This window comes from Alteromonas halophila (assembly GCF_014651815.1).
Lineage (GTDB): Bacteria > Pseudomonadota > Gammaproteobacteria > Enterobacterales > Alteromonadaceae > Alteromonas > Alteromonas halophila.
This window is the reverse complement of record NZ_BMXP01000009.1, coordinates 1-57,671: the sequence shown is the minus strand read 5'-3', so window position 1 is coordinate 57,671 and position 57,671 is coordinate 1. Positions and strand designations below refer to the sequence as shown.

51 protein-coding genes (1 of these 51 running past the window's edge) are annotated in these 57,671 nt (G+C 51.5%); 24 read left to right on the top strand and 27 right to left on the bottom strand.

The annotated features are described in order from the left end of the window. Window positions 1-1,672, top strand: the 3' portion of a protein-coding gene (locus IE054_RS14770) for a hypothetical protein (RefSeq protein WP_189407787.1). It extends 524 nt beyond the left edge of the window; 1,672 of the gene's 2,196 nt are visible here — the last part of the coding sequence; the start codon falls outside the window, past its left edge; the stop codon is at window positions 1,670-1,672. A 176-nt stretch (window positions 1,673-1,848) separates the two neighbouring features. Beyond that, window positions 1,849-2,373: an RDD family protein gene (locus tag IE054_RS14765; RefSeq protein ID WP_268245074.1), complete on the top strand. Its 525-nt coding sequence runs from the start codon at window positions 1,849-1,851 to the stop codon at window positions 2,371-2,373. A 12-nt stretch (window positions 2,374-2,385) separates the two neighbouring features. On the opposite strand, the gene lptG is transcribed toward IE054_RS14765, so the two are convergent. Together lptG and lptF are read right to left on the bottom strand one after the other, a co-directional pair. Further along, window positions 2,386-3,447, bottom strand: coding sequence for an LPS export ABC transporter permease LptG (gene lptG, locus IE054_RS14760; protein ID WP_189407785.1), 1,062 nt, complete (start codon window positions 3,445-3,447; stop codon window positions 2,386-2,388). Beyond that, entirely contained in the window at window positions 3,447-4,550 is a 1,104-nt protein-coding gene (gene lptF / locus IE054_RS14755) for an LPS export ABC transporter permease LptF (RefSeq protein ID WP_189407784.1), read from the bottom strand. The genes lptG and lptF overlap by 1 nt, the downstream gene beginning before the upstream one ends. A gap of 275 nt (window positions 4,551-4,825) precedes the next feature. On the opposite strand from lptF, the gene pepA reads away from it, so the two are divergent. Genes pepA through IE054_RS14740 form a run of 3 tightly spaced genes read left to right on the top strand, consistent with a single transcriptional unit; the run spans window position 4,826 to window position 9,549 of the window. Next, window positions 4,826-6,331 carry a leucyl aminopeptidase gene (gene pepA / locus IE054_RS14750; protein WP_189407783.1) on the top strand — a complete coding sequence of 502 codons (1,506 nt, stop codon included), beginning with the start codon at window positions 4,826-4,828 and terminating at the stop codon, window positions 6,329-6,331. Window positions 6,332-6,337: 6 nt separating this feature from the next. Next, window positions 6,338-6,760: a DNA polymerase III subunit chi gene (locus tag IE054_RS14745; protein WP_189407781.1), complete on the top strand. Its 423-nt coding sequence runs from the start codon at window positions 6,338-6,340 to the stop codon at window positions 6,758-6,760. Window positions 6,761-6,774: 14 nt separating this feature from the next. Next, window positions 6,775-9,549 carry a valine--tRNA ligase gene (locus IE054_RS14740; RefSeq protein WP_189407779.1) on the top strand — a complete coding sequence of 925 codons (2,775 nt, stop codon included), beginning with the start codon at window positions 6,775-6,777 and terminating at the stop codon, window positions 9,547-9,549. 36 nt (window positions 9,550-9,585) lie between these two features. Here IE054_RS14740 and IE054_RS14735 read toward each other — a convergent pair whose 3' ends face one another. From IE054_RS14735 to IE054_RS14715, 5 genes are all read right to left on the bottom strand, one after another. After that, window positions 9,586-12,270 carry an ATP-binding protein gene (locus IE054_RS14735; RefSeq protein WP_189407769.1) on the bottom strand — a complete coding sequence of 895 codons (2,685 nt, stop codon included), beginning with the start codon at window positions 12,268-12,270 and terminating at the stop codon, window positions 9,586-9,588. Between the two features lie 24 nt (window positions 12,271-12,294). Continuing rightward, window positions 12,295-13,578, bottom strand: coding sequence for an ABC transporter substrate-binding protein (locus IE054_RS14730; protein ID WP_189407766.1), 1,284 nt, complete (start codon window positions 13,576-13,578; stop codon window positions 12,295-12,297). A 91-nt stretch (window positions 13,579-13,669) separates the two neighbouring features. Beyond that, window positions 13,670-14,383 (bottom strand): choice-of-anchor H family protein, encoded by a 714-nt coding sequence (locus IE054_RS14725; protein ID WP_189407764.1) that lies wholly within the window; start codon window positions 14,381-14,383, stop codon window positions 13,670-13,672. Between the two features lie 142 nt (window positions 14,384-14,525). Next, window positions 14,526-14,918 (bottom strand): ribonuclease E inhibitor RraB, encoded by a 393-nt coding sequence (rraB, locus tag IE054_RS14720; protein WP_189407761.1) that lies wholly within the window; start codon window positions 14,916-14,918, stop codon window positions 14,526-14,528. A gap of 34 nt (window positions 14,919-14,952) precedes the next feature. Continuing rightward, entirely contained in the window at window positions 14,953-15,678 is a 726-nt protein-coding gene (locus tag IE054_RS14715; RefSeq protein ID WP_189407759.1) for a 1-acylglycerol-3-phosphate O-acyltransferase, read from the bottom strand. Window positions 15,679-15,850: 172 nt separating this feature from the next. On the opposite strand from IE054_RS14715, the gene IE054_RS14710 reads away from it, so the two are divergent. Further along, a complete protein-coding gene (locus IE054_RS14710) occupies window positions 15,851-16,975 on the top strand; it encodes an HD domain-containing phosphohydrolase (protein WP_189407757.1) in 1,125 nt (374 codons plus the stop codon). Window positions 16,976-16,998: 23 nt separating this feature from the next. Here IE054_RS14710 and glnG read toward each other — a convergent pair whose 3' ends face one another. The 4 genes from glnG to glnA form a co-directional block, all read right to left on the bottom strand. Further along, window positions 16,999-18,408, bottom strand: a complete 1,410-nt coding sequence (gene glnG, locus IE054_RS14705; protein WP_189407755.1) for a nitrogen regulation protein NR(I) — start codon at window positions 18,406-18,408, stop codon at window positions 16,999-17,001. Next, the gene (gene glnL, locus IE054_RS14700) at window positions 18,401-19,483 is read right to left on the bottom strand and encodes a nitrogen regulation protein NR(II) (RefSeq protein ID WP_189407752.1); all 1,083 of its coding nucleotides are present in this window, start codon (window positions 19,481-19,483) and stop codon (window positions 18,401-18,403) included. Before glnL ends, glnG begins: the two co-directional genes overlap by 8 nt. 126 nt (window positions 19,484-19,609) lie before the next feature. Further along, the gene (locus tag IE054_RS14695) at window positions 19,610-20,122 is read right to left on the bottom strand and encodes a DUF4124 domain-containing protein (RefSeq protein ID WP_189407750.1); all 513 of its coding nucleotides are present in this window, start codon (window positions 20,120-20,122) and stop codon (window positions 19,610-19,612) included. A gap of 155 nt (window positions 20,123-20,277) precedes the next feature. After that, the gene (gene glnA, locus IE054_RS14690) at window positions 20,278-21,687 is read right to left on the bottom strand and encodes a glutamate--ammonia ligase (protein ID WP_189407748.1); all 1,410 of its coding nucleotides are present in this window, start codon (window positions 21,685-21,687) and stop codon (window positions 20,278-20,280) included. Window positions 21,688-22,117: 430 nt separating this feature from the next. On the opposite strand from glnA, the gene typA reads away from it, so the two are divergent. Together typA and IE054_RS14680 are read left to right on the top strand one after the other, a co-directional pair. Beyond that, complete coding sequence (gene typA, locus IE054_RS14685; RefSeq protein WP_189407747.1) at window positions 22,118-23,950, top strand: translational GTPase TypA; 1,833 nt, start codon at window positions 22,118-22,120, stop codon at window positions 23,948-23,950. 301 nt (window positions 23,951-24,251) lie between these two features. Beyond that, complete coding sequence (locus tag IE054_RS14680; protein WP_189407744.1) at window positions 24,252-25,370, top strand: MalY/PatB family protein; 1,119 nt, start codon at window positions 24,252-24,254, stop codon at window positions 25,368-25,370. Window positions 25,371-25,524: 154 nt separating this feature from the next. Here IE054_RS14680 and IE054_RS14675 read toward each other — a convergent pair whose 3' ends face one another. Next, window positions 25,525-26,721: an Nramp family divalent metal transporter gene (locus IE054_RS14675; RefSeq protein ID WP_189407742.1), complete on the bottom strand. Its 1,197-nt coding sequence runs from the start codon at window positions 26,719-26,721 to the stop codon at window positions 25,525-25,527. Window positions 26,722-26,931: 210 nt separating this feature from the next. Between IE054_RS14675 and IE054_RS14670 the strand changes: the two genes are divergently transcribed. After that, window positions 26,932-27,603, top strand: coding sequence for a UPF0149 family protein (locus IE054_RS14670; RefSeq protein WP_189407739.1), 672 nt, complete (start codon window positions 26,932-26,934; stop codon window positions 27,601-27,603). Here the strand turns inward: IE054_RS14670 and IE054_RS14665 are convergent. Genes IE054_RS14665 through IE054_RS14655 form a run of 3 tightly spaced genes read right to left on the bottom strand, consistent with a single transcriptional unit; the run spans window position 27,578 to window position 29,933 of the window. After that, window positions 27,578-27,760: a hypothetical protein gene (locus IE054_RS14665; RefSeq protein ID WP_189407737.1), complete on the bottom strand. Its 183-nt coding sequence runs from the start codon at window positions 27,758-27,760 to the stop codon at window positions 27,578-27,580. The genes IE054_RS14670 and IE054_RS14665 overlap by 26 nt on opposite strands. A 48-nt stretch (window positions 27,761-27,808) precedes the next feature. Beyond that, the gene (gene hemJ, locus IE054_RS14660; RefSeq protein WP_189407735.1) at window positions 27,809-28,234 is read right to left on the bottom strand and encodes a protoporphyrinogen oxidase HemJ; all 426 of its coding nucleotides are present in this window, start codon (window positions 28,232-28,234) and stop codon (window positions 27,809-27,811) included. A gap of 22 nt (window positions 28,235-28,256) precedes the next feature. Then, a complete protein-coding gene (locus IE054_RS14655) occupies window positions 28,257-29,933 on the bottom strand; it encodes a chloride channel protein (protein ID WP_189407897.1) in 1,677 nt (558 codons plus the stop codon). An 83-nt stretch (window positions 29,934-30,016) separates the two neighbouring features. Here IE054_RS14655 and IE054_RS14650 point away from each other — a divergent pair, with 83 nt between their 5' ends. After that, on the top strand, window positions 30,017-30,772 hold the full coding sequence (locus tag IE054_RS14650; protein ID WP_189407733.1) for a DUF6776 family protein: 756 nt from the start codon (window positions 30,017-30,019) through the stop codon (window positions 30,770-30,772). Here IE054_RS14650 and IE054_RS14645 read toward each other — a convergent pair. Then, window positions 30,742-31,572, bottom strand: coding sequence for a polyphosphate kinase 2 family protein (locus IE054_RS14645; protein WP_189407730.1), 831 nt, complete (start codon window positions 31,570-31,572; stop codon window positions 30,742-30,744). The two genes, IE054_RS14650 and IE054_RS14645, sit on opposite strands and share 31 nt — an antisense overlap. Before the next feature lie 377 nt (window positions 31,573-31,949). Here IE054_RS14645 and IE054_RS14640 point away from each other — a divergent pair, with 377 nt between their 5' ends. Together IE054_RS14640 and IE054_RS14635 are read left to right on the top strand one after the other, a co-directional pair. Further along, window positions 31,950-32,213 carry a DUF2746 domain-containing protein gene (locus IE054_RS14640; protein ID WP_189407728.1) on the top strand — a complete coding sequence of 88 codons (264 nt, stop codon included), beginning with the start codon at window positions 31,950-31,952 and terminating at the stop codon, window positions 32,211-32,213. Between the two features lie 288 nt (window positions 32,214-32,501). Beyond that, window positions 32,502-33,614 carry a porin gene (locus IE054_RS14635; protein ID WP_189407726.1) on the top strand — a complete coding sequence of 371 codons (1,113 nt, stop codon included), beginning with the start codon at window positions 32,502-32,504 and terminating at the stop codon, window positions 33,612-33,614. 337 nt (window positions 33,615-33,951) lie between these two features. Here the strand turns inward: IE054_RS14635 and IE054_RS17910 are convergent, their stop codons facing one another. After that, on the bottom strand, window positions 33,952-34,083 hold the full coding sequence (locus IE054_RS17910; RefSeq protein WP_268245073.1) for a hypothetical protein: 132 nt from the start codon (window positions 34,081-34,083) through the stop codon (window positions 33,952-33,954). Window positions 34,084-34,327: 244 nt separating this feature from the next. On the opposite strand from IE054_RS17910, the gene erpA reads away from it, so the two are divergent. Both erpA and IE054_RS14625 read left to right on the top strand, forming a co-directional pair. Beyond that, window positions 34,328-34,672: an iron-sulfur cluster insertion protein ErpA gene (erpA, locus tag IE054_RS14630; protein ID WP_189407723.1), complete on the top strand. Its 345-nt coding sequence runs from the start codon at window positions 34,328-34,330 to the stop codon at window positions 34,670-34,672. 247 nt (window positions 34,673-34,919) lie between these two features. Continuing rightward, window positions 34,920-35,492 carry a glutathione S-transferase family protein gene (locus IE054_RS14625; RefSeq protein WP_189407721.1) on the top strand — a complete coding sequence of 191 codons (573 nt, stop codon included), beginning with the start codon at window positions 34,920-34,922 and terminating at the stop codon, window positions 35,490-35,492. Here IE054_RS14625 and IE054_RS14620 read toward each other — a convergent pair. Next, window positions 35,486-36,433: a D-2-hydroxyacid dehydrogenase gene (locus IE054_RS14620; RefSeq protein WP_189407718.1), complete on the bottom strand. Its 948-nt coding sequence runs from the start codon at window positions 36,431-36,433 to the stop codon at window positions 35,486-35,488. The two genes, IE054_RS14625 and IE054_RS14620, sit on opposite strands and share 7 nt — an antisense overlap. Window positions 36,434-36,554: 121 nt before the next feature. Between IE054_RS14620 and IE054_RS14615 the strand changes: the two genes are divergently transcribed. Together IE054_RS14615 and IE054_RS14610 are read left to right on the top strand one after the other, a co-directional pair. Continuing rightward, a complete protein-coding gene (locus IE054_RS14615; protein ID WP_189407717.1) occupies window positions 36,555-38,333 on the top strand; it encodes a trans-sulfuration enzyme family protein in 1,779 nt (592 codons plus the stop codon). A gap of 57 nt (window positions 38,334-38,390) precedes the next feature. Then, window positions 38,391-38,861 carry an SRPBCC family protein gene (locus IE054_RS14610; RefSeq protein WP_189407714.1) on the top strand — a complete coding sequence of 157 codons (471 nt, stop codon included), beginning with the start codon at window positions 38,391-38,393 and terminating at the stop codon, window positions 38,859-38,861. Between the two features lie 35 nt (window positions 38,862-38,896). Here IE054_RS14610 and IE054_RS14605 read toward each other — a convergent pair whose 3' ends face one another. From IE054_RS14605 to IE054_RS14585, 5 genes are all read right to left on the bottom strand, one after another. Beyond that, on the bottom strand, window positions 38,897-40,018 hold the full coding sequence (locus tag IE054_RS14605; protein ID WP_189407712.1) for an alkene reductase: 1,122 nt from the start codon (window positions 40,016-40,018) through the stop codon (window positions 38,897-38,899). 118 nt (window positions 40,019-40,136) lie between these two features. Further along, the gene (locus IE054_RS14600) at window positions 40,137-41,297 is read right to left on the bottom strand and encodes an iron-containing alcohol dehydrogenase (RefSeq protein ID WP_189407709.1); all 1,161 of its coding nucleotides are present in this window, start codon (window positions 41,295-41,297) and stop codon (window positions 40,137-40,139) included. 137 nt (window positions 41,298-41,434) lie between these two features. Continuing rightward, the gene (locus IE054_RS14595; RefSeq protein ID WP_189407708.1) at window positions 41,435-42,424 is read right to left on the bottom strand and encodes a Kelch repeat-containing protein; all 990 of its coding nucleotides are present in this window, start codon (window positions 42,422-42,424) and stop codon (window positions 41,435-41,437) included. Between the two features lie 124 nt (window positions 42,425-42,548). Next, the gene (locus IE054_RS14590; RefSeq protein WP_189407706.1) at window positions 42,549-43,682 is read right to left on the bottom strand and encodes an anhydro-N-acetylmuramic acid kinase; all 1,134 of its coding nucleotides are present in this window, start codon (window positions 43,680-43,682) and stop codon (window positions 42,549-42,551) included. Window position 43,683: 1 nt separating this feature from the next. Continuing rightward, window positions 43,684-45,006 (bottom strand): peptidoglycan DD-metalloendopeptidase family protein, encoded by a 1,323-nt coding sequence (locus IE054_RS14585; protein ID WP_189407703.1) that lies wholly within the window; start codon window positions 45,004-45,006, stop codon window positions 43,684-43,686. Between the two features lie 247 nt (window positions 45,007-45,253). Between IE054_RS14585 and tyrS the strand changes: the two genes are divergently transcribed. Continuing rightward, window positions 45,254-46,453: a tyrosine--tRNA ligase gene (gene tyrS / locus IE054_RS14580; RefSeq protein WP_189407701.1), complete on the top strand. Its 1,200-nt coding sequence runs from the start codon at window positions 45,254-45,256 to the stop codon at window positions 46,451-46,453. A gap of 48 nt (window positions 46,454-46,501) precedes the next feature. Here tyrS and IE054_RS14575 read toward each other — a convergent pair whose 3' ends face one another. Beyond that, window positions 46,502-46,675 (bottom strand): hypothetical protein, encoded by a 174-nt coding sequence (locus IE054_RS14575; RefSeq protein ID WP_189407700.1) that lies wholly within the window; start codon window positions 46,673-46,675, stop codon window positions 46,502-46,504. Between the two features lie 73 nt (window positions 46,676-46,748). After that, entirely contained in the window at window positions 46,749-47,711 is a 963-nt protein-coding gene (locus IE054_RS14570) for a YihY/virulence factor BrkB family protein (protein ID WP_189407697.1), read from the bottom strand. A gap of 230 nt (window positions 47,712-47,941) precedes the next feature. On the opposite strand from IE054_RS14570, the gene IE054_RS14565 reads away from it, so the two are divergent. From IE054_RS14565 to IE054_RS14535, 7 genes are all read left to right on the top strand, one after another. Next, entirely contained in the window at window positions 47,942-50,314 is a 2,373-nt protein-coding gene (locus IE054_RS14565; protein WP_189407692.1) for a TonB-dependent receptor domain-containing protein, read from the top strand. A gap of 44 nt (window positions 50,315-50,358) precedes the next feature. Further along, window positions 50,359-50,964: a PepSY-associated TM helix domain-containing protein gene (locus IE054_RS14560; protein ID WP_189407691.1), complete on the top strand. Its 606-nt coding sequence runs from the start codon at window positions 50,359-50,361 to the stop codon at window positions 50,962-50,964. 16 nt (window positions 50,965-50,980) lie between these two features. After that, window positions 50,981-51,505 (top strand): DUF2271 domain-containing protein, encoded by a 525-nt coding sequence (locus tag IE054_RS14555; protein WP_229805188.1) that lies wholly within the window; start codon window positions 50,981-50,983, stop codon window positions 51,503-51,505. 23 nt (window positions 51,506-51,528) lie between these two features. Continuing rightward, window positions 51,529-52,362, top strand: a complete 834-nt coding sequence (locus IE054_RS14550; protein WP_189407690.1) for a DUF4198 domain-containing protein — start codon at window positions 51,529-51,531, stop codon at window positions 52,360-52,362. A gap of 4 nt (window positions 52,363-52,366) precedes the next feature. Then, window positions 52,367-53,644 (top strand): NADPH cytochrome P450 oxidoreductase family protein, encoded by a 1,278-nt coding sequence (locus IE054_RS14545; protein WP_189407687.1) that lies wholly within the window; start codon window positions 52,367-52,369, stop codon window positions 53,642-53,644. 70 nt (window positions 53,645-53,714) lie between these two features. Next, window positions 53,715-53,873, top strand: coding sequence for a hypothetical protein (locus IE054_RS14540; RefSeq protein ID WP_189407684.1), 159 nt, complete (start codon window positions 53,715-53,717; stop codon window positions 53,871-53,873). A gap of 91 nt (window positions 53,874-53,964) precedes the next feature. Next, on the top strand, window positions 53,965-55,428 hold the full coding sequence (locus IE054_RS14535; RefSeq protein WP_189407682.1) for a potassium/proton antiporter: 1,464 nt from the start codon (window positions 53,965-53,967) through the stop codon (window positions 55,426-55,428). Between the two features lie 234 nt (window positions 55,429-55,662). On the opposite strand, the gene IE054_RS14530 is transcribed toward IE054_RS14535, so the two are convergent. After that, complete coding sequence (locus tag IE054_RS14530) at window positions 55,663-56,976, bottom strand: NAD(P)/FAD-dependent oxidoreductase (RefSeq protein WP_189407681.1); 1,314 nt, start codon at window positions 56,974-56,976, stop codon at window positions 55,663-55,665. After that, a complete protein-coding gene (locus IE054_RS14525) occupies window positions 56,973-57,542 on the bottom strand; it encodes a GNAT family N-acetyltransferase (RefSeq protein WP_189407679.1) in 570 nt (189 codons plus the stop codon). The genes IE054_RS14530 and IE054_RS14525 overlap by 4 nt, the downstream gene beginning before the upstream one ends. Window positions 57,543-57,671: the final 129 nt, after the last annotated feature.

Here is a 57,671-nt window from a genome sequence, read left to right as displayed (position 1 = left end):
CTCAAAAAACGCTAACGGCGACTTTCTCACTGATTACAACAAACTTAAAATTATGGACCTGTCTGAGGTGCATGCCGGGGGCGCGGGTAACTCACCTATCCTTGGGCAGTACCTGGCCAAAATTATCCTTAAAAAAGAAACCGAGCACTTCAGTAATAAACAGTGGAAGTTTATTCATTCCTACTTAATCGACTCCTGTGGTATCAAGGCCAACCAGTCCCGCCTCTACTTTTACATTTTCAGTGCGGGCGGTGGAACTGGTTCTGGCATGGCATCGGAATTTGGCCTGGCTCAGCAGTACTCTTACATGAGCAAAACGTTTGAAATTCGTAGCGAGCGCGAAATTCGGAGTAAAAATCAGTCGTTTGTATTTGAGCCAATCTTTACCAGTGGTATTTGTATTCTGCCAAACATCTCCGACCGCTATTCAGAAATGTCTGAGGCGTTGCATATCAATGCAGGGCGGTTATTGTGTAAATACCTCTCTGAGGAATGGAATTTCTCCTATAACTCTGACGAGGCCCAGGAAAATCACTCAAAGGACGTGCTGGCAAGAATTCGCCCGTGGAATGCCATGATGCTGATTTCCAATGACATCATGCGCTACGCCGAGCAAAACGACGCAGACAGTACCATTCAGAATATCGATGTGAATTCGATGGAGCGTCACGCTAACCAGTACATCAGCCAGCAGATATTTAATATTCTGACCGCGCAGGCAGTTACCACTGACTATGATGAAGACTACTTCCGGCGGGCAGGCATTGATATTGGCGAAACGATTCGCATGGATGCCAACGACCTTTTCATGAGTCTGGCCGGTCCGGTAGCAATTGCGTACGCCGAATCTGTAACTGAGCAGACACCGCCGGTACACAACAATGAGTTGGATATTGATGATCTGTTTTTCCGCTCGATCGATTTACCGCACTTCAACCAAAAGACGCAGGCTATTGAGGGGATCAGCCTGTTGCCTGTAGAGTCGGAAAAATACCGTAAGGCACTACAGCAGTACCGTGAGTCAAACTACGATCCGTCAAATTTAAGAAAACTGCATTTCTTCCAGAACTGTTCTTCGGTTGTCTCTATTGTGTCACTGCCCAAAGACTACAAACTGTCTTACATGGCGCTCAACCGGCTGAAAGCGCACTTAAATGCGCTGTTCCCCAATACTACGCTTAAACGCTATGCACTGGTGATTGGTGCCTCTGCGAACTTGTCACTGACCACCTTAATCGCTAAAAGCCCGTGTTTAAGTGATGATTTTCTGACCTTGATTGTTGCCTATATCAAGCGCTGCTTTGCCAGAAGCGAGGTGGGGTACGACGATACACTCGATAAAGCCATCGTCGAGTTTATTCAGGCCCCGGAGTTTGATGAGGAAAAGCTGGAAAGTATGCTGGTATCGCATGAAGACCCTGCCAAGATACTGGATACCAACTGGCATGCCATTAAGCCAATGTACGAGAAAAAATACCGCGAAATGATTCGTGACGATAAGTCGTTCACATCCATTAATGACATTCGGCTGAACCTGGATAATGTAAAAGACACCATACGCTATCTGCGTCAGATTTATCGTCACCGTATCAGCAAGACGCGCGTTATTTCACTGAACGATGAGGTTAATTTTAACGGCCCGATAGATAAGCGCGACACGTCAGAGTCGTAATAGACGCAACCTGCATTTACGCCTGTATCCAGTAGATTTTGCCTCACGCCCCTTAAGGGGCTGAGCGCGTTTTCCGGTCTGATGGCAGTTTGGCTTTTTTCTGCTGGCATCTTCGCCTTGAGTAATTGTCCGCCTGTGGCACACTACGCCTGCCTAAGTAACTGTAGAGAGACGTTGTGAGTACATCCCCCCAAGAGTCTGCAATAACTGCCCCCGCTGACGTTAAGCGCGCTGGCTTCATACGCCGTCTGCTGGCAATGGTCTATGACACGCTGGTTGCCATCGCCATTGGCATGTGTGCGGGGCTGGTGATAATTGTGACACTGGTTATTCTGCTTAAAAACGGGGTGCTCGATATGCAGGGCTTTGAGCAGCCATCCCAGGCAATCCAGGCATCATTACTGTACACCTCTCTGATCCAGGGCTGGGTGGCGATATGGGTTGCCGGTTTTTTTATATGGTTCTGGAAAAACGGTGGCCAGACACTGGGAATGCGGGCCTGGCGCCTGCGCATTTACAGTACTGTCGATAAACCCGTTACCTGGTCGCGCATGGTTATCCGTCTGATTGGCTCACTGGGCGGGCTGGGTACGCTGCTGGTGTTGTTTGATATTAAGCACAGACAATCGTTGCAGGATCGCCTGGCGTCAACCGAAGTCGTACAACTCACAAAAGCGCAAAACGACCACAAGAGCTGGTAACGGTTCGAGGCGTCAGCGCCTGAGTAACAGCGCGGCGACACTGGCGAACAGCACACTGGGTAGCAGTGCCCCCAGAAACGGCGGCAGGTTGTACACCAGGCTTAAAGGCCCAAACACTTCGTTGGTAATAAAAAAACCAAACCCGACTAACACGCCCATAATGACTCTTGCGCCCATTGTCACACTGCGCAGCGGACCAAAGATAAACGACAGCGCCATCAGCAACATCACACCGACCGAAACCGGTTGCAGGATTTTGCGCCACAGGGCAAGCTCGTAGCGGCTGGCATCCTGGGCATTATTTTCCAGGTAGTCGATGTAATCGAGTAAGCCTCGAATCGACAAGGCTTCTGGCTTCACGGCAACAATACCAAGCTTATCCGGGGTCAGTGTCGAATCCCAGTTCATCTGAGCCTGCTGCTCGTCTGTCACCTGACTTTCATTGATCTGCGTAATATTAACATTGCGCAGTTGCCAGCCATCCTCATTAAACCGGCCACTTTGTGCATAGGTAATACTTCTCAGTGTCAGATCGCCGCGGAAATCAAAAATACTGATATCACGTAACCGTTCGCGCGAGATAACCTGGCCAATACTGACAAAGTGCTCACCATCTTTGGCCCAGACCAGCTGCTCAGATGAAAACAAACTCCCGCCGGTCAGTGCTTCTGTGCGTATTTGTTTGGCCTTGGATTCACTGAAAGGCGTGACCCATTCACCCACAGCCATCACCACTATAATCATCACTACTGCGGCCTTCATGGCCGAGGAAATAATATTCCAGCGACTTAGCCCGGAGGCCTGCATCACCACCAGTTCACTGTTACTGGCCAGCACGCCCATACCAATCAGGCCGCCTAACAACGTGGCCATCGGAAAAAACAGCTCCAGTTCCCTGGGCAGGCTTAGGATCACGTAAATGGCGGCCAGCATAATGTCGTAGTCACCTTCGCCCAGCTTACGCAACTGCTCGACGAACTTAATGAGTGCTGACAGGCCAATCAGCACTGATAACGTTGCTCCAATAGTACTAAGCAGTGTGCGGGCGATGTAATAATCAAGCAGCTTAAACATTACTTTTTCCCCAGTACCCAGGCGCGCAGGTGGGTGCCTGATTTTCGATCACGGGCAATCAGTGCAATGCCAATGATTAGCATAATGGCATGCACCCACCACAGGCCCAGCTGTATGGGCATTTTGCCATCTTCAAGCAACCGTCTGCTGGCCAGCAGCAGTAGGAAGTACCCCAGATAAAGCAGGATCGCCGGAAACATTTTTCCAAAGCGGCCCTGTCTGGGATCAACAGAGCTCAGCGGCACGGCAATAAGCACCAGAAAGGGGATTGATAACGGAATTGCCAGACGCCACTGCAACTCAGCATTGGCCTCACTGGAGTCGTCCTGCCACAGTTCGGGTGTGGTCATGACGCTGACATTACGCCTGTCCTGCTCGGGCGGCGTGTCGTTGATTTGAATACGATACTCGTCAAACTCCACTTTGCGGTAGTCTTTTCTGGCCCGCTGACCCTCGTACTGAACGCCCTGGCGCAGCACCAGGTTGCGTGAGCCGTCTTCGCTGTCATCAATATAGCCGCTTTGCGCATATACCACGCGCACCTGGTTTTCACCGGTACTGGTCTGATTCTGCGACAGAAACACCCGTTTGAGGTTGTCGTTATTGCTGTCGATGTCATGCACGAAGATAACGGCTTTTTCGTTACCGGTTTGCTGAAACCGACCAGGGATGAGGGTGGAGAACCCAGCCTCATTACGGGCCTTTTCCCGTAACTGATCTTCACTGTCTGCCGCCATGGGCGCCAGGTACAGCGTAATCGCGCCGGTCAGTGCCATTATAAACAAAGACAAAATCAGCATGACCCGGGTGATATACCACTCGCTGACGCCGCAGGCTCGCAGTACTGTCATTTCGCTGTCCACATACAGCCTGCCATGGGCCAGCATGATCCCCAGATACGCACTAATAGGCAGCACCAGTGCAGACAGCGCAGGTGCATACAGGCCAAGGAAGCCCAATACCAGTCCTGCCGGAATATCGCCATCTGAGGCGTCTCCCAGCACCCGCACAAAGCGCAATGTGATAAAAATAGCCATTAAAATAAAGAAGATGGCGAATTGCGACTTCAGCGTTTCTTTGGTGAGGTAGCGGAAAATCAGCATGAACCCTCACCAGGAAAATTTGAGTTTTTAATGAAAGAATGCACGATTTTGAGTAAACTTAATGTTTTTACAAGTTTTGGCTGAAACCATAAACTGAGTTTGCATAGTAAACGTAAGGCACACTACAGTTATTTAGAGTAGTCATTGTACATTGCGCTATCAGTGGTCAGCTTGCAAGTCTGGCTGCGTATTAAAACATATTGCAGCGCAAAACGTTACGTGAAATTCGCCGGTAAGGCGAGGATCCAAAACCGAATCAACAGCGAGGTATCATCGTGGAGTTTAGTGTAAAAAGTGGCAGTCCCGAAAAACAACGCAGCGCCTGCATCGTGGTTGGGGTGTTTGAGCCACGTCGCTTAACTGCGGTCGCTGAGCAATTAGATGAAATCAGCGAAGGGTATATCAGTAATTTGCTGCGTCGTGGCGACCTGGAAGGTAAAGCAGGACAGATGTTACTGCTTCATCATGTGCCAAACGTGCTGAGTGAGCGAGTTCTGCTGGTTGGCTGCGGTAAAGAGCGTGAACTGGACGAGCGCCAGTACAAACAAATTATCGCGAAAACAATCCGAACGTTAAACGAAACCGGTTCAATGGAAGCGGTATGCTTTCTGACCGAGCTGCATGTCAAAGGTCGTGACACCTACTGGAAAGTGCGTCAGGCCGTTGAGGCCACAGAAGATTCGCTCTATACCTTTATGCACCTGAAAACCAAGAAAGGTGAGCCGCGCAGACCATTGCGTAAAATTGTATTCAATGTGCCAACCCGGCGCGAGCTGACTGTAGGTGAACGTGCTATCGATCATGGTCTGGCGGTATCTAAAGGGGCACGCACCACCAAAGATGTGGCAAATATGCCACCGAATATCTGTAATCCAATGTACCTTTGGGAGCAGGCGCAGAAGCTGGCCAGTGATTATGACAGCATTACCGCGGAAGGGGTTGACGAAACCCAAATGGCAGAGCTGGGTATGCAGGCCTATCTGGCGGTAAGCCGCGGCTCGCATAACGATGCCATGATGAGCATTATTCACCATCGCGGCGGACCAGCGGATCAGGCGCCCATTGTGTTTGTTGGTAAAGGTCTGACCTTTGATGCCGGTGGCATTTCCATCAAGCCAGGCGAAGCCATGGATGAAATGAAGTATGACATGGGCGGCGCCGCTGGCGTACTGGGGCTGATGCATACGGTGGCTGAGTTAAACCTGCCAATCAATGTTATTGGCGTGCTGGCAGGCTGTGAAAATATGCCTGATGGCAATGCCTATCGTCCGGGCGATATTCTGACGACAATGTCAGGACAAACCGTTGAAGTATTAAATACCGACGCGGAAGGCCGCCTGGTGCTGTGTGATGCGCTGACCTATGTTGAGCGTTTCGAGCCTGAGCTGGTGGTCGATCTGGCCACCCTGACCGGTGCCTGTATCGTGGCGCTGGGACATCATGCCTCTGCGCTGATGAGTCAGCATAATCCGCTGGCCCATGAGCTGTTAAATGCCTCAGAACAAAGTGCCGACCGGGCGTGGCGCCTGCCGCTGTGGGATGATTATCAGGAGCAGCTGGAAAGTCCATTTGCCGATATGACCAACCTTGGCGGCAAGCCAGCGGGAAGTATTACCGCAGGGTGTTTCCTGTCGCGCTTCACCAAGAAATATAACTGGGCACATCTGGATATTGCCGGAACAGCATGGCGCAGCGGCAAAAATAAAGGTGCCACCGGACGCCCTGTTCCAATGCTGACGCAGTTTTTGATGAACCGCGCCGGTATTAAGCTTGAGGACTGATAATTAATGCCAAATGTGGTGTTTTATCAGTTGAGTGAACAGGAGCGCAGCGCAACGGTCAGAGCGGCCAGCCTGATCGCCGAGGCCTACACCAATAAACAAAAGGTGGCGGTGTTGTGCGATAATCAGCAGCAAGCGGAAGAGATTGACGACCTGCTGTGGCAACTGCCCTCCGATCGTTTTGTCCCTCACAACATGCATGGTGAGGGGCCGCCCAGTGGCACGCCGGTCGAGATTTGCTGGCAGCCCAGCCAGGTAGGCCGGCGCCCTGTGGTGGTAAGCTTAAGTCAGGAACTGGTGATGTCCCCTCAGCATCACCAGCACATTATCGATTTCGTACCCCTGGAAGACGACGCCAAACAACAGGCGAGGGTACGGTATAAAAAGTATCAGCAGGCCGGCTGCGCAATGCAGTTCAAATCGGCGTAATTTTGAGAGTGACAATGGATAAAACCTTCGAACCACAATCCATCGAACAACAGTGCTACGAAAAATGGGAAAAAGAAGGCTTTTTCAAGCCGTCAGGTAGCGGCGACCCTTACTGTATTTTACTTCCGCCCCCGAATGTAACGGGGAGCCTGCACATGGGCCACGGCTTTCAGCAAACCATTATGGATGCACTGACCCGCTATCACCGTATGAAAGGTGACAATACCCTGTGGCAGGTTGGTACCGACCACGCCGGGATCGCCACCCAAATGGTCGTCGAGCGTAAACTGAATGCCGAAGGCAAAACCCGCCATGACCTGGGTCGCGAAGACTTCATTAAAAAGGTCTGGGAATGGAAAGCCGAAAGTGGCGGTACCATCACCAGTCAGATGCGCCGGTTAGGGACCTCCCCCGACTGGTCGCGTGAAGTGTTTACCATGGACGACAATCTGTCGAATGCCGTGACCGAAGTATTCGTAAAACTGCATGAAGAAGGGCTGATTTACCGCGGTAAACGGCTGGTAAACTGGGATCCAGTGCTGCACACGGCAGTCTCTGATCTGGAAGTACTGAACGAAGAAGAAGACGGTCACATGTGGCATATGCGTTATCCGCTGGCGGATGGCGACGGTGAGCTGGTGGTGGCAACGACGCGCCCGGAAACCATGCTGGGCGATACCGCGGTGGCCGTTCATCCGGATGATGAACGCTACAAAAAGCTGGTTGGCAAGCACATAAAGCTACCCATTACCGGACGCCTGATCCCCATTATTGCTGATGACTATGTCGATCCTGAGTTTGGTACAGGCTGTGTGAAAATAACGCCTGCCCATGATTTTAATGACTATGACATGGGTAAGCGTCACAACCTGGAAATGATCAATGTACTGACCGCCGACGCTAAGATTAACGACGAGGCGCCACAGGCCTATCAGGGAATGGATCGGTTTGAGGCACGCAAGAAAATTGTCGAGGATTTGGACGCAGAGGGACTGCTGGTCAAAATTGACAAGCATAAGCTCAAAGTTCCCCGAGGTGATCGAACCAATGCGGTTATCGAGCCCTATCTGACGGATCAGTGGTACGTGGCAGTTGAGTCGCTGGCGAAGCCGGCGATTGACGCAGTTGAAAGTGGTGAGATCCGTTTTATTCCGGAAAACTGGAATAAAACCTATTATCAGTGGATGAATAATATTCAGGACTGGTGCATCTCTCGGCAACTGTGGTGGGGCCATCGGATCCCTGCCTGGTATGATGATGCGGGCAATGTCTATGTAGCCCGCACCGAGAGGGAAGTCAGAGAGCGCTACGGCCTGAATGAAACCACTGAGTTGCAGCAGGATGAAGACGTACTGGATACCTGGTTTTCTTCTGCGCTGTGGCCGTTTGCCACATTAGGCTGGCCGGAAGAAACGCCGGAACTAGAGACGTTTGTACCCTCATCGGTACTGGTTACCGGGTTCGATATCATTTTCTTCTGGGTAGCCAGAATGATCATGATGACCAAGAAGTTTACCGGTAAAATTCCCTTTAAAGACATTTATATCACGGGCCTTATCCGCGATGAAAATGGCGATAAGATGTCAAAGTCCAAAGGGAATGTGCTGGATCCTATCGATCTTATCGATGGCATTGCGGCCGATTCACTGGTAGATAAGCGCACGTCAGGCATGATGCAGCCCCAACTGGCTGAGAAAATCGCCAAGCGTACCCGCAAAGAGTTTCCTGACGGTATTCAGGCCTATGGCACCGACGCACTGCGCTTCACGTTTGTTTCGATGGCGTCGACCAGCCGTGACATCAATTTTGATATGGGACGTGTCGAAGGCTACCGCAACTTCTGTAATAAAATCTGGAATGCCTCGCGCTTTGTGCTGATGAACTGTGAAGAGCAGGACACCGGGCGTGAGGGTGGTGAGATGGTCCTGAGTCTGGCTGACCGCTGGGTATGGGCGAAGTTTCAGCAAACCCTCGGTGAATTTGAGCGAGCGATTGCGGATTACCGTTTCGATATCGCTGCGCAAGCGCTGTATGAGTTTACCTGGAATCAGTTCTGCGACTGGTATCTTGAGTTAACCAAGCCGGTGCTGAATAACGACAATAGCAGTGAGGCTGAGAAGCGGGGCACCCGACATACGCTAATCAACGTGCTGGAGCATTTGCTACGTTTGCTTCACCCCTTTATGCCGTTTATCACCGATACAATCTGGCAGCGGGTAGCCGCGGTCAGCGCCGTTGACGTATCTGACACCAGCAGCATCATGACGCAACCGTTCCCTGAGCAACAAAGCGCCAGGCAGGATGATCAGGTACTGGCTGATATTGAGTGGGTGAAAACGTTCATTGTGGGTATACGTAATATCCGCGGTGAAATGGACATCTCGCCGAATAAACCATTAAACGCCTTACTGAAGCATGTGTCGCAGGAAGATAAACGCCGTTTGTCTGACGCCGATATGTTTTTAGACAAGCTGGCAAAACTTGAGTCAGTGAAAGTGCTCAGCGAGGGTGAGGAAGCGCCCGCCAGTGCCACCGCACTGGTAGGTGACATGGAAATTCTCATTCCCATGGCCGGCCTGATTGATAAAGATGCGGAACTTGCGCGTCTTAATAAGGCAATGGAAAAAGTTGAGAAAGATGTCGCCCGCACGCAGGGTAAACTGGCGAATGACAAGTTTGTCAGCAATGCCCCGGAAGCGGTAATAGAAAAAGAACGGACTAAGCTTCAGGACGCAGAGAAGCAACTGGAGAAACTCAAGGCGCAGCATCACACCATTTCTGCGCTTTAATGCAAGTAACCAAAAAGCTGCCTGCGGGCAGCTTTTTTATTGCTCTTCGTTAGTCTCTGAGTGCTGGCTTAAAAAAGGCTTCAGGGCATCGCGCAGCGCAGCCCGCTTGACCGGTTTGGTCAGATAATCATTCATCCCTGCGGTTTCAGACTGAATGGTATCTTCTTTCATGGCATTGGCTGACAATCCAATAATGGGTAATGTGGAGTAGCCGCTCTCGCGTAAAATAGTGGTAGCTTCTAAGCCGTCCATCACAGGCATTTGTACATCCATCAAAACCGCGTCGTAGTGCGGCGAGTTTTCAATTCGGCTAATGGCCTGTCTGCCATTTTCAGCAATATCAAAGGTCAGCCCGAGACTGTTAAGCATTTCTCCGGCCACAACCTGATTGATACTGTTGTCTTCAACCAGCAAAACATGGCCGTCCAGCGCAGGCTCAGTACGCTCTGAAGAAGTGATGGTGACACTGTGCTGCTCTTTACTGGCCAGTTCCGTGATAAACCGTTCAAACTGCAACGGAGTGAACGGGTGCATAATCATAGGGCCGGTCCACTGCGAGGTATACTTATCACTATTCGAGCCACCAAAGGTTTGCAGTATCAGCCCCACTGCACACCCCTGGTCTCTGTACGTTTGTAACTGCGGGAGGCGGTCGCGAAATGCCTGTAAATGCTCGATATCAACCAGCAGACATTCAGGTGGAGAAAAATCTTTTTCGAGGATCGATTTTGGTGTCAGACATTCTTCCAGTCTGGCCACTTCCTGGTAGGCGTCGGGTAAAAGTGGTGTATCTGTAACGTACTGTGTGTCAACTGGTAATGCCGGTAACGCGCTGATAATCCCTGACTGATGCTGAAATACACGCAGAGGCAGGGTAACTGCAAAGCGGCTGCCTCGACCCGGTGCAGATTCTACATCCAGCTTACCATTCATAAGCTCAGTAAGCTGTTTAACAATAGCCAGCCCCAGTCCGGTGCCCCCGTACTTGCGGTTCGTCGATCCATCGGCCTGTGTGAATGGCTGAAAAATACGGTTTAACTGGCCTTCCGACATACCAATACCTGAATCTTCAATAGTCATGATCAGGGACACCTGGTTGCCTTTGTCATTGAGGCTACCGTCAAAGCGAATATCCACACCGCCGTGGTCAGTGAACTTCACTGCATTGGCTCCAATGTTCATTAGGATCTGTGCGATACGCAGCGGATCACCGATAACCTGAGAAGGGAGGCTTGGGGCAACCGTTAGTGTAACGTTAAGGTTCTTTTCCCTGGCGCGCAGGGCGATCACAGTAAGCAGGTTGTCAAACAGGGAATGCAGTGAAAAGCTCACTTCTTCAATATTCAGTTTACCCGCCTCGATCTTTGAAAAATCAAGAATGTCATTAATGACGGTCATTAGAATTTGGCTGGAGTAGGCCGCTTTTTCCAGGTATTGTCGCATTGTCTCAGACATGTCCTGTTGCTGCGCTAACTCTATCAGCCCCACAATACCGTTAAGTGGCGTACGGATTTCATGGCTCATATTAGCCAGAAAGATACTCTTTGAGGCAGTGGCCTGCTCGGCACGCCGTTTAGAATCGACCAGTTCCTGATTGAGTCGCTCAAGCTGGCTATTCATCTCGGTAGCATCTTGTAGCAGCTCTTCTGTCTGGCGGTTTTTATTCTGAAAGACATGGGCAGCACGCGCCAGCTTGCCAATTTCATCACGGCGGTTACTCCCTGGGATTTCGCCACTTTCCTCGTCGTCAGACAGACGAATAAAGATATCGGTTATCGAACGAATAGGGCCAAGAATGCGGTAAGCCGTAAATAGTGCGGTTAAACAGGCCAGAACAATTGCGATGAACGAAAATAACTCGCCGTTACGGCGGGTACTCTCTGCGCGTTCCTGTGTTTGTTGCTTGATACGCTCCATACGCGCTGTGACCTGCTCAGTTAGCTGGTCGCTCAAATACAAAAACTCGTTGGCAGATCCTGCCATAACGACATTAACCAGAAACAGGTTGCCCTGCGTAATTTGCGTTAACTTTAAAAAATGATTTTCCGCTTCACTTAGTAGTGGCATCAGCTCGGCGGCAACAGGCGGGAATGCCTGAACCGTCTCACGGGTCCTGTCCATTGCCTGAGTAAAGGTCGTAAGCAGTGCCCGCTCCGGACTAATCAGGTATTTGAAGACGGCATTCTCTGCGATCAGGGCATCGTGTTTCAGTGAGGCCACGGTGGCAGGGGGCATCGCTGAGCCTTCAGACACATCAGCAATGTACTGTTTAAATGCGATAATGTCGGTGAGCGAGCCGCGATCGACCAGCTCGTCGCGGGTTGCCCGCGCTTTAACCACGTCGCGAAAATTGTTCTGATACGATTCCAGGTGGCCGCGCATGCGGGTCAGAGTCTCTTTATCGGCAAGCGGAGTATTCTGGGTAATATTGGTTTGCTCGAGTCGTGTAAGCTTGTCGTCAATCTGAAGCATCAGCCGCTCAAACCGTCTGACCGCAGATTCGCTCGCATTCTCCTTATAAATCAGAACATTGCGTTGCAAATCCAGTATCTCACGCTCCAGTTCCTTAACCCGGGCGACGTCGACAACCGCCTGTCCAGTGCTTTGCAGCCCGTCAATCAGTACAGTCTGGTTCTGCCTGGCTATAACCCCTTGCAACAGCAACAGAATAACCAGTGCTGATAGCACCAGCACCAGTTGGGTTCGAATCGAACTTAGCATTCAGACACGTCCTCTACCTTTTCGTCATGAGGTAATAAACTCATACCACTTTTGCAGACTGTATTCGTACGTTGGCATAACCGTATTCCAGACCGCCACATTGCTGAAGCGATCTTCGTAGCTGCCTCCGGAGCGTTGTTCACCCTTACGCACCGAAATCTTACCATCAGGACCACGAAGTGGCTCTGCTGCGGGCTTACCCTGATACCAGTAAGCCCATTCAGCGTCACTCAGGTAATGTGCCGAACGCTCGGGGTTGGAGATATAGTAACCCTGTCTGGCGATAAAAGCGCCAGGCCAGCCTGAGAGCCACCAGTTCATGTATTCATAGGCCGCATCTTTCGCGCGCCCCTCGGTCATGGCGGATAAACACATGACACCATGCCAGCCACGGTAGCCTTCTTTAGGTGCGGCAAACCGTACAGGTATATCCTCGCCATTGAGTGCTGAGACGGCCGGCGAAAACATGCTTTCAATGACGACCCGCTGCGAACGCATAAACTGCACCGACTCGGGAACCGACGTCCAGAAGCCGCTAAAATGATTGAGTTGGGTAAGCTCGACCAGAACAGAAAAGAGCAAGTCCAGTTCATCCCGGGTAATGGCGCCGATATCATCAAAGGTTATAAATCCTTTCGCCTGGGCGGCGAGTGCAAGATCAAACAAGCCTATGGTCGGGTCATTGACGATGGCGACATCACCGCTTACCCGGGCGTCGAGCAACCAGCCCCAGCTTTCTTCTTCCTGACTCATGGGCGAGGGTAGACGGCGTGTGTCATAGCCAAAGGAGTCAACGTTATGGACGTAAGGCAGAAAGCTTACCGTGTCCGTTGAATTTACCCCCAGACTGCCATCAGGCTGTACATTTAGAATGCGGTGCGGGGCATCTCCGGCACCGAGCTTTGCCTCAGGAGTGACTTTGCCGGTTTTACTCAGGCTGTTAATTTCATTCCAGTACGTAATGCGCTTCTTCTCTATAGGCTGGATCGCCTTTGAGCGCCACAGAACATTGATACTGTTGGACCATTGCTCATACAAATCGAAGCTGGCTGGGTTCATCGAGGCTTTTTGCAGGACTGCGGCACTGCCACCCGGCGCAAACTGAATATCAATCGCCAGGTCGTCCATGGCCTGTTTGCGAATGGCCTCCTGCAACGTAACATGGGTGCCCATTACCCGGATTACGGGGGGGGGCTGACCAATCGCGAACGGGGTGATACCAGCGGCGACGGTAAAGGCGGCCGTTCCTTTCAGAAATGAGCGGCGTGAGCTTGTGCTATGGTCAGACCTTCCTTCGTTCAGACTCATCAACATCGTCTCGACATATCAATTGTTAAGTGATATCAGTGTGGCACCAAATTGACTACATTCCAACTAGTTAAGGAAAGTGCGAATCAGTCTATCGTCGCCCTGCGAGCTCTCGGGTGCGTCGTCGCAAGGCTGCCTGCAGCGCCAGAGCAGTCAGCCATAGTAAGGATGCAGATGCCAGGCTGCCGCCATGCTTATCGACAACAACCACGGCGTCGCGGTATGTGGACTCATAGTTTTGGCTTTCCAGGCTGAGAAAAGCCAGGTCCGCATCCTGATAGTCATCTGAGAACGCCAGTAACGCGTGCGTGTTTGCATCATAAAGCTCAACAAGCAGGTGATACTCCCGCGAGGGAAAACCTGAAAGTAAGTCATTCTCAATGGTCAGTGCATCCTCGCTGTCATCGCCATACAGCATAAAGTCGGATGTCGTGTAAATAGCGTCATATACATCATGCCGGCCAACATAGATGACTGCGTACACCGCGCTTGCGCGATAAATGGTGTCGGCATCCAGGGTGACGCTGAAAGAAGAGTAATACCCATCACCATCAGGATCATGGCTTAGTGACACCCAACTGTCATAGATCCAGTAGTCAGTACTCAGACTCTGTAATGTTTCATCGTGACTGCGCTGATTGTGAGCGGGTGCTGTAACTTCAGTGTCAGATGAAGCAAGGGGCGTGTCGAACTGCCTGGCATCCGATGTGACGGTTATGGCTTCGTCAGTTTTTAGCTCAGATGCATATAAGGCTGCCGGCAGCAGTACCATGCCTGTGAGCAGTACGGTTTGAAAAATAGTCATACTTCGTTCCTTTCACCGCGTAAAAATACAGGGTAAAAGTAAGCCAGGTTGTATGAACAAAAACTGAAAGGAAACTGAAGGGAGAGGGCAACAGTCTGTTGCCCGTTAAGTAATTTCTAAGGAAACCTTATACGCATCTTGCCTAGTGAGCTTGTGGGCTGTGACCATCTTCCGCGTCGTCCTGAGGCATAAAGTAGGTACCCCAGCCATCATAAAAAACAGCGCTTTTATCGGCAATCTTAAGCAGCGTGTCTGTGTCGTTGTCCAGCACCTCACGCTCCAGTTTGCGCTTTACCGTGGCATCAAAACAGAACACCGTGCCGCCATCATCTAAGACCAGCTCTTCCGCATCGGTTACTTCAAACCCCGCTTTAAACGCATCGACCGCCGCTTTTTCAAGCTTGTCGAAATCGTCACTGGCAAAGTGATGTTCGATAGTGTAGTCAGCATCGGGCTGACTGCCGTCTTCCAGCAGGGCCTCAATGGTTTCCTGGTTAAATTCGTACCACTCTTCGCGCTCTTCAAACTGACTCATGATCGCTGTCCGTTAACCTGATTCTGCCGCAAGTTTACCTGCTTTTTTCACGTTCAGCGACCTCCGCATCCAGCTTCTGTATATGTTGCTGCATCCGTTCGTGGCAAATAAGCATCCACTCTTTGACTGAATGCTCGGTGGTGAGAAGAATGGGAGGCAGTAAGTCGACTATCACCTCACCATTATTCCAGCGATTCCATTTTACTTTGTTGTGCAGATTGCTGGCGGCCACAATGACAACCGGCTCGCCGGTAGCTTTAGCCAGATGAAATGCACCCTGCTTAAAAGGCAGCAGGCCCCGGCCATAACTACGCGTGCCTTCGGGGAAAAACCACACCGACGTGCGCTTTCGGCGTACTTTGCGTGCAGCCGCCATTAACGTTCCTCTGGCCTTACCGGTATTTTTTCTGTCGATCATAATGTTGCCGGACAGCCAGTAAATCTGACCAAAAACGGGGATCCATTTCAGGCTTTTTTTGCCAATGGTCACCACGCCTGGCATGGCTGCTTTTGCGACGGTAATAATGTCAAAACTATTCTGATGGTTAGCAATGTACACATAGGGTTGATTAAGCGTGACCGCACTATCGCGCCTGACCGTGACCTTCAACCCGACAATCGGGGCCATCCATGCATACGCGCGTCCCGCCATGCTGACGTTGTTGCGGTGAAACGGGCGGGCAATACAGACACCCAGTATAACCAGATTGATAATAAGAAACGCTGGCAACAGGGCGACAATACGTAAAAAAGCTAACAAAACTACATCCCTCTCTTCGTTGAGCGGCGCAGTATAAGATAAAGCGCCGCTGAATCATCTCCGATCAGTCGCGCTGTGTTCCAATAAACTTGTCTGAGTCATTCGCCTTCCCCTGCGCATAATGATATAAACGCCACATAAATGTTCATGGTTAGAAAGTTGGAAAGAGTGTATGCAAACCTTTGTTCCCGAGGATCTGGAAGACGACATACTTAACGATCTCATCGAAGAGATTCATGAATTATATGAAGCCAGTGAACAAACTCTGATTGAACTGGAGCTCAGGCCCGACGACAACGAATTACAGCGCGCGCTGTTCCGTTCCATTCATACCATAAAAGGCGATCTGGGTCTGGTAAATTTTACGCCGCTCATTCCTTTGCTGCAGCACGTTGAGGATCTGCTCGATTTTCTTCGCAAAGGACAAATCAGTTACACCAGTACCATGAGCGATCTGGTGCTGCTAACCATGGACCGGGTGAAAGCCTTTGTCGAAGCGATTATGGCCGCCGGGAAAGCACAATACGATGACAACCTGCATAAACAGCTGGTAATGGCGATAAGCCGTATTACCCCGGACAACCACGATGAGCATGACAGACTACTGGCCGAGGCGGTGCTGCTGCTCAACCCGGAACTGGATGTCAGCAGCAATGAAGAAGTAAAGGTAAAGCCACCGACACTGGCCACATCCGGTATTCCAAAAGACACCAGTGCCGAAAAGAAAATGGATATTCTGTTTTTTCGCGAGCTGATGCAAACCATTGAGCACCGCTCGAATTACTGGGCAGGGCGGGGCGACCGTATCGCGAAACTGGCGTTGTTTATTAACGAACTGGCTGGCAGCCCGGTTGAAGAAGACCAGCTTGCTGTTGCCTGTTACGTGCATGATTTTGGTATGGCATTTATGCCACTGAAAATACTTCATAAAAATGAGCCGTATTCAGATGCAGATTTTAATCTGATGCGCTCCCATGTGTATAAAAGTTCGCGTCTGCTTGAGCATCTTGATCAGTGGGACCAGGCCAGAAAAATCGTGCTGCAACACCACGAGCGGGTTGACGGCAGCGGCTATCCGCTGGGGCTAAAAGAAGATGATATCTGTGATGGTGCCAGGTTGCTCGCAATTCTGGACACGTATGATGCGATGACCCACTCCCGGGCGCACAACAAAAACAGTCAGTTGTCGAAAAAGCAGGCGGTCATAGAAATTAACCGCAGCGCAAAAGGCCAGTTCAGTATGAAATGGGTCAGACTGTTTAATCAGGCCATGACTGGGTTGTTAAGGCGCAGCTGAGATCGGGACGTGACGTCCCGGCGTTAGCTAACGTTGAGCTCTTTGAGCTTGCGGGTCAGCGTATTACGTCCCCAGCCGAGTCGTCGGGCGGCATCCTGCTTATGCCCGTGAGTATGCTGAAGCGCCCGTTCCAGCATGATTTTTTCAATCGTAATCATGGCATCGTTTAGAATATTATAATGCCCCTCTCTGAGTTGTTTGTCGGTCCAGGCGGCAAGGAGTGTCGGCCAGTCGCTTTGCTCCGCCACACCGCCTGAAGCGTGGCTGTCCATATGAATTTCCGGTGGCAGGTCGCCCGGCAGGACTTCCTGACCACTGGCCATTACAGTCAGCCAGCGGCACACGTTTTCCAGCTGGCGTACATTACCCGGCCAGGGCAACTGACTGATCAGTTTTTCGGTTTGTTTGCTGAGTGTTTTGCTTTCCACATCCAGCTCGTGGGAGGCACTGCGTAAAAAGTGGCGGGCCAGCAGCGGAATGTCTTCGCGACGTTCGGCAAGCGAAGGAAGATGAATACGAATGACGTTTAACCGGTGAAACAAATCTTCACGAAACTTACCTTCAGCAACACGCTGCTCCAGATTCTGGTGAGTGGCGGCAATAATCCGTACGTCAACGGTTACAGACTGATGCCCGCCTACCCGATAAAACTGACCGTCGGCCAGTACCCGCAGTAAGCGGGTTTGCACATCCAGGGGCATATCACCAATTTCATCCAGAAACAGGGTACCGCCATTGGCCTGCTCAAAGCGTCCCTGACGGGCATTCTGCGCGCCTGTAAACGCGCCTTTTTCGTGACCAAACAACTCCGACTCGACCAAATCTGCCGGAATAGCGGCCATATTGAGCGCGATAAACGGGTTCGACGCACGCGGGCTGTGCCGGTGCAGCGCCTGTGCAACCAGCTCTTTACCAGTACCTGACTGACCATTTATCAACACGCTGATGGATGAGCGGGACAGGCGGCCAATAGCTCTGAACACTTCCTGCATGGCCGGTGCTTCACCGATTATTTCGGTGACGGCCTCATCCTGAGGCGGCTTTTGGTTGCTGGACTGTTCCCGTGCATGCGCCAGTGCCCGCTGAGTGAGTGAGACCGCTTCATCAATATCGAAAGGCTTGGGCAGGTACTCGAAGGCCCCGCTTTGATAAGCGTTGACCGCGCTATCCAGGTCAGAGTGTGCAGTCATGATAATTACCGGGAGTAACGCGTGGCTGCGGTGAACCTCTTCGAGCAACGTCATTCCATCCATTTGTGGCATACGAATATCTGAAATGATCACTTCCGGCGCATTGCCGCTTGAGAGCTGGCGTAACAAATCTTCAGGATTCTCAAAGCAAAAGCAGCCAATATTGGCAGCCTGTAGCGCTTTTTGCAGTACCCAGCGAATAGAGCTGTCGTCATCGACGATCCAAACAGATTCACTATTCATAGGCTGACTCCTTTCTATGAATGGGCAGGTACAGAACAAACTCAGTCTGTCCAGGGCGGCTGTCTACATCGATTTTGCCACCGTGATGATTAATCAGGGTTTGTGCAATCGATAAGCCGAGCCCGGAGCCATTCTGTTTGCTGCTGACCATGGGATAAAATAACGTATCTTTAATTTCCGGAGGAATACCGGGACCGTTATCAGAAATTTTGATTTTGGCAACCAGCGGGTGGCGCCGGCCCTGTATTGTCATTTGCCGTTCCACCCGGGTTACCAGTTCAATTTTCGGGTTGTCGACATGGCTGTCGGTCAGTGCCTGAACGCTGTTTCTGACAATATTCAGCACCGCCTGTTGGATCATGTCCTGATCCATGTGCAGGTCCGGGATAGACGGGTCGTAATCACGAATAATGACTATCGGTGTATCTGAATCAAACCGCATCAGACTGCGTACCTGCTCCAGCGCCTGATGCAGGTTGCTCCAGGACAGACGTGGCAGTGAATTCGGACCAAGTAACCGGTCGACCAGGTTACGCAGGCGATCGGACTGATCAATGATCATTTTGGTAAATTCACTGTGCTCCGCACTCAGCTCTTTTTCCAGCAATTGCGCGGCCCCGCGGATCCCGCTCAATGGGTTTTTGATCTCATGCGCCAGGCCCCTGATTAATTCGCGAGCGGCATAGTGCTGGGCATGCTGCAGGTTTTCCCGCGATATGCGCTTTTGCTGATCAATCTTCTTCACTTCGAATAGTAGCTTCGGTCCGTCCTGCGTAGACAGGTTACTGACCGTCAAATCGGCGAGAACACAGCGACTCTCGCGAAATACCAGCCTTACCTCGTTTTCCGTGAAGTCTTCACCGCGCCGGATGGCGGCACGCAGGCGCGCCTCGTCAATCACGCCGGGCATAAAAAAGTCACTCAGCGGGTGTCCGAGCAACTGCTTCGCACCCGTTTCAAACAAGGCTTCGCCGGCATGATTAATAAAAACAATCTGTAAACTCCGGTCGACCATCACCAGGGCGGTGTTGAGGCTATTCACTAATTGTTGGGTGTCGAACGCCGGTACCTGCATTCAGGAATGTCTCCTTGCACATATTTGGTGCATTATAGCGGCAGCGGTTCCATTCGTCAGATTATCTTCTGACTGTCACACCCAGTGTGAACCGCTATGGTGCGGGGGCTGCGCTACAATTGACCGTCAATTGTTATTGATCAGCACCGATGCCTGGTGCAAATACAATGTCTGTGACGGGGTAGATGCAAGAGTCTTGCCCTTATTATCAAGCAATTTTACCTGATAGTTGTGTGCGCCGCGGTTTACGCCAGTCAGTGCGAAAACACCGCTGTTATTGGTCTGGCGGGCTTTACCATCGAACACTAACTGGAATCGTACAGCGGCATTGGCAGGGGTTTTCTGGGCGCGTATGGTAACGTTGCCACGGTTGTCCCGAATAGTAGCTTCGGGCTGAGGAGTACTTATCGATACGTTGTACTGCGGCTTTTCTTTGTCGTCAGCGGGGGATGGTTTCGGGGGCGTAGGTGTCGCCAACGGCGTTGCAACATTTCGAGTGGCGTCGTCAAACTCAATCTGTTCGCTGCCTGCGACCGGATCATCGGTGTACAGTACCGTGCCATCTTCCTGCACAACTTTGTAAACCTGCGCCGTGGCAACGCTACTTAATAGTCCGAAGAGTAAGAGCCAGTGACGCATAAGATGCTCCGAAATAGAGAGTGGGTCTGACGTTTTTTATTCGCTTACAGATTGGGTATACGCGAACAGGTTTATCTTAGTGCAGCGCCGGGCATAAAAAAAGCCCGCGACTGCGGGCTTTATGTATATGCATTTATACGCTGTACATTTTTGCGTTAGACGCTGTAGTACATGTCGAATTCAACCGGATGCGTGGTCATTTTCAGTAGCGTGACATCTTCTTGCTTAAGCGCAATGTAGGCATCAATCATGTCGTCGGTCATTACGCCGCCAGCCTTCAGGAAGTCACGGTCATTGTCCAGGGCTTCCAGTGCCATTTCCAGTGAATCGGCAACGGTTGGGATTTCCGCCGCTTCTTCTGCTGGCAGATCATACAGATCCTTGTCCATTGCATCGCCAGGATGAATTTTATTCTTAATGCCGTCCAGGCCCGCCATCAGCATTGCAGAGAACGCCAGGTAAGGGTTACCGGTTGGGTCAGGGAAGCGAACCTCAATGCGACGCGCTTTATCGCTGGTAACGTACGGGATTCGAATAGACGCAGAACGGTTACGCGCTGAGTAAGCCAGCATAACCGGTGCTTCAAAACCAGGCACAAGACGCTTATACGAGTTTGTTGACGCATTGGCAAAGGCGTTAATGGCACGCGCGTGTTTGATGATACCACCGACATAATACAGGGCTTCATCTGACAGGCCTGCATATTTGTCACCCGCGAAAATATTCTTACCATCTTTCGAGATAGACTGGTGACAGTGCATGCCTGAGCCGTTATCGCCAACGACAGGCTTAGGCATAAATGTCGCAGACAGGCCGTATGCATCTGCCACGTTGTGCACGACATACTTATAAATCTGCATTTCATCAGCTTTTTTCACCAGCGTATTAAATTCGGTGGCAATCTCGTTCTGACCTGCAGTAGCCACTTCGTGGTGGTGAGCTTCAATGGTCAGTCCCATTTCTTCCATTACCAGACACATTGCGCCGCGAATGTCGTGCGCAGAGTCGACCGGTGGAACCGGGAAGTAACCGCCTTTAACACCCGGACGGTGAGCAAGGTTGCCGCCTTCAAACTCTGCATCTGAGTTCCATTTTGCTTCCGATGAGTCAATCTTGTAGAAAGAGCCTGACATGTCCGTTTTGAACTTCACATCGTCAAACAAAAAGAATTCGGGCTCCGGGCCGAAAAAGACGGTGTCACCAATGCCGGTGGACTTCAGGTATTCTTCTGCACGGCGGGCGACAGAGCGTGGGTCACGCTCGTAACCTTCCATCGTAGAAGGCTCAAGAATATCGCAGCGTACGTTAACCTGAACCTCTTCAGCAAACGGGTCCAGTACCACTGACTCAGGATCAGGCATCAGCACCATGTCAGACTCGTTAATCCCTTTCCAGCCAGAAATGGATGAGCCATCGAACATTTTGCCTTCTTCGAAAAACTCTTCGTCAACTTGGCTTGCAGGGATTGATACGTGTTGTTCTTTACCTTTTGTATCGGTAAAGCGCATATCGATAAATTTCGCTTCACTTTCTTTGATCAGCTCTAATGCCTTTTCTACTGACATCGTGTCCTCCAGGTTTCAATGTAAAAATGCGAAGTGTTCTTGAGCACTCCAACAAGTTGATAAAAATAAGCGATATTCGTGCCATATGCCTTACAGCGAAAAAATGCGGGGTAGCAGGGAAGGGAGGGCGCAATTAACAGTTTGTGTGCATTATTATGGTGCAATGGTGGCCTATGTTGGTGCAATGGCTCGGTGCTTATGAATGTTAAGCCTAGTGGATAGCCGATAAGCTTGCCAGTCTGAATCAAAAAACAACCGGGCGAATGTGCGCAGGTATATAGCTTTTACTGACCAGTCTGTAGAGAATGGAAAAAAAAGGACGCAAATGCCGGGCTTTTTCTGTACAATCCGCGCCAAAATTCTTCGAGTATCAACTCATACAGCGACCTGACGCCAACGTGACTCAGGCGCCAACTAACAGGCTCAATGCATGAATACCTTTGATATTAATAAATTGCGTAATATTGCAATCATTGCGCACGTCGACCATGGCAAGACCACATTGGTAGACAAGCTGCTCCAACAGTCCGGCACGCTGGAAAGTCGTGGGGAAGTTGAAGAGCGGATCATGGACTCCAATGATATTGAGAAAGAACGCGGTATCACGATTCTGGCGAAGAACACCGCGATTAACTGGAACGACTACCGCATCAACATCGTTGATACCCCTGGACACGCCGACTTTGGTGGCGAAGTAGAGCGGGTTATGTCAATGGCTGACTCAGTACTGTTGCTGGTTGATGCCCAGGAAGGTCCGATGCCACAAACCCGATTTGTGACGCAAAAAGCATTTGCTCAGGGCTTAAAACCAATTGTTGTGATCAACAAAATTGATAAGCCGGGCGCACGTCCTGACTGGGTGATGGATCAGGTGTTTGATTTGTTCGACAACCTGGGTGCAACCGACGAACAACTGGACTTCGAAGTGGTTTACGCGTCAGCGCTGAATGGCTGGGCATCCCGTGATTCTGAAGAAACCGGCACTGACATGACGCCGCTGTTCGAAACCATTGTTGAGCAGGTGTCTGCACCGAATGCCGATAATGATGGCCCGTTCCAGATGCAGATTTCTCAGCTTGATTACAACTCTTACGTAGGGGTTATTGGCGTTGGCCGAATTAAGCGTGGCATGGTCAAGCCAAACCAGCAGGTGACGATAGTTACCGCTGATGGTGAGAAGCGCAACGGCAAAGTCGGTCTGATTTATGGCTACCTTGGTCTTCAGCGCCATGAAACCGAGATGGCCAGTGCCGGTGACATCATTGCGATATCCGGACTGGGTGAACTGAAGATTTCTGACACTGTGTGCGACGTTTCTGCACCGGAAGCGTTGCCAGCACTGACGGTAGATGAACCCACCGTTACCATGACCTTCCAGGTAAATACCTCGCCGTTTGCAGGTAAAGAGGGTAAATATGTAACGTCACGGAATATCCTTGAACGTCTGCAGGATGAACTGGTACACAATGTTGCCCTGCGCGTCGAAGAAACGGACAACCCGGATAAATTCCGAGTGTCAGGTCGTGGCGAACTGCACCTGGGGATCCTCATTGAAAACATGCGCCGTGAAGGCTATGAGCTGGCTGTATCACGTCCGGAAGTTATTCTGCGTGAAGAAGATGGTCAGTGGATGGAACCATTCGAAACCCTGACAGTTGACTGTCAGGATGAGCACCAGGGCTCTATTATGGAGCAACTGGGTCTGCGTAAAGCAGAAATGACCAATATGTCGCCGGACGGAAAAGGTCGGGTTCGTATCGACTTTATTATTCCAAGCCGTGGCCTGATTGGCTTCCAGACAGAGTTTATGACGCTGACATCAGGTTCTGGCCTGCTGTATCACACGTTTGATCATTACGGCCCTTACAAAGGCGGTATTATTGGTAAGCGTAAAAACGGTGTTCTGATTGCCAATGCACCGGGTAAAGCGCTGACTAACGCGCTGTTTAACCTGCAGGAACGTGGCCGTTTGTTTATTGGTCATGGTGTGGAAGTGTACGAAGGCATGGTTATCGGCATTCACAGCCGCGAAAACGACCTGACCGTGAATGCACTGAAAGGCAAGCAGCTGACCAACGTCCGTGCCTCAGGTACGGACGAAGCGCAGACCCTGGTACCACCGGTAAGAATGTCACTGGAGCAGGCGCTGGAGTTCATTGACGACGATGAACTGGTAGAAGTCACACCGGAAAACATTCGTATCCGTAAGAAATTCCTTACCGAAAATGAGCGTAAACGCGCCTCACGTGAGAAAAAGGGCTAAGCCTCCGCTTTGTCTCTGATAAACGCCGGCGTTAAGCCGGCGTTTTTGTTTGTATCTGTGAGTAACACTAAGTCAGCATAAAAAGTTCTAACCACAGAGGCTGGTATGCATCAAGGTCAACTCTTACACTAGGGAAGCGATACAGGACTAACGTCACTCAGCACGCCTGAAGTGCGTAGTTGTAAGACAGGCATCGCAGGTAATGGCTGTCGCCGGCTATTACGAGTTAATATCACGTTGACCGCAGTTTTCAACGCGCGTCAGTATCAATCATCCCCAACGACGAGGATCCTTCAGCACTATGAGTTTTGATGACACGCCCGACCGCAAAGAGACTTATTCGTTTAAATGGCAGAAGTATAAGGGCCAGGATGTCATTCCGGCCTGGGTGGCCGATACGGAATTTCGCTGTGCATCGCCGATCCTGGAGGCGCTGGGCGACAAGCTGGCTGAGGGGAATCTTGGCTATGTGCTGCCATCGCAATATACGCCGGCCATTGAAGCAGTGCAGCGCTGGCTGGCTGACAAACACGACTGGCAGGTCGAGAAAGACTGGATTGTCTGGACGCCCGGCGTCGTGCCCGCGTTTAACGTTGCCTGCAACGCATACTGCGAGCCGGGTGATAAGGTATTAATTCAGACGCCGAACTATCCGCCGCTTTTGGCTGCGCCCAAGCTTAATGAGATGGAGCGGGTGGACGTACCAACCGTGATGTCAGGTTCGCGGCCGATGCTGGACTTTGACGTGCTTCAACGCGAAGCCGCTGATCCGCGATGCAAGCTGCTGGTTTTGTGCAATCCAATGAACCCGGTGGGTACGGTATTGCGGGAGGATGAACTGCAACGTGTCATTGATATTTGTGACGCGAATGACGTGACCCTGTGTAGCGATGAAATTCATTGCGATTTAATTCTGGAGCCGGGCCTGTCGCACATTCCTGCCGGTCGCGTTTCATCACAGGCGATTACTTTGATGGCAGCCAGTAAAACTTTTAATGTAGCGGGACTGGGCGCCGCCTTTGCCGTGATCCCGGACAAAAAGCTGCGCGCCCGGTTTACGCAGGCTGCGGCAGGAATTGTGCCCTGGGTGAATGTGATGGGCTTAATTGCCACCGAAGCCGCGTTTACGCAGTGTGACGACTGGCATCAGGCGCAGCTTCGCTATTTACGGGGTAACCGTGACGAGGTCGTCAGCCGCATTAACGCCATAGAGGGGTTATCTATGCAGTCACCGGAAGCAACCTTTCTCGGCTGGGTGGATGCCAGCGGACTGGGCGTCAGCAATGTGCAGCAGTGGGCTGAAGAGAAGGGTGTGGGACCATCCCCAGGGCTGGACTTTCACGCCCGCGATTTCTTCCGGCTCAACTATGGCTGCAGCCGCAGTATGCTCGACGCCATTCTGACACGCCTGGAAAGCTGATCTGTCAGACCGATCCGCGCTGGTGCAGAGTACACCAGCGCGTGATACTGCGAGGTAAGATGTGAACAAGTCTATCATCACTCAGCGAGTCCTGAAGTGCGCAGTCGCAAGGCAGTTTTCGCAGGCAATGGCTAATCCTTTGGTAAGAACTTCCCTAGGCGATTAATCCAAACAACTTGTATGCGCCCAGTCCAACGACCACCGATACGACCAGCGCCCCGGCCAGGTTGCTCCACAGGCCGTTTCTGAATTCACCCAGCGCATTGCTTTTATTCATCACAATAAGCAGGGAAATAGCGATAATGGGCAACAGCAGGCCATTGGTCGCCTGCGCAAACAGAATTGCCGGCAGTGGTTTAAAGCCCGCACCTGCCACGACGACACCACAAACGATTATTGCCAGCCATATGGCGCGAAAGTGTTTACTTCTCATGTCATCGGATAAATTCAGCGCCCCGCATACCGCATAGGCAGCGGCCAGCGGTGCAGTAATTGCGCTGGTCAGGCCCGCGGCAAACAGACCAAGCGCAAAGAACCACTGCGCTTTATCGCCGAGTACCGGTTTTAACTGCTCGCCCATGTTGCCGGCATCCATTGTCGCGGCCTGCTGGAAAAACGCCATCATGGCAGTCGCGACAACAATAAGCGTAATCATTCCGCCCATGGAAATCGCCATGGCCGATTGTTTACGACTGGCTTTGATTGCAGTGGTTTTATCCTGTCCCTGACTGGCTTTGGCGACCAGACTGGCGTGTAAAAACAGGTTGTAAGGGACAATCGTTGTGCCAATCAGTGCCAGCACGGTAGTGATACTGCTTACATCCAGTTGTGGTGAAAATGCCTGTGTAAGCATGGCCCCGATATCTGGCATGGCCACCAACAGCGTAAGCAAAAATACCCCAGCCATGATGAAGACCAGGTAAACCAGTGTGGACTCTATCCACTGGTGTTTGCCGGTCCATAACAACAGTGCGGATATGGCGCCCAAGATCATCGCCCAGTTTCCGCTGCCTATCGCAATAAAGGCATCCAGGCCAATCGCAGCGCCGGTCAGATTCCCAGACTCATAGGCAGCATTGCCAATACCGATGGCACTGACGATCAGCGCAATAAAAAAGCCCCGCAGCAGGGGGCTGGACACCATGTCCTTCATGCCTGCCGATAAACCTTTTCCGGTTGCCACGCCCAGCCTTGCTGCCATATCCTGTAATACAATGGTGGCAAAGATTGAAAAAATCAGAGCCCAAATCAGGTGAAAGCCAAAGTTGGCGCCGGCCAGACTGGCGGTAGTGACGGTGCCTGGACCGATAAATGCAGCGGCGATAATGAATCCGGATTTGTCTTTTGCCATGCTAACTACTCTTTTAAGGGTTAGTGTTACGAGTACAACAACAGACGCACAGCGATAACCGTCACACGATAGCTGCATTGCCTGTCTGTTGTCGCGTTCCGGTGACCCCGCGCACAAACGCACACGCCGGCGAATGTTTGACCGGGTCGAAAAGCCGCACAGTCTAGCGTTTTGCAATAAGTTAACGCAAGCGCAGTGATAGAGGAAATTATGAGCCAGCCAGAAACGCCGTTTGACAATCTGACACCGCTTTATCAGCACACGGCTATGGCCGGCGTGTTGCCACCTCAGCATGAAACCGATGGATTTATCTTTGCCATTGCTGCGGCACCGGAAATTCCAATGCCGGAACGCTGGATGCCATGGCTGATACGTGGCAGTGAGACAAGTCTGCGCAGTGATGATGTAGACATCATAGCGGATACTCTGATGACCTGTTTGCGCGACCATCTCGCTTTGATGAGAAACGAACAGGTGGGACTACCGGCAGACTGTGAGTGGGCGCGCGAGAAAGAAGGCGGTATTCCGGCCCAGGTCAGCCAGTGGCTGACTGGTGCACTGTTAGCGCATCAGCACGTGGAAGGGGACTGGCAACGCGCCTGGGATGATGCGGCCGACACAGATGAACAGGCAGAATCCAGAGCGGTCAGACTCAAACGGGCTCTGCGGCTGTTTACCACGCTCTCTGATACGGCTATGGCGCTCAAGGCGCGCAATGAGGCGCAGGCAATGCAGTTGAAGGAAAACCTGCCATTGCTGTGGCGGCAGTTGCCCGCACAGCTTGCTGACTATGTGGCCCTCGCCGGTGAACTGGCCGGACTCTTACCTAACCAGTTTGAAACGTTTGTACAGCCGCCTAACGCTGCGAACGACGCTGATTGAGCGTATGTCTTAGCGAACTGACATAACTGTCCAAATCCAGCTTGGCCCGATCATAGGCCTGATTCAGCTCTGTTGAGTCAGGAGCCTGCATCAGTGCCTTGAAGGCATTATCTGTCTTTTCCAGAAGCTCTTTAAGGTGTTGATTGCTGACGTCCATGTTGCGCTTCCCTGTAGTAAACCGTGTTAAAACGCTGCGGATCCTAATTCAGAATGGTTTAACCACAGCCAGTATGACAATGGCCAGTATGAACAGCACCGGCATCTCATTAAGGAAACGGTAAAACCGGCTGCTTCGATCATTTTCATCGCGGGCAAATTGCCTGACCAGCTTATACAAATAAAAATGATAAATATACAACCCAAGCACTAACAGCAGCTTTATATGCAGCCACGCTGACATCTTCAGCCAGGTCAGGCCATAGGTGCCAATCAGGGCCAGGCCGAAAATCAGTGTAAGAATGGCAAATGGCGTGACAAACCACCATAAACGACGCTCCATCACTTTGAACTGATCTTTCACCGTCCGCGATGTTGCTTCAGCGTGGTAGACAAACAGTCTGGGCAGATAGAATATACCCGCCATCCAGGCCAGCATGAAAAACAGGTGCAGGGCTTTGAACCACAAAATCATAGGTTACTCTCTTATGACGGCATTAATACTGAGCACGTTGTAAAAAGCTTTGAAGGACGTTCCAGGTAATAACGCCAATAATCTGATCCGGCGCGCCATCGTAAATATACACCGCACCGGCCCGCGCGTTTTTTAGTTTTTCATACACCTCGTGCAGGGTAGACTGTGAATGCAGCCCCTCCATCTGATGGTAACTTAACGGCGTTGCACCATGTTCGAGGCTGACATCAAACTGTACCTGTTTAAACTGTACGTCCAGTTCAAACCGTGACTGCTGCACCACTAATGCAGTGGGAGACTTCGATAAATAGTTTTCAATCGCTTTATCCGGGGCATCATGGAACAGTTTAAAGTCTTTTTCCATCGCCGCTAACACGCCTGTTTTTTCCAGCGACTCACGAATGGAAGTAATGGCATACGGGAGGTTCTGATAATCCAGTTGCCGTATAAAAATAGACCGGTTTCCTAAAAACTGGGTAGATGTCACATAGGCCGGCACGATGACCAGCATGGCCGGTAAAATGATCTGCGGGCTGTAAGACAGCTCCATAACCGCAGACAGCGCCGCCAGCGGCGCATGCAATACTGCTGTCAGCATACCTGCCACGCCCAGCAGTGCAAAGCTACTGGTGTAGTCATCGACATTCAAAAAGGTTGAAAGCGGGATCAGCAGAACCGCGCCGGCCAGCATACCAATAACCATGACCGGACCCATGATCCCACCGGGCACACCAAGACCAATCGCGAAAACTGCCAGCACGACTTTTGCAGCCAGCACACCAAGTAACAGCAAGGTGCCGGGATCGCGTTCAAAAAGCGTTTCCACATCGATAAAGTTTGCACCCAGCGCGTCGGGTAACAGCATTCCTACACCGCCTGTGATGATGGCTGCCAGAATCAGTCGCCAAATCATACTGACAGGACGAAACAGCTTCATCACCCGCATCAGCTGATTATTGAACAGAGTGGCCAGCATGCCCAGTACAATACCAAGCACTATCAGGTAGGCGTACATCCACTCACTGAAGGCTGCAAACGATAAAAAGGACAGCTCGTTAATTTCACCGAACACCAGTCGAGTCATCACAGAGCCGCAGGCGGCGGCCAGCATCACAGGGACAAAAATATGAATTTTATATTCCCGCAAAACTACTTCCATAACAAAAATGACCGCAGCAAACGGTGTGTTAAACGACGCCGATATACCGGCTGCAATACCACAACCAGCCAGGATACGAATACTGTTGTAGGGGAGCCGCATCCATTGTCCGAGAAAACTGCTGCTGGCAGCGCCCAAATGCACGGATGGCCCTTCCCGGCCAACGACAAAGCCGCCAGCCAGCGCCAGCATACCGCCAAAAAACTGATTAATTGTGGTGCGAAAAGGAACGAAGCCGTAGAAGTGCTTCACTCTGTGAATAACGAAAGGGATCCCCATGCGGTAATGTTTGAAGCCCGTTATGTAAGCGATGGTGAGGATCAGTAAGACACTTATCAGGGGCATCAGAAACCATACCGGCCACTCGTCATTAAACCAGGCGCGCAAGGTACCAAACCCATACTGCTGCAACCATTCCACGCACAGGCGAAATACAATGATTAGCGATGCCGCCAGTACACCGCCAACAATGCCAAGCAGGCAAAGCTGAACCGATGTCCGCGGGTGCGCAACCTCATGTCGAAGAACAGACAGCCACATAGTGTGATAAGGTAGTGAAACGATTGTCAGGTAGTCTATCACAAATGCTTTCAATTCATCATGTTATGTTTGCTTGAGTGAACATGGATCTTCATACATTGCGCAAAAAGTTTGGTAGCAGTGCCCTGACACTTATCGTTTTTGTCTGCCTGTTATTGATGCTGGTATTTGGGTACTGGCTGGCCAGCTACCAGCATCAACAGGCTGCGTTTGAGAGCAAGTCGCGTACACAAACCCTGCGGGAAGCGGAAGACGAGAATCGTGCGCTGGCAAAAAAGCTCAGCCAGCGCACCGCAGAGCTGACCTTATCCCGCATGGAGCTTGAGCAAACAACCCGTCAGATGGTAAACCTTGAGGAGGAGGTCGCTGCTCTGCGGGAGCAGCTTGGCTTTTATCAGCGGGTAATGGCGCCTGAAAATACCCAGGATGGCTTTTTTGTCGATGGCATAACAGTGACACCAGCGGCCAGCCATCATCACTTCCGGTTACAGTTTGTGCTGCTTCAGCAACGCAATAACAAAGCCGTGATCAAAGGAGAGCTTGCAATCGCCATCCGGGGCAGCCTTGAGGGCAAGCCTCACGTTGTCACGACGGCGAATACAGAGAGTTTTGCAGACGGGCCAGTGGCGTTTCGCTTTACGTTTTTTCAGAATGTCGATATCAACATTCAGTTGCCCGACGCGTTTATACCGGAGTCGCTGACGTTTTCGGCGAACGTGTATCAGTACACGACGCTGCGTGGGCAATACGAAGCGACCTTCGACTGGCAGCAGGTATTGTCAGTGCCCAATGGGCCTCCGGCACACACTCAGTCTGATGAAAACACGGTATCTAACTGAGCTTCTGCCAGCGCGACAACCTGCGCATCAATCGGCGGCGGAGCAATATCAATGCCTTCACTCAATGCGCTGACGATTGTGTCTATTGCGGCAATGCGGGCATGCCATTTATGGTTAGCCTGAATAAGATGCCAGGGACACGCTAGCGTGTCTGTCTGTGCAAACATGTCATTGATTGCCCGTTCATAATCGTCACGTCTTGCCCGGTTTCGCAGGTCCTCCTCAGTCAGCTTCCAGCGCTTGTGGGGGTTATGCAGTCGTTCAGAAAAACGCTTTGCCTGCTCGTCGGCACTGATATGAAAAAACAGCTTAACAATACGCACGCCATCATCGGTGAGTTGTCGTTCGAATTCGTTAATCTCACGGTAGGCGCGTTGCCATTGCTGTTCGCTGGCAAAACCCTCAATCCGTTCAACCAGTACCCGGCCATAATAGGAGCGATCAAAGATGGTCCAGTGACCAGGTAAGGGTAAACGGGTGTTAAAGCGGTAGAGGTAATGCCGACCCTGTTCTTCTGGTGTAGGCCTGCCAATCGGATAGACATGCACGCCCCGCGGGTCAAGCTTTCGTGTAATACGCCTGATCGCACCGCCTTTGCCTGCCGCATCCCAGCCTTCAATAACCAGCAGCGCACGGCGTTGCTGATGGTAGTAAGACTGCTGCACGTGGGTAAGGGTGTGTTGCCCACGCTTGAGGCGAGCCTTGTACGCGGCTTTCGTACCTATTTGGGGATGTGCGCGGTCATCGCTTAATTGCTGAGGCGGCTGTCGCAGCGGGAATGCTGACGCGTTATTACTCATATGCAGGTTACCTTCTCACCCGGAATTTTTTTCGCAGCTGTTCACCGTCGCTAATACTGCAACGACAGGCATCGGCTCGAGTGACTTCGCAACATAAACGTGGAGGTCACTGGTGTTTCGAACTGATAGGGGACAACCGGCGTTTTACCTTCGTTGCTGAATTTCTCAATGGCATCTTCCTTACCCGCGTGCGGCTCTCTGTAGCGTTAAGCCTAGTCAACCCGTGTGTGGTTTGCCACTGTTGTTCCTCTGACGCTGGCAGCAGAAGGTATATACATTTTGTCACAATTGATCACAGTCGCGGCCAGCTGAGTCACCTATACTTATCCGGTGGAACGTTTTGTTCGCACCTTTCTGAGCCACAGCTGGAGATAAAAATGGATCAAGGCATGATTTTCGTTCTGGTGATTCTGTTTGCATTTGTGCTGCCGCTTGTATTTGTCGGTATCTGGACAGGCCACAAAAAGGACATGGCCAAAATGAACACGGAACTCAATAATTCTGAAAAGCAGAAAATTGCGAATGAATTTGAAGCCGTTAAAGCACGACTGGAAGTGCTTGAAGCCATTGTGACGGATAAAAAATATCAGTTGAATGAAGAAATTGACAGTCTCAGGCAACCAGCAAAACGGCCCAATTGATACCTGAAGATACCAGCAGTGAAGTAAGAGATAAACCAAAGCTATTATCAGCAGTTATATATAACGTCGTTTTTTATAAATGAACAGTAGTGGAATAATGTAATATTTCACTTTTGTGTCGTTTTTATGTCATTTTTGTGACAGTCTTATTGACTACGTGTTTGCCATCAATAGACTGAACCGGCCGTCATCTAACGAGTAACCGGATCCAGTCTCATGCGTAATGCCAGTTGTGCCCTCTCTCTCTTTTTTACTTTGCCTGGTGCAATGTTAAGCAGTGCGAACGCCATGCCTGTTACAGCCTCCTACGACAAGCCAGGCATTACTTTTCAAACAGAGGATCAGCGTTATAAGGTTAATGTTCATGCCAGGTTTCAGTTTCGCTATGCTACGCCGGATGACACTCAGCCACTGATCCGGGATGACTACGCCCAGGAGCAAGGCACGGAGTTTGGTGTCAATCGGTCGCGTTTAAAGATTAAAGGGCATGCGTACAAACGCTGGTTACGCTTTTCCATGGAATATGATCTCAAAAACAATTATCTGCTTGATTACCGCTTCAGAATGGAAAAGTACGACGCGCTGAAAGTAAAGCTGGGACAGTGGAAGCTGGAATACTCACGGGAGCGCAGTATAAGTAGTGGCGGCCAGCAGATGCTGGATCGTTCAATCATAAATCGGCATTTCACCATTGATCGCCACCAGGCAGTGTCGGTTTATGGACATATTCAGTCCGGTGAAACCCTGGATTTTAATTACTGGGCCGGTATTGGCACAGGCACCGGGCGGGGAAGTAATCAGGATGATGATTCGCAGCCATTATACTTTGGCCGGTTACAATGGAACGCGCTGGGAGGCGGCGTAGGCTTTGTGGCCAGCGATCTGTCGGTCAGTTCGCAGCCCAGGCTTAGTTTTGCCTATGCAGCAGCCACCAATCGCAGTCGTTATACGCGCTTCTCCTCATCGGGCGGTGGCAGCCTGACTGGCTTTGATACCGGTCAGCCGGGCCAGTTCGAAATAACGCAGTTTAATATTGATGGCGCATTTCAGTACGCCGGACTCAGTGCGCAGGCCGAGTATCACGAAAAAACCATCACAGACCGCCGTAATAATAACCTTGAAACAGATCTGAAGGGCTACTACGTACAGGTGGGATATTTCTTTCACCAGCTTGTTGATGCCTGGCCGAAGCATCTGGAGCTGGCCGGACGCTACGCCAGCTATGAGCCGGAATCTGTTACAGACAAAACGCAAACAGAATATGCGGTTGCCGCTAACTATTTTATTCAGGGACATAAAAACAAGGTAACCGTTGATGCTACGTACTTTGAACAGTCACAGGCGTTACTGACGGACGTCGACGAATGGCGATATCGGATACAATGGGATGTAAGCTTTTAAAAAGGCCCGCGAACTGCGGACCTTTTTACTTTTTTTGATTTAGCATCTGCGTACACATCGAGTGTAGAGGAGGATGTTACTATACCTGAGCGGCGCCAGGCTTGTTTGCATCTTCCTAAAGACAGAATAGGTTCTGATGGCAGTCGTTGGCATTATTTTAAAGCCAGAGACATGTATTGAAATACTACTCTCTTTGCGACGTTGTCAGATTCACGTCAGGACGATGGAATAAACGTATCAGAGAACGGAGATCTTGCTAAGAACGCGCGCTACTCGTGACGCTGTATCACCACTTTGCAGGTGTCTGCATGCTTGACGTTACCAGTCTCGTTAACAATCAGTTAGACAGTAACTCAGATTTCTTCTTAATCTTACAATCGAAAATACGTTGCGTGTTCTTTCTGCCAATGTAGAAAGCCACGGTGTACGGATGCTTACGTTTGAAAAATTTCTTAAGCGATTTAAACATAGAAGCCTCCTTATCTATTTCCGCGTATTCAGAATAGGCCATTTGATGGTTATTTGTCCAGTGATATTTCAACAAAATGTCATATTGCTGTAATAAACCAATGGTAAGTCGTGCGTGGGGGGCGATGACGCTCTGTATGTGAACAGGGTGGGTATGGCACGGGAAATACTTGATGTGTTCACTCAGGTATTAGATAATCCACCGGTAATCCGTGTCTGAGCGCAATGTAATAAATGAGGTGAATATGACTGTAGAGACCGCGCTGCCGATTGAGTTTTCTGATGCAGCGGCACGTAAAGTCAAAGAGCTGGTGACCGAAGAGGAAAACCCGGCCCTTAAATTACGTGTCTATGTCACCGGTGGTGGGTGCTCGGGCTTTCAGTATGGCTTTACCTTCGACGAAAAAGTGAATGAAGGTGATATGACCATTGAAAAAGAAGACGTGGTACTGGTTGTAGACCCGATGAGTTTGCAGTACCTGGTTGGCGGCATCGTCGACTATGTCGATGGCCTGGAAGGATCGCGCTTTCTGGTTGAAAATCCCAACGCATCAACAACCTGTGGCTGTGGCGCCAGCTTCAGCATCTGATCCCTGCGCCGCCTTTGCGGCGGCGTCAATTCTCTCTCTTTTCGTCCTTAGAATGGTTTAAACTCTGCTAGAGCAGGTGCGAATAAGTCTATCGCCGCTCAGGCTCACAGCCAAGTGCCTGGTCAAGGCGGTCTTTTGCAGGCCTAACGGGTTAAGTCAAAAAGTGATGATAGGCTTATTCGCATCTTCCCTAGTTTTGGGTATAAACTGACGGTCTGTATGCAGAAATACAAACAGGAAGGTTTGCATGAAACTCTATGGCTCAACCACATCACCTTACGTCCGGCGCATCCGGATCATTCTTGCTAATACCTCGCACGAATTTATTGATCTGCAGATCTTTGCCGGTGAGGATCGTAAGCTATTGGCCTCACGCAACCCAACAATGAAGGTGCCGTGTCTGGAAGATGACGGACAAATGCTCTTCGATTCACGGATCATTTACCGGTACCTTGGCGAAAAACTCGGCCACACCGACCTGAACTGGGAGCAGGAGAATCAGCTTACCCTCATTGATGCGGCTAATGACTCGTTTGTGCAGTTATTACTGCTGAATCGTTCTGATATTGATACCAGTCAGGACAAGTTGCACTTCCGGCTACAAAAAGAACGCATTGAAGCGGTACTGCAAACCCTGGAAGCACAACTTGAACAGGGTGGGTTCGGTGGCTGGGCATACCCGGAAATTAGCCTCTATACACTTATCGACTGGGTCGAATTCCGTCAGTTGCACGACCTGGCCGATTTTCCTGAATTGCGGGCATTTCGCGAGCGGCATGTTGATCGCATCGAGGTCACGGCTACCGATCCGCGTCAGTAGCCACGCTCAAAATCAAACACGTAGTGTAATGGCTCGTCATTGATAAAGCGCTTCGCGTTAGCCGCAAATACCTCAATGACGTCTTCAGGCCGTGAAATCGCTGCTGTGTGTGAGGTAATGTAAATCGCCTCATGGTGCCAGAAAGGATGTGTCGGGGGCAGTGGCTCCTGTCTGAACACATCCAGTACGGCGGCGCGCAGCGTACCGTTATTCAGAGCATCAAGCAGATCATCATCGACAATCGCGCTACCACGTCCGGCGTTAATTAAGATGGCCCCATCCGGCAGCGATGACAGCAGTGCTTTGTCTATCAGGTTCTCAGTTTGTGGTGTGTCAGGCAGCAGATTAAGCAGTGCATTACACTGACCGGCAAATTGGTGCTGCTGATCAGGCGTATAGATGGCATCAAACGCGTGTGCCTCGCCACCTCTTCGGCTCATGCCAATCACCTTCATGCCCAGTGCTCTCGCGGCAGGTGCAACCTCGCTGGCAATTGAGCCAGCGCCGAGGATCCCCAGTGTCTGTCCGGCCAGCCGGCTGATGGGGGCTTCTTCCCAATGCGGCGGCGTGTCGCGTTGCTGCCGGTTAAACGTGGCAATGTTACGTGAAAAATACAACAGGTAAGCAAGCACATACTCGCGCATCTGCGTACCAAAAATCCCTTTGACGCCGGTAAGCTGGTAGTCACGCTTGCTCAGCGACAGCAGCGGTGTATTGCCCGCCCAGGTGGACTGACACCAGCGCAGGTGCTGACAATCAGGCACAATCTGAGCGGCTAAATTGGGGTCGGCAAGTAATAAACGGACCTCAGAACACGAGATTGCTGCGGGGGCCGTTTCGCATTGGTCTATACGCAGCCCGGGCAATTGGCGGGCTTCCAGCAGTGAGCGCAGCAGCTGTGCATCACGGCTTAGAATCGTCAGCGGTAACGGTTCGGTCATAGGTACCTCGTTTTAACAGTAAACATTTCTTTCCTGCGCCATTGGAGAATGTCAGGTCATAATGTTTATAAAGTGTTAGTAAGAAATTACATTTGGGTGAAAAAATAAAGGATGTCAATTTATGCAGTCACCCATCGAACACGCAAAAGTACTCTCGCCCCGCCGTAATACCACGCAGGCGTCGTCTGTTGACGAGCTGGTCGGCGAACAGCTCTCACATTTCGGTATTAACGCAGACTCTGAGTACGGACAGGCACTGGCTGCCACCGCCAGCCATCTTTATCAGGCCCAGTCTGACGTGACACGTCTGTGGGACGTTACCAGCAATACCTTAAAAACGCTAAGTAAAGAAGACAAGGTGGCGTACTTCAACGCGAAAAAATTCCTGTCGTTTCAGATTGCGAAAATTCTCGACACCCTGCAGAACCCGTTCCGGGCGACCTATCAGAGCCTTGGCGGTGGTAGCGCGACGCAGGGCCACTATCCGCTGTTTGATAACGTGACGGCACTGTTTTCTGCTACGCCGGTGATTGTGCGCACGGCAACGTATGTGTATGCCTGCACCGAGTGGGTGGATGATGCATTTCAGGGCAAAGAGTTCACGCACCAAATCTATTCGCGTTTGTTAAATCCAACCAATATTTCACTGGCGAATGCCATTGTTGATATGGAAGCGGGGCCGTATTCTGCAGACTATCTGGCCTGGAATTTTAACTCTGGGATGGCGGCGATCGATGGCATGCTCTCAAATGTGCTGTCGCACGGCGACGTGCTGGTGGTATCGCGCAATGTTTATGGTGGCGTTTATCAGTTGCTGCATGATTTTTACGCCCGTGCGAACCGCATGGATATTCAACTCGTGTGGTTCGACGGCTATACCGAAGATGAGTTTATTGCCTGCATGGATCAGGCGCGCAAGGATCACGGAGATCGACTGGAAGCAGGCGCAAACATACACGTTTATGTAGAGTCGCCCTGTAACCCCCATGGCTATGTACTGGATGTGCCTGGTATCTGCCAATATGCCCATCAGCAAGGTTCACTGGTCATGCTGGACTCTACGCTGGCCACGCCGGTATTACACCAGCCGCTGCGCCATGCAGACAAGGCCTGCCGGCCGGATTATGTGGTACACAGTTATACCAAGGATATCTGTGGCAGTGGTGCCACGACCGCCGGGGTGGTGATTGCCGAGGCATATCGCATGTTCCAGCCAAAAGGCGCCTGCATGAATGGCTATGACTGGTCGAAAACCATGTTCTGGGATGTCTATTATATTAAAGGCGCATTTTTGGATTCGGAGAAAGCGTTTGATGTACTCAACGGCATGAAAACCTTGCCGCTGCGCATGATGAATAAGGTTCTAAATACCCAGGTCTTCACGCGTTTTCTGGAAAAGCATCCGAAGATCCGGGTCAACAGTCACGCGCTGGCGGAACACGAAAATGCCGGCTTGTGTGAGAAGCAACATAAACATGGCTGGCCGTGTGCGTTGTTTACCGTGGATATGGCGCCAGCGGGACTGGAGCGCGAGGTATTCACGCGTTTCTTCGATGCGCTGGAACCCGCTTTCAGTCACCAGGTCAGCATCGGACAGACTAATACGATTGTGCTGTGTCCGGCCCTGACGTCACACTCGGAATTAAGCGAAGCTGAGCAGAAAAAAGCCGGTATTGAACTGACTACCATGCGCATCGCCATGGGCACCGATGATGTGAAACAACTGATTGCGCACTTTATGCTGGCGGCAAAGCACTATATTGAGCCTGCCATGCCGGGATTCTGTGACGGCTTTTTATCGCCGGACGAGATCGATGCGCTCTACAATAGCATTGCCAGTGAAATCAGCCGTCAGCATTATGCAGACAGCCCAGCCATGGCCTCATTGCTGGATAAATAGCGTCGCGGGCTGATACCCTGTAGTATGGCATCGCGTTCATATTACTGAGGTATCGGCATGTATCATTTTACGCTAAATGTAACATTTCACGCCCCGCTCACGCCTATTTATGAGGCGTTTCACAAACCTGGTATGCTGATGGAGTGGTTTGCACCTGGCGAGGCTATGGTGGCACAGGTCATGTCAGACTTTGAAGAAGGCGGACGCTATCGTATTGTCTTACAGGAGCCGTCGGGACAGCAATACTCACTGACCGGCCAGTACACCCATATTGTGCCGAATGAGCATCTGGCGTTTTCCTGGGCCTGGGAAGATAACGAAGAAGAGTCGATCATGACCGCGGTGGAGATCCGTTTTGAAGCCGAGGACGCCGATACGACCACAGTAACGCTGACGCAAACCGGCTTTATGAACGAAGAAGAAAGGGACCAGCATCAAAATGGCTGGATGTCATGCCTGGAACAACTGGCGACGCTGCCGCTAAGCGACGCATTTCATGACAATGCAAGCCACTCAGAAAGGCAGTAGCAGCCTCTCTGAGTGACGTTTTCCATGACGCCTGGCTAGCTCATCGATTCCAGCGACGCTTTTCCTGAAGCCTCTTTATAGGATTCGTAATCGCTGTAGCCCTCAGCGCCGCCGCCATACCACTGTGAAGGATCGTCAAAGTCGTTCAGCGGGTAATCGTGCCGGTAGCGCTCAGGCAAATCGGGATTGGTAATAAAGGGGCGGCCAAAGGCAATCATATCGCCATCACCGTCGGCAATACGCTGCTCAGCGCTGGCTTTGTCGTAACCGCAGTTGCCAATGATCATGCCGTCAAATAATGCACGGAATTCAGCCAGTGTCATAGGATCGCCGCGTTCATGGAAGCCAAAACCTAGCCCGTCCATCACATGCAGGTAACCAAGCTCAAGCGCGTTCAGTTGCTGCGCCACATAGGTAAAGGTTTCCCGGTAATCATCGGCGCCCATGTCATTGAATACGCCGTTAGGAGATAGTCGCACCCCGACCTGCGCGGCGGGCCATACCGACAGGACAGCGTCCATGACCTCACCTAAGAAACGGTAGCGGTTTTCTATACTGCCACCATACTCGTCATCACGCTGGTTGCTGCGGCTGTCCAGAAACTGGTTTATCAGGTAACCATTGGCAGCGTGCACCTCAACGCCGTCAAATCCGGCGTCTTTAGCATTTTGTGCCGCTTTACGGTAATCCTCGACAGTACGCGCAATGTCGTCCTGCTCCATAGCGCGTGGAACTTCATAGTCCTTCTTGCCATTTGGAGTATGGATCTGATCGCCCTGTAATTTCACTGCGGAGGCAGAAAAGGGTGGCTTACCATCATGAAAATCGCTGTGCGAAGCGCGCCCGGTATGCCAGAGCTGCAGAACGATGCGTCCCCCGGCATCATGAACCCGCGTTGTCACTGACCGCCAGCCATCAACCATTTGCTGGTTATAGATACCGGCAGAATCGACCCAGCCATTGGCTTCTTCTGAAATGGACGTGGCTTCGGAAATCAGTAAACCTGCGCCGGCACGCTGCGTGTAATAATCACCCATAATTTTATTCGGGATGCGTTCGCTGCCTGCGCGGCCCCTGGTAAGTGGCGCCAGCACCATGCGGTTTTTTAGTGTGAATCCTGCCCATTGCTGGGATTCAAATAACGGCGAGTCTGCCATGCATTACTCCTCTGCGCTTTTTGGTAATTTATCGTCAATACACTATTTGGCTGCAGACGGTTCTCTTCAAGTCACTGACTCATCACCAAATTAACTGAGTTATAGCAATTGGCTATAGTTATAACGCACAGCGATAAATAGCCCTGGCATCGTCCTCCTCGATAGTGCAGGGGTTATTGACCAGTAAACGGGTTTGCAGCATGGCGTCGCGGGCCAGCATGGGTATATCCGCCTCTGATATGCCGCACTCGCTAAGTGTTTGTGGCAGACCAAGCTGACCGGAAAGCGCATAAAAATAACGGGCCATTGCTTCAGCACCGTTATGCTGGGCCAGCAGAGCCGGGCAAATTCGTTGGGCGATAGCCTGGTAATCGCGTTCTGCTGCGCCGGCGTTATGGCGGAGCACATGAGGCAGTACCAGTGCATTACTCAGTCCATGGGGAATATGAAAGTGGCCTCCCAGTGGATAGGCCAGCGCGTGTACGCCGGCGACCGGTGCATTGGCAAAGGCCTGACCGGCAAGAAACGCCCCCAGCAGCATATTGTGGCGAACCATGACATCATCTGGTTCCTCGCAGGCCCGGCGGATATTGGCCGACAGCAGAGTGAGCGCCTGATCTGCGAGCATCGCCGAATAGGGATTCCGTTTTAGTTTACTGGTAGTGGCTTCAATCGCGTGCACCATGGCATCAATGCCGGTAGCGGCCGTGACAGGTTTTGGCAGGCCGGTGGTCAGGCTGGCATCAAGCAGCGCCAGATCTGGCAGTAACAGCGACGAAACTACGCCGGCTTTGGTGGTCTCACCTGTGGTTACGACCGCCACGGGGGTAGCTTCTGAGCCGGTTCCCGCGGTGGTAGGGATAAGAATAAGCGGTAAGCGGGTGCCACGTACCTGATCGACGCCATATAACTCTGGCAGAGTCTGTACGTCTTCCTGCCTCTGCACACACGCCAGACGGGCAATCAGTTTGGCGGTATCCAGCGAGCTGCCGCCCCCCAGACCTATTACCGCATCGGCCTGGTGCGCGGTAGCGGCCGCCACGGCTGCCTCTACAATCGATTCAGGCGGGTCAGCGATAACGCCGTCATACACGCCCACTGCGTGGGTCTGTTCAAGGCGAATTACTACCGGCTCCAGTAACCCTGCCGCAACAATACCGTTATCGGTAACCAGCAACGGGCGTGAAATATGACGGGCAGTGAGTTCGCGGCCAAGCTGGCTGACACAGTCTGGTTCACAGATAACACCAGGAACCGTGGTAAATCGAAATGCCGACATGGCGTCTCTCCGGCGTGTGGTCAATGCCTAAAGTGTAACCAAGTCGTCATCGGCCTGCCGTTTGATTTCTGAATAAGCAAGTATTCATCAGGTCGATAGGTAATACCAAATCTTCCCGGATTGGTATAGAGACGGCGCTATTGCCTGGCGGCCTGAGGTGCAAGCGGCAGCGTAAAGACCTGGATCGTGTCTAGTACTGCCCCCTGAGTTCCCGTATTTCCCCCAATCACAAATACCTCGTCCCCGAACACCACCGCAACATTATGGCGGCTGGCCTGATAATCACTTGTCGGGTACGACCAGGTGTTGGTCTTCATATTCACCTTCATGACCCGGTCCATGTCGTTGTAATCACCAAACACGTAGACATCCTCCTGATAGGCGATAAGTGAATGTGCACTGAAGGGAGCAGGAGCATCGGGCAATGATCGCCAGGTGTCGCTGGGAGCGTCATAGCATTCTATGGTGGCAAATTGCTCAAAGCCGTTGTACCCCCCCATGGCACAGATTGTCTCGTTGACAGCGACAACTTTAGTGTTTCTTGGGACACGTAAATTAGCCAGGCGTGACCATGTTTTGTTTTGCAGGTCAAAGGCGGTGGTAAAGGGCGTAGCCAGTAATGTAAGGCCTTCACCCTGGCGTTTAGGCACGGTGGTGGTACCGCCCGCAACGATAAGCTTATCCCCTATTTTAGCGGCGGAATTAAAGCTTCGTGGGACCCGCATTGGCGTAGTCGAGGTGATCTCATGGGTGGTGGTGTTAAACACTTCAACCGTGGCGACATATCGAAGTTCATCATCCACCACCATATGGCCACCCAGCAGGAAAACAGACTCTTCACCGTCCCACACAGCGGTTAAATAGCGTCGCGGAAGAATTTTCGTTGAAAGCAATGTGACTTCCCGTGTGTCGGGGTCAATCATCTCCACACTGGACAGAAACCCGCGTTCTCCGCCACCACCGAAAACATAAATATGTTCATCGTCTGCCACAGCGGCGTGGCCATAGCGGGCCATATGCAGGGTAGAGGGTTTGTTCGCTGGCTCTGGTGATGATGCACAGGCCGTTATAAGAAGCAGGCTGACAAGGGCCGCAACGCTGCAACGGGGCAAGAAGGCTAATGCCATAATTATTAACATCCATTGTTTTGATTAAGATGCTGGTACTGTACTGATATTGTGAAGAAAACGCGAATCCCGTCAGCGCTGCTGTGCAGAAACAAAAGAGACAGTCGAGCCTGATGCAGCTTCTTTACCTGGCTTTACAGCAGGTGCCGAGCACCGCTGGCCGTGATGCGCCGGTGACGGCGGGCAGGTTGCCCAATACGTTATGCTGGTAGGCCCAGGCCAGCCACGCAAAGGCAGCGCCTTCCACCCACTGTGGGTGCAGCCCCAGATGCTGACTGGTTTGTACTTCAACAGCCGTTGCCGACAAAGCGTCGGTAATGGCGGTAACCAGGCGTGTGTTAAACGCCCCCCCGCCACAAATAATCAGTTGTGTTGTTGAGTCGGCAGAGTGAGAAAGTGCCTTTATAGCCTGAGCGATACTTTGCGCGGTCAGGCTCAGCAGGGTGGCCTGCATATCATGAGGGAGTATGGTTTTATCGCCGCCAAGCGCGGCACATTTCTCTTCAAGCCAGGTCAGGTTGAAGTATTCCGGCCCGGCGCTCTTTGGAGAAGGCCTGCTAAAGTACGGATCAGCAAGCATGACGGTAAGCAAGTCGGTGTCTGGTTTGCCGGTGGCCGCCCAGTTCCCGTTTTCATCATAGGGCTGGCATAGGTGCTTAAGGCACCAGGCATCCAACAGGGTATTACCGGGCCCGGTATCAAAGCCGGTGACGGTTTTCTCATCACCAGCGGGCAACACCGACACATTGGCAATACCGCCTATATTGAGCACGATGCGCGTGCGCGCAGGATCAGCAAACTGAAACGCGTGAAAGGCCGGTGCAAGCGGGGCACCCTGTCCGCCGAGTGCCACGTCTTTAGATCTAAAATCGCCAATTACATCAATGCCGGTATTCACAGCCAGCGTGGCCATATCGCCAATTTGCAGGGTAAAGGGCGGGGTAGCATCCGGTGCGTGTAATATGGTCTGGCCATGTGAGCCGATGGCGGTAATGGCATCGGCCTGGAGATTCTGCGACTGCAAAAGATCATTCACAGTGTCGGCAAAGACACCGGCCACCTCGCGGTTGGCCCTGGCCATGGTGCTTATGTCGGCGGTCGGTGTGCGGGCCAGATAGCGAAGCGTAGCATTCAGCGTCGCCGGGTAGGGGCGGGAGGACTGCGCAATACTGCGGCAGCCCTCCGGCGTAATATCACACAGCACCGCGTCCACGCCGTCCATACTGGTCCCTGACATGACACCAATGTAAAGCGCCATATTACTTCTGCAGCGCCAGCATGATCCGCTTGGTGTTATCGAGCTGCGCATTGCGCACCTTTGCGATCTGCATAAATGCGTCACGCTGAGACTCATCGATAGGACGCGCCTTCGGCAGTTCTACGGTACGCGGATTGCGGTGGACACCGTCGACCAGAAATTCATAGTGTACGTGCGGACCACTGGCAAGGCCGGTACTGCCCAGATAGCCAATAGTCTGGCCCTGTTTTACGGTATCCCCCACTTTCACCGCACGCTTGGAAAAATGCAGATACTTGGTGGTGTAGCGCTCGCCGTGTTTAATAAATACATGATGGCCGTTGTACTTATCGTACGAGGATTTAATTACCCGACCATCACCGGCAGCCATGACAGGTGTACCGCGCGCAGCGGCGTAGTCGGTGCCTCGGTGGGCTTTCCAGCGCTTCTGAACCGGGTGAAAGCGTGACTTGGAAAAGTTTGAGCTGACGTATTTAAAATTAACCGGCGCTCGCAGAAAGCTTTTGCGCATGCTGCGGCCTTCTGGCGTGTAATAGCGGCCATCATCATGCAGGATCGCCCGGAAGGTCTCTCCACGATTTACAAATTCAGCTGCGACGATATCGCCAAAGCCGACAAATTCGCCATCAATATACTGTTCTTCGTAAATGACATTGAACGCGTCCCCCTGACGCAGTTCCATGGCAAAGTCGATGTCCCAGCCAAAGATACCGGCCAGACTCATGATTTGATTGCTGGTCATGCCGGCTTCAACCGCGGCATTCCAGAAACTGGAATCAATTTCGCCCTGGGCAAAGTTGTACCGAATATCTACCTGGCGCGTCTCAAGTTCTGCAACCAGGCTGGTGCCGTTGTCTTGTGTCACCGGTTTGACGTAAAGAGTTTCTGTTGAGGACAGTTTATAACGCAGACCGCCAAACAGCCCTTCGGCGTCGGTTTTAAAGGATAACTCATCCCCGGGCAGCAGCGTGACCAGCGTTTTGGCAAGTTCACCAGACTGTGTCACATCGTACACATCACGGGCAGAGAAACCTGCACGCTTAAAAATTTTAGCCAGAGTATCGCCGCTTCGTACGCGGTAGGTTTGCCAGGGCGTTTCGTCTTCATCAAGAAACGCATCGCCTGCGCCACTCACAGAAATAGACAAGGGGTAACGCACGCCTGCATCCAGGGTGGTCGCTTCGCTATGACGGCTTGCTTCCACTGGATCTGAGGGATAAAAAACAAGACCACCAAGCAGCAGCGCGGCTGCGGCGAGTCCCGCTTTGTGTGGTCTGGGCAACCGTTTAATAGTGGCTACCAGCATATCGATTTGCATTCTCATAATACTACCCAACCTGAGAATATCGTGTTCGGCCACGACTTTCTACTTTAAGTTGTTCAATTTCACATCGTTTTCACGTGCGTATTGTGCATAAATTGCACGTCTTTTTGTCGCAGTTGCCGCATTTTATTAACGCGCAGTGTGAACAGGCAACGCTTTTTGACGCGCGACGCTTTCATTGGTTCCTCGGGATGCGTAAAATACCCGTCTTATTTTTGGACCAACCAACAGAGTGTAAAGCTAACCGATGAAAGACTGGCAGACAGCATTCGCGGAAATTAAACGCGGTACGGACGAGATCCTCCCTGAAGACGACCTGATTGAAAAACTTAAATCGGGCAAAACACTCACCGTTAAAGCAGGCTTTGACCCAACCGCGCCAGACCTTCATCTTGGCCACACTGTGCTAATAAACAAGCTTAGAGCGTTTCAGCAACACGGTCACAAGGTTGTTTTTCTTATTGGTGACTTTACTGGCCTGATTGGCGATCCTACCGGGAAAAATGTCACACGCAAGCCATTGAGTAAAGATCAGGTATTAGAAAACGCAAAAACGTATCAGGAGCAGGTCTTTAAAATTCTGGATCCCGAGCTTACCGAAATCCGCTTTAACTCGGAATGGATGGATAAACTGGGCGCCGATGGCATGATTAAACTGGCGGCCAGTCAGACGGTCGCGCGTATGCTGGAGCGGGATGACTTTAAAAAGCGCTACAACAGCAATCAGCCTATTGCCATTCATGAATTTTTATACCCGCTGGTGCAGGGCTGGGACTCTGTGGCCCTGCATGCCGATGTAGAGCTGGGAGGCACCGATCAGCGCTTTAATCTGCTGATGGGCCGCGAGCTGCAAAAAGAGAATGGCCAGGCGCAGCAAACCATCGTGATGATGCCGCTGCTGGAAGGGCTGGATGGCGTGCAGAAGATGTCCAAGTCACTGAACAATTATATTGGCATTACCGATACGCCCAACGAGATGTTCGGCAAGATCATGTCGATTTCCGATGAGCTGATGTGGCGCTACTACGAGCTGTTAAGCTTTAAGCCGCTGGAAGAGATTGCTGCCCTTAAACAGCGTATGGCCGATGGCGAAAATCCGCGCGATATTAAAATCATTCTGGCCAGAGAGCTTATCGCACGTTTTCACAGTGATGAGGCGGCAGAGCAGGCCTATCAGGACTTTGTGCAGCGTTTCCAGAAAAATGCGATTCCGGATGAGATGCCAGAGCACAGCATTGATCTGGGGGAAGAGGGCATTGCTATTGGGAACCTGCTCAAACAGGCAGGTCTGGTTGGTTCCACCTCTGATGCTATGCGTATGATAAAGCAGGGCGCAGTTAAAATTGACGGTGAAAAAGTCACCGACACCCGCCTGACACTCACTGAAGCCAGTGAGAACGTGTATCAGGTAGGCAAACGTAAATTTGCCCGGGTGACATTACGCTAATCAGTCTGTCGCCCTGATTGTCGCGCTCAGGTCATTGATGCCTGAGCGCTATTTATCTTTTTTCCAGCGTTCGTGCTCCTGGCGTTCCCGCACAATATCTTCCAGTGCAGAACCCGGATCCTCCTCACCCGCCACCGATTCATCGGGGCTGCTGGATTCCGCGTCTTCATGGGAAATGGGCTTACGCTTATCCCATTCGCGTTCATTAAACGTTTTAGTCATAACATTCCTCCACTTTCGCCTGTGGTAATAAGCTTAGACAGTACCACCAGGGTGATCGTTCGCTGACTCTTTGCTACCGGGAGTAGGGGGGACGGTTGTCCGGCGTATGGTCGGCCACAAACGCCCCGCGTTCTCCCAGTGGTTTGTCTTTGCCGTGGGTGCTGTCTTTTTCCGTCTGCAGCTCCAGTGAGGAGTTCAGTTCGGCCCCCATCAGAATAATCAGGGCACTGGTATAAAACCAGATAAGTAGAATGACAATGCCAACCACTGAACCATACGTTTTATTAAAGGTAGCAAAGGTTTGTAAGTAATAGGAAAAGGCATAGGAAAAGGCCACCCACAATATCGTAGCAAACAGGGCTCCGGGCGTTACCCAGCGCCATTTCGCACGCGTCCGGTGCGGCCCGTAACGGTAAAGCGACGACAGCCCAACATTGAATAAGATCACCAAAACCAGCCAGGTAACACCTCCAACAGCCAGCTTACCCAGGCCTTTGCCCAGCAGGTAATTGAGCAATTGCGGCATCACAGTAATAATCAGCAACGCCAGAATAATCATGCCGATAATCGCCAGCGTCAGCATCATTCTGGCAATGATGGCGAACATAAAGCGCCGTTTGGTCGATTCATGATAGGTTATATTGCAGGCCGTGATCAGTGCATTGGCCCCTTTACTGCTACTCCACAGTGCGACTAAAACACTCAGTGCAAATCCCCAGCCCAGCGTCTTGTCTGACTTTGAAATAAGCCCCTGAAGCTGTTCTTCAAGAATATACCGGCTGTCAGCAGGCACCACATTAATCAGGTAGCTCATATGGCTTTGCAAATCGTCGAAGGAGACCAGTAAGCCATACAACGAGATGACGGCCGTGAGTAGCGGGAACACAGCCAGCAGGAAATAAAACGCCACGCCTGCCGAGACCAGTTGCAGGTTGTGCGTATTGAGGTTGGCGTAAGTGCGTTTAGTGATTGCCCACCACCCTGATAATGGCATTTGCGTGACGCTTTTTGCGTCCCGTCCCTTGTTGTCAGTCATGCACACCACACCCGTTTTTATGGCTATCCGGTTTACCTTTCTACGTCATTGTATGCAAAACGTTTTAATCAACGGCAAAAGTACGTGGAAAGATGAAAAGTCTTTTAAAATATTATGCAAATAGTAATTATTATCATTTGTGTTGACATTTGTGTGCGTCTGGCTAGTATACCTATCCTCAACACGGGATGACCCGTGAAAATAATGACAAACAGACTCAAAGGACACTCATGAAAGCACGCGTCGCACTTAGCAGCCTGGCACTGGCTGTTCAATTTGGTTTGTCGTCAACGGCGATGGCAGTACCCATGCCGGATGACAGTGAAATAGAGCATCTGGTAGTAACAGCAACAGGCTTTGAGCAAAAGCTGACTCAGGCGCCTGCCAGTATCTCGGTGATTACCGCCGACGACATTAAAACCCGTTCGTTTACGTCGCTGCTGGATGCAGTCAAATATCAGGAAGGCATCGATATTGGCTCTACCCGGGATAAAACCGGTCAGGGCAGTGTAAGTATGCGGGGGTTAACCGGTGAGTATACGCTGATTCTGATTGACGGACGCAGGCAGAACAACCACGGCGATATTTACCCCAACAACTTTGGTGGCAATGCCTTTAACCATATTCCGCCACTTGAAACCATTGAGCGGATAGAGGTTATCCGTGGTCCGGCCTCAACGCTTTATGGCGCGGATGCGCTGGGCGGCGTGATCAATGTGATCACGAAAAAGCACAGCGAGGAGTGGACAGGTTCAGTCACTTTTGGCCGCAGCCTGCAAACCAGCGACGATTTTGGCAACGATATTACCACCGATTTTGCCGTGAACGGGCCGCTGATCGCGGATACGCTGAGCCTGGGAGTGCGTGGCAGCATGTACGAGCAACAGGCATCGTCGCCGCAATTTGCACCTGCAGTTGATCCCAATGGCACGGTGCATGTTCGTTCACTGGGGTTTGGCAGCGGTGGTCGTACCGTAGATAACACCAATGAGCATTTTGGCTTTAGTCTTGACTACACACCGGCAAAAGGCCATGAAGTTTCATTCGATTATGACAACTCCCACCAGGAATACGACAATACGCCGGAATACAACATTGAAACGGATGAAATTATTTATCCGTTGGGAACACGCGATAGTATTGAAAGCCTGTGGCAGGATCGTGGTGGTCAGGTTAATCCTCGTGCCGGCTATGCGTCAGATCAGGAGTTTGATCGGCAGTGGTGGTCTCTGGCCTACGATGGTGAGTTTGAGCTCGGCACTTTGATGGCAGCGCTGTCTTATGTCGACACCCAGAATAACGGACGAACGCTGCCGTTAAGTGTTGATGAAAGGCTGTTACTCCAGCAAATGTATGATGGGGTGGGTGAATATGCAGATTTGCCGGAAGAAGAGCGTCGCGACATTGCAGCCCAGACCTTTCTGCCGCGTCCGGCACGGCCGCTGGACAGCAGTCAGTACACCTTCGATCTGCGCTTTGATATTCCTGTCAGCGATGTTGCTGGCGACCATAATCTGGTACTAGGTGGTCAGGTGATAGACGGAGAGCTGCAGGACGGTGTGTTTGGATTGGAATCGGGTAATGCCGGTGCCATTCAGGAACAAAAGATGTACTCGGTGTTTGCTGAGGATAACTGGATGATGACGGACGCGCTGACGTTGACTGCAGGTGTGCGCTACGATGACCATGATGTATTTGGCAGCCAGACCTCGCCGCGTGTCTATGCCGTTTATAATTTAAACGACTACTGGACAGTGAAGGGAGGTGTCAGTACCGGATACAAAACGCCTCAGACCACCGATCTCTACGATGGTGTAACCGGGTTTGGCGGGCAGGGCACCAGTCCGTTTGCCGGGAACCCTGATCTTCAGCCTGAAACCAGTGTAAACTCCGAGATTGCGCTCTACTGGAGCACCCGTGAGCATAATTTCAATATTACTTACTTTAACACCCGCTTCGACGACAAAATTGCCCGCGGTGACACTGTGCTCAGTTGTGAGGTGACCGGTGGACAGCGCCCCTGTGTAAACCTTGGTGAGTACGATCAGCTTGGTTACGATACTTACAGCCAGAAAATTAATATCGACAGTGTTGATGTGCAGGGGATCGAACTGGCGGGGCGTTATTCAATTACTGCAGACTGGTCCCTGTATGCTAACTACACCTGGACCGACAGTGAGCAAAAGAGCGGCGAACAGGAAGGCTTACCGCTAACTAATACAGCTGAGCATATGGCCAACGTAAATCTGGGCTGGGATGTCACCAGCGACCTGAATATTTATTTGCAGGGCGAGTTCAGGTCTGATCGCTACCGCGGCTATGACTCTGTTTTTGAACGTGAACTGTACTTCGAAAACTACAGCCTGCTGAATTTAGGAGCACGCTGGACGCTAAATGATCATGTGGTCGTAAATTTACGCGTAAATAACCTGCTTGACCGTGACTTCACCTCGTATTCCGTAGAATATAACGACCTCAATGGCGATGGTGAGTTTGAATATCTGACAGGGCGTGGTGTGGTCAGCGAAGTTGCCTTTACTGATGACTATAACGTGAAAGATAAGGCCAGAAACTTCTGGGCCAGTGTCACGGTGAGCTTTTAACTGAAGGATTGGGGCGAATGACGCCCCATGCATAGGGTGTGTAAATGCAGTTCGGGTTGGGGTCAATAAGGCAGTGGCACTGGATCAGTGCGGCGGTTTCACTGGCAGGCATGCTAATGTTTGCACTAACGGGGATCACGCTGAATCATGCTGCTGATATCAGTGTTGAACCAGAGGTCGTGACCATTGATGCACAGCTACCTGATGCGCTGATTTCTGCATTGCGGCGCGCCAATCCGGAAGACCGGCATCATCAGGTTCCGCCGGCACTCAATGCCTGGCTTACCACAAAGCATGACATTCGTATAAGTCAGCAGGCGCACGTCGAATGGAGCGATGAAGAAATGTATTTCGCGATGGCGGGTCCTGGTGTGGACGCCTGGCTGGCCGTTGATCTGGCATTTAACGAACTGATTTACGAACGTACCGATCGCGGCTGGATAGCCTACTTCAATGACTTGCACAAAGGCCGCGACAGTGGCCCGGTGTGGGGGTGGTTTATCGATATTTTCGCCGCAGTGTGCGTTATTTTTTGTGTTACCGGCCTGATATTGCTTACCCGACAGACCAGACACCGCCCCATGACCTGGCCGTTAACCTCGCTGGGCCTGGTGTTACCTGTCATTTTGTTACTACTTTTTGTTCATTAATGTGAGGGAGAACACATTGGTTAAATTTTATTCCGTTTTATTAGCCGTATGCACGTGGCCATTGTCATTAGCCGCACTGGCCGCACCGCAGGCGGCACTGGAAATTACGCTGCCGAGAATGCAGGTGGCCGAGTATCACAAGCCGTATCTGGCCGTATGGCTGGAAGACAGTGCACGCAATGCCACGCAGGTTGCGGTGTGGTATGACGTAGCGATGCGTGAAGCCAAAGGCGAGGAATGGCTTGCTGATCTTCGTCAATGGTGGCGACGGGGCGGGCGCAGTCTGACCATGCCAATTGACGGTATTACCAGTGCCACCAAAGGGCCAGGCAGCCACGTCATTGACCTGTCGTTGCAGTCTGTACTTCGCGAACTGCCAGACGGTGAATACCGACTGCGCGTAGAAGCCGCCAGAGAAGTGGGCGGCAGAGAGTTGCTCAGTCTGGCGATTACCCTGCCACTGGATAATGCCACTCTGCCTGTCATTGAAAAAGGCAGCAGTGAACTGAGTCAGGTACGCCTTTATAGCGTAGCTCCCTAACCAAAACTGCACGGAGATTGCACATGAAACCTTTTACTTATTTGACCCCGATTACCGGTGTGTTGGCCGCTCTAATGCTGACTGCCCCGGCGCAGGCGCACCGCGCATGGATAAAACCCAGTGAAACCGTGCTTTCCGGCGAGCAAAACTACGTCACGTTTGATGCGGCCGTGTCCAATACGCTGTTTGTGCCCGAGTATGTCGCATATAACACGGCGGCTATTACAGTAACCGCGCCGGACGGGAACAACGTTAAGATTGAAAATGCCAGTAAAGGTAAATACCGCTCAGTATTTGATGTTCCGCTAAAAAAACCGGGGACGTATAAGATTGCCTCTGCCTCCAGCGGGTTACGGGCATTCTGGCGTGATGAGCAGGGAAACCGCAAAATGTGGCCGGGCCGCGGTGGTGCCAAAGACGGCGAAACGTATGAGAACTCGGTGCCTGATAATGCCGCTGAGCTGCGGGTGACTTATGGTTCGCGCCGCACGGAAACATTCGTTACCTTAGGTGCGCCCTCAACAGAGTCGCTGCAACCTTCAAATCAGGGATTAGAGCTGGTCGTGAACACCCATCCCAATGACCTGTATGCGACTGAGCAGGCTTCGTTTTCGTTTTTGATTGATGGTGAACCAGCCGCTGGTGTCGAGATAGAAATTGTTCGTGGCAGCATGCGTTACCGCAACGCCTCTGAAGCAATAACCTCCACGACCGACGAGAAAGGTCGGTTTACTGTGACCTGGCCTGAGGCTGGCATGTACTTTGTCGAGGCCTCTTACAGTGACGACAAAGCCAAAGCGCCAGCCACCGAGAGACGTGGCAGCTACTCGGCGACGTTCGAAGTATTGCCGCTGTAATATTGTGATTGAATCGGTACGTACCATGCTGGCCCTTTTCCTTGGGCTGGCCTGGCTGTTGTGGACAGTGATGACACTATGGCGTCAGCATCGGACTGGCCCTTTTGCAATGTCTGATACGCTGGTAGCGTATGCCAGTCAGACAGGTACCGCGCAGTCAATGGCGACTGAATTTGCACAGCGTCACAACCTGCAGCCGCCGCTGGCACTCGGCAAGCTTTCGCCGAATGCACTGGCTGAGGCGAAAGAGCTGCACTGTTTTGTCAGCACCTATGGCGATGGCGAGCCACCGGACAACGGCAGAAAGTTTGCTAAAAGCTTAAACAACCTGAATACAGGTCTCTCTGAGCTAAGCTTCCATGTGACCGCGCTGGGCGACAGGCGCTATCCTGACTTTTGTGCGTTTGGGCACCTTCTTTATGAGCGTTTGCAGTCTCACGGTGCTACGCCATTAGGGGCAATAACCTGTGTTGATGCCAGCGAGGCGAATCAAACAGACAACACGCAATACCGTAACGCCGAGCTGGTGTCCAGACAGTATCTTAATCCACACAGTGATGCGCCGGGATTGTATGCACTAATGTTTGCTGCACCAGACTGTTGCTGGCAGGCAGGAGACTGGCTGGATGTTCGGGTGCCCGATCCCGCCAATCCGTCCGCGTATCTGTCGCCGCGCACCTATTCAGTCGCAAGCGCTGGCGACAGCAAAACATTGCGTTTGATCGTCAGGCACCTGATAAAATCAGACGGACAATCAGGCCTGGCCTCGCACTTCTTAACGCACACGCTTACAGAAGGCGAATATATTAGTGTCCGTGTGCGCCAGAATCCGGCCATGACACTGACAAACTGCAATGCCCCACTGCTGCTGATTGGTGCCGGAAGTGGGCTGGCGGGGCTGCTTGGCGTGATTGAAACGCTGGCGCAACGTGCAGTTCGCCGACCAATCTGGCTTATTTATGGTGAACGCGACCCGCACGACGATCGTCCCTATGCCGACAAACTCGACGCCTGGCTGAATACAGGCGTCATCGCACAGATGAACCTCGTATTCTCCCGTCAGCGCCCAATGGCGACCACCGCATTGCGATATTGTCAGGATGTGTTGCTTGATAAGCCGGCTGCAGTCAGCGACTTTCTGGGTGGCAGTGGCCACATTCTGGTATGCGGCAGCCTGCAGGGGATGGGAAGTAGCGTAGATCAGGCACTACGCGACATTCTGGGTGACGCATGCCTTGAAGCGATGGCACAACACGGCCGCTACCATCGCGACCTGTATTAACTACGGGAAAGTCATTTTTTTGCGGTGAGTTATAATTAGTATTGATGCGTGATGAGGGGAAGGACTGAATATGAGTCCCGTACCCAGCCTGCCACGGCCGTTTGAAAAATCACCAGACTCGGTATCTCCACGCATCCATCGCTTTCATTCTTATCACCCGACATGGTTTTACTGGTATTATTACCGTTCTGATTATGTGGTCACATTTATTGGGCCACCTGAGCGTTAGGTACTGACAGAAAAAGCAGGTTTAACCGCAACTCAACGGGCTGGTACATTGTGTTTATTGTGAACGCCCTTCTGTAAAAAAGGAATATGCAATGTTTGCAGTCGATAACATTATCCTGGTCAGTGCAGTACTTGCGATTCTGGGTGTGCTCGCGAGTAAATTGTCTCCTCGCTTTGGTGTGCCAGTACTGGTGTTATTCCTTGGTGTTGGAATGTTAGCCGGAGAAGATGGCATTGGCCGTATTTTCTTTGATAATGCCGATGCTGCGCACGCCATTGGTACGTTTGCACTTATACTTATTCTTTTTGATGGTGGCCTGCAAACCTCGAAAAAATCAATTCTTCAGGCATGGAAGCCCGCGGCATTACTTGCCACCCTGGGGGTGGTTGGAACCGCCGTGCTTACCGGCCTGGCGGCAATGTATATTTTGGACCTGCCGTTGTACAAAGGTTTACTGCTCGGCGCAATTGTCGGCTCAACGGATGCGGCTGCCGTCTTCTCGGTGCTGCGCAACGCAGGTATCCGTATACCTTCAAAAATAAAATCAACCTTAGAGCTTGAAAGCGCTTCTAACGATCCTATGGCTATTTTTCTCACCATAGGACTGATTACACTCGTTCAGGACAGCACAACACAACCAGTCGATTTACTTGCCTTATTTGCCAGTCAGATGGGCGTAGGCGCAGCAGTCGGTCTGGCTGTCGGTGGTGTGGCGGTATGGTTGTTCAGGCGCATAACTCTCATGGCTATAGGGCTGTACCCGGTATTCGTTATGTTATTTGGCGTGTTGTCGTTCGGTCTTGCGGCGAACCTCAGCGGAAGTGGCTTTTTGGCAACGTTCATCACAGGCGTAATTGTTGGCAATAGCCGGTTCTCTTACCAGCGAAACACATTTGTCTTCTTAGACGGATTAGCATGGCTTGGGCAGATTGCCATGTTTGTAATACTGGGCCTGCTGGTGACACCCACAGAGCTCTTTGTAAACTGGAAAGAAGGACTGCTTATAGCCTGCGTGCTTATTTTTATCGCACGTCCACTGGTCGTCTTACCGATTTTGTTACTTTCCAAAATGTCGCTTAAAGCATCGGTGCTTATTGCCTGGGTAGGATTACGTGGCTCGGTACCGATAATTCTGGCCATATTCCCACTCATCTTCGGTATGCCCTATGCCGAACTGATCTTCAATGTCGTGTTTTTTATTGTGTTGATCTCGGCGCTGTTACAAGGGTCAACCTTGCCCTATGCGGCCCGAAAGCTGGGGCTGGTGCTCAATGATGACGTGCAAGAGTCGAGTACGCTGGAAATAGTGAAAGTGGCAAAAAGTAAACGGGAACTGATTGAAATTGAAGTTTCTTCGCTTTCACCGGCGCGTAATAAAACCATAAGCGAGCTGGGATTACCGGACAACACCGTTGTGGCCATGATTGCAAGGGGGGAAACAACGATCATTCCTAAAGGCAGCACGCAGTTAGAAAAGGGCGATCAGGTCTTTATTATTACCAAAATGCTCGATAAAAATGCGGTCGAAAATCGCTTCTACGCTGACCCCGAATAGGCTGGTGACGCCAGATTGTGGCATTGGCGTGATTCGGGGGAGAGGCTTTCAGCATTCTCCTTTTTAATATGCGATAGTGACCGTAAATCCTTACTGATTAAAAACCTGGCCTGTCAGAGTCGGCTAAAATAGCACTTTCATAGTGTCACTGGCAGGCAATACTATGAAAGTGCAGTTACCTGTTCTGGCATTGTTAGTGGATGCCAAGGTAAACAGGTCGCCTTGAAGATGTGCTTATTCAACCACCTTCGCCCAGTTATACAGTGCGCGTAGTCCCAGCCTGCGCAATCCGGCAAACGGGTAGCGGGGCAGGGGCGAGGAATACAACGGCAGGTCGGTATTAATATCACTTGCTGCATCGCCGCCCATCATGCGCTGGGCCAGTCGCGTCCCGGCCAGGCCTGCAAAGGAAACGCCTGAGCCGCAATATCCCATGGCATATCCCAGGTGCCCACTGTCATCCACGTGAATACGCGGCAGGCTGTCCAGTGCCACACTGACCCAGCCGCTCCAGAAATAGTCGACACCGATACCACTAAGCGCAGGAAAGCTGTCGCACAGGGCGCGTACCATACGCGCTTTCTCCTGAGGATGCTGGGCATGATTGCCTTTAACTGCGCCGCGGCCACCAAACAGCACGCGCCCGTCAGGCAGAGTCCGGTAATAGTATTTCATCATGCGCGTATCCATCATGGATAGCGGACCATCAAGACCTGTGTCGGCGCGCTGCTGTGCGCTTAAAGGCTGTGTGACAATAATACTGGATTGCACCGGAAACTGGCGGTTATCGATGGCATGGTGAAAGGTCGCCGGTGAATAAGCATTGGTAGCCAGTAACAGATTTTTCGCGCGTATTTTGCCTTTCGGCGTTTGCACATAGTAATGATTTTTGCTGTGCTTGATAGCCTTAGCCGGTGTATTCATACAGATCTTCGCGCGCTCTGCATCCGCTGCACGGGCAAGGCCTGCTGCGAGTTTTAACGGGTTGAGAGTCTGTCCCGGCTGCACCAGCGCGCCGTGGGCACCTGACAAACCAAATTCGTTAAGTAAAGCAGGCTTATCGACAAAGCGCACTGAGTCGGATGCCTGCGCATGTTGCAGTTTTGCCTGTCTGCGACTGTGGGCAATTTTATAATAGTCACCGGCAGTAAGGTCACAATCAATGTTATGTCGGTCAATGCGGTCGGTAAGCAAGGTTACAGCGGCCTTAAACTCCTGCGCCATACCCTGACCAATTTCATTTCCCCACTTTTTGCTGATAGCGGGTATACCAAGTCGCCCGGTGCCGTTAAGCACAAAACCGGCATTACGACCGGCGCAGCCAAAGCCGCTGTGCCGGGCATCAATAAGCGTGACATCCTGATTAGCCTCGGCAAGGGTTAGGGCGGCCGACAGGCCAGTATAGCCGGCACCGATGACCAGATAATCGGTGCTGATATCGGTACTCAGGCGGTTAAAATCAGGGGGCGTACAGGTTGTCTTCCAGTAGCTGTTGGCGTCGGGGGTCGTTGCCGTTACTGCACTGTCACTGAGCGGATCGTAGGTCATGAAAACACGAGCAGCATTTCAGCGCCGTCACAGCTGCAGTAGCCGTCACATACCGGACAGTCATAGCCCTCGTACATGGACGCATGGCGCCACTTGTCAGGATGTTTTTTGATAAGTTGTCCGCCATTTTTTGAAAAGTATTTAAAGGCGCTGTTTCCGGGACTGGCCAGCCAGATGTGCGCCAGACCTGCCTGCGCACCCTGAACCTTTGCCTGTTCAACAGAGCGATTAAGCAACTGACTGCCAATGCCTGCGCCCTGCATACTGGGATCGACCGTATTGCATTTAAAGTAGCACACCCGGTCAGCAGGTACAGGCCATGCCTTAGGGGTACACCACTCATCCTGCTGCCACTGGCTGTGGGCATAGGTCAGGCGAAAACCTGCGACTTTATTGTTGTACAGCGCTACGAAGCTGGCATTGGTGCCATCGTGCCAGCTTTTTTGGTAAATCTCGGCAAGGCTCGCCTGGCTGAGGTAATTGTCGCCCTGAACCGCATTGCCCAGCGCAATGACTTCTTCAAAATGCGGCTTCTCTAGCGGTGTGTATACAATCTCGCGGGTCATACTCGCGGATTCAACCCCGAAGTGCACCACTCGCTAAATTAAGCTGTTCTTCGTAATTCATTGAAGACCACCGATGGTTGTTTAAACCCAAGGCATTTCCTTGGCCTTGCATTCAGCGCACGCTCAACG

Bases quoted from the DNA above. Each gene is read 5' to 3' on its own strand.
- lptG (WP_189407785.1), bottom strand. From the start codon at position 3,447: ATGTTTAAGCTGCTTGATTATTACATCGCCCGCACACTGCTTAGTACT.
- IE054_RS14625 (WP_189407721.1), top strand. From the start codon at position 34,920: ATGAAACTCTATGGCTCAACCACATCACCTTACGTCCGGCGCATCCGG.
- erpA (WP_189407723.1), top strand. From the start codon at position 34,328: ATGACTGTAGAGACCGCGCTGCCGATTGAGTTTTCTGATGCAGCGGCA.
- IE054_RS14535 (WP_189407682.1), top strand. From the start codon at position 53,965: ATGTTTGCAGTCGATAACATTATCCTGGTCAGTGCAGTACTTGCGATT.
- glnA (WP_189407748.1), bottom strand. From the start codon at position 21,687: ATGTCAGTAGAAAAGGCATTAGAGCTGATCAAAGAAAGTGAAGCGAAA.
- IE054_RS14670 (WP_189407739.1), top strand. From the start codon at position 26,932: ATGAGCCAGCCAGAAACGCCGTTTGACAATCTGACACCGCTTTATCAG.
- IE054_RS14675 (WP_189407742.1), bottom strand. From the start codon at position 26,721: ATGGCAAAAGACAAATCCGGATTCATTATCGCCGCTGCATTTATCGGT.
- IE054_RS14710 (WP_189407757.1), top strand. From the start codon at position 15,851: ATGCAAACCTTTGTTCCCGAGGATCTGGAAGACGACATACTTAACGAT.
- IE054_RS14530 (WP_189407681.1), bottom strand. From the start codon at position 56,976: ATGACCTACGATCCGCTCAGTGACAGTGCAGTAACGGCAACGACCCCC.
- glnL (WP_189407752.1), bottom strand. From the start codon at position 19,483: ATGCAGGTACCGGCGTTCGACACCCAACAATTAGTGAATAGCCTCAAC.
- IE054_RS14735 (WP_189407769.1), bottom strand. From the start codon at position 12,270: ATGCTAAGTTCGATTCGAACCCAACTGGTGCTGGTGCTATCAGCACTG.
- glnG (WP_189407755.1), bottom strand. From the start codon at position 18,408: ATGAATAGTGAATCTGTTTGGATCGTCGATGACGACAGCTCTATTCGC.
- IE054_RS14565 (WP_189407692.1), top strand. From the start codon at position 47,942: ATGAAAGCACGCGTCGCACTTAGCAGCCTGGCACTGGCTGTTCAATTT.
- IE054_RS14640 (WP_189407728.1), top strand. From the start codon at position 31,950: ATGGATCAAGGCATGATTTTCGTTCTGGTGATTCTGTTTGCATTTGTG.
- IE054_RS14740 (WP_189407779.1), top strand. From the start codon at position 6,775: ATGGATAAAACCTTCGAACCACAATCCATCGAACAACAGTGCTACGAA.
- rraB (WP_189407761.1), bottom strand. From the start codon at position 14,918: ATGAGTCAGTTTGAAGAGCGCGAAGAGTGGTACGAATTTAACCAGGAA.
- lptF (WP_189407784.1), bottom strand. From the start codon at position 4,550: ATGCTGATTTTCCGCTACCTCACCAAAGAAACGCTGAAGTCGCAATTC.
- IE054_RS14605 (WP_189407712.1), bottom strand. From the start codon at position 40,018: ATGGCAGACTCGCCGTTATTTGAATCCCAGCAATGGGCAGGATTCACA.
- IE054_RS14610 (WP_189407714.1), top strand. From the start codon at position 38,391: ATGTATCATTTTACGCTAAATGTAACATTTCACGCCCCGCTCACGCCT.
- IE054_RS14585 (WP_189407703.1), bottom strand. From the start codon at position 45,006: ATGAGAATGCAAATCGATATGCTGGTAGCCACTATTAAACGGTTGCCC.
- IE054_RS14730 (WP_189407766.1), bottom strand. From the start codon at position 13,578: ATGAGTCTGAACGAAGGAAGGTCTGACCATAGCACAAGCTCACGCCGC.
- IE054_RS14645 (WP_189407730.1), bottom strand. From the start codon at position 31,572: ATGAGTAATAACGCGTCAGCATTCCCGCTGCGACAGCCGCCTCAGCAA.
- IE054_RS14540 (WP_189407684.1), top strand. From the start codon at position 53,715: ATGAGTCCCGTACCCAGCCTGCCACGGCCGTTTGAAAAATCACCAGAC.
- IE054_RS14635 (WP_189407726.1), top strand. From the start codon at position 32,502: ATGCCTGTTACAGCCTCCTACGACAAGCCAGGCATTACTTTTCAAACA.
- IE054_RS14745 (WP_189407781.1), top strand. From the start codon at position 6,338: ATGCCAAATGTGGTGTTTTATCAGTTGAGTGAACAGGAGCGCAGCGCA.
- typA (WP_189407747.1), top strand. From the start codon at position 22,118: ATGAATACCTTTGATATTAATAAATTGCGTAATATTGCAATCATTGCG.
- IE054_RS14615 (WP_189407717.1), top strand. From the start codon at position 36,555: ATGCAGTCACCCATCGAACACGCAAAAGTACTCTCGCCCCGCCGTAAT.
- IE054_RS14550 (WP_189407690.1), top strand. From the start codon at position 51,529: ATGAAACCTTTTACTTATTTGACCCCGATTACCGGTGTGTTGGCCGCT.
- IE054_RS14725 (WP_189407764.1), bottom strand. From the start codon at position 14,383: ATGACTATTTTTCAAACCGTACTGCTCACAGGCATGGTACTGCTGCCG.
- IE054_RS14525 (WP_189407679.1), bottom strand. From the start codon at position 57,542: ATGACCCGCGAGATTGTATACACACCGCTAGAGAAGCCGCATTTTGAA.
- IE054_RS14680 (WP_189407744.1), top strand. From the start codon at position 24,252: ATGAGTTTTGATGACACGCCCGACCGCAAAGAGACTTATTCGTTTAAA.
- IE054_RS14575 (WP_189407700.1), bottom strand. From the start codon at position 46,675: ATGACTAAAACGTTTAATGAACGCGAATGGGATAAGCGTAAGCCCATT.
- tyrS (WP_189407701.1), top strand. From the start codon at position 45,254: ATGAAAGACTGGCAGACAGCATTCGCGGAAATTAAACGCGGTACGGAC.
- IE054_RS14650 (WP_189407733.1), top strand. From the start codon at position 30,017: ATGGATCTTCATACATTGCGCAAAAAGTTTGGTAGCAGTGCCCTGACA.
- IE054_RS14665 (WP_189407737.1), bottom strand. From the start codon at position 27,760: ATGGACGTCAGCAATCAACACCTTAAAGAGCTTCTGGAAAAGACAGAT.
- IE054_RS14620 (WP_189407718.1), bottom strand. From the start codon at position 36,433: ATGACCGAACCGTTACCGCTGACGATTCTAAGCCGTGATGCACAGCTG.
- IE054_RS14600 (WP_189407709.1), bottom strand. From the start codon at position 41,297: ATGTCGGCATTTCGATTTACCACGGTTCCTGGTGTTATCTGTGAACCA.
- IE054_RS14655 (WP_189407897.1), bottom strand. From the start codon at position 29,933: ATGTGGCTGTCTGTTCTTCGACATGAGGTTGCGCACCCGCGGACATCG.
- hemJ (WP_189407735.1), bottom strand. From the start codon at position 28,234: ATGATTTTGTGGTTCAAAGCCCTGCACCTGTTTTTCATGCTGGCCTGG.
- IE054_RS14560 (WP_189407691.1), top strand. From the start codon at position 50,359: ATGCAGTTCGGGTTGGGGTCAATAAGGCAGTGGCACTGGATCAGTGCG.
- IE054_RS14590 (WP_189407706.1), bottom strand. From the start codon at position 43,682: ATGGCGCTTTACATTGGTGTCATGTCAGGGACCAGTATGGACGGCGTG.
- IE054_RS14595 (WP_189407708.1), bottom strand. From the start codon at position 42,424: ATGGCATTAGCCTTCTTGCCCCGTTGCAGCGTTGCGGCCCTTGTCAGC.
- IE054_RS14695 (WP_189407750.1), bottom strand. From the start codon at position 20,122: ATGCGTCACTGGCTCTTACTCTTCGGACTATTAAGTAGCGTTGCCACG.
- IE054_RS14570 (WP_189407697.1), bottom strand. From the start codon at position 47,711: ATGACTGACAACAAGGGACGGGACGCAAAAAGCGTCACGCAAATGCCA.
- IE054_RS17910 (WP_268245073.1), bottom strand. From the start codon at position 34,083: ATGTTTAAATCGCTTAAGAAATTTTTCAAACGTAAGCATCCGTACACC.